Below are 57,376 nucleotides of genomic sequence, written 5' to 3'. Positions count from 1 at the left end.
TCCGCCAGCGCCTCGAGACCGGGGCGCAGCACCTCGTTGCCGATATAGGCCGCGTTCTCAACCACCTTCTCCTCTTTCATCGCGTCGATAGTGGCGACAATCGCCGCCATCGCCAGCGGATGGCCGGAGTAGGTCAGCCCCCCGGCAAAGAAGTGATCGTCAAAATAGCGGGCAATCGGCTCGCTAATCAGCACCCCGCCCGCCGGCACGTAGCCGGCGTTAACCCCCTTGGCAAAGGTCACCAGATCCGGCACCACGCCATCCTGTTCGAAGGCGAACCAGCTGCCGGTACGACCAAAGCCGGCCATCACCTCATCGAGGATCAGCACGATGCCAAACTCGTCGGCCAGCGCGCGCACGCCCTGCATATAGCCTGCCGGCGGCACGAGGATCCCGGCGGTGCCGGGGATGGACTCCAGCAGGATCGCCGCGATAGCCGTCGGCCCCTCGCATTCAATGATCCGCCGCAGATGGGCCAGCGCGCGCTGGCACTCCTCCTCCTCGGTCGCAGCGTTGAACTCGCTGCGGTAAAGGTAAGGATTGAAGAAGTGCACATGGCCACGGGAAAACTCATTCGGCACCCGGCGCCAGTCGCCGGTGGCGGCGATCGCGCTGCCGGTGTTGCCATGGTAGGAGCGATAGGCCGACAGCACCTTGTCGCGTCCGGTAAAAAGCCGCGCCATGCGAATCGCGTTCTCATTGGCATCCGCCCCGGCGTTGGTGAAAAACACCTTGCTGAAGCCCGCCGGCGCCAGGTCGACGATGCGCTTCGCCGCTTCGCCGCGGGCAAGGTTGGCGGTAGCGGGCGCGATGGTGACCAGGGTCTCCAGCTGCGCCTTCATGGCCGCCAGCACCCGGGGATGCTGATAACCAATGTTGACGTTCACCAGCTGGCTGCTGAAGTCGAGCCAGGTGTTCCCCTCATAATCCCATAGCTCGCAGCCTTGCGCCCCGGCGATGACCAGCGGGTTGAGATTGCCCTGCATCGACCATGAATGAAACACATAGGCGCGATCCAATTGCCGAACTTCGTCATTGCTTACCGCGACCTCGTTGTGAATTGCCAGCTTCATACCCTGCCCTCTCTCATGTCGTAGTGGTTGACTTCATCATTGGCCGCGGCCGCGCAAATCGGATAGAGCCAGTGTGCGCAAAACGATGTGACACGGTGTCACATCCCCGCCCGTCGTCTGGCCCTGTGCCTTGCCGTCCGGCGTTTTTATAGTGAAGGGACAACCGCACAGGAGAATGAGATGGCAACGAGCAACGTAGTGTTTATCACCGGGGCGACCTCGGGTTTTGGCGAAGCGGCAGCGCAGGTGTTTGCCGATGCGGGCTGGTCGCTGGTGTTGAGCGGGCGCCGCTATCCGCGACTGAAGGCCTTGCAGGACAGACTCGCCGCCCAGGTGCCGGTGCATATTATTGAGCTTGACGTTCGCGACAGCGAGGCGGTGGCTGCGGCGGTGGCGTCGCTGCCCGCCGATTTCGCCGATATCACCACCCTGATCAACAACGCCGGGCTGGCGCTGTCGCCGCTGCCGGCGCAGGAGGTGGCGCTGGAGGACTGGAAAACGATGATCGACACCAACGTCACCGGTCTGGTGACGATGACCCACGCCCTGCTGCCGACGCTGATCCGCCATGGCGCCGGGGCAAGCATTATCAATATCGGCTCGATCGCCGGGCAGTGGCCCTATCCCGGCAGCCATGTCTATGGCGCCAGCAAGGCCTTTGTAAAACAGTTCAGCTATAACCTGCGCTGCGATCTGCTTGGCACCGGCGTGCGGGTCACCGATCTGGCGCCGGGGATTGCCGAGACCGAATTTACTCTGGTGCGCACTAAGGGCGACCAGGCGGCATCGGATAAGCTCTATCGCGGCACCACGCCGCTGAGCGCGCGCGATATCGCCGAGCAGATGTTTTATATCGCCACGCTGCCGGCGCATATGAACATTAACCGGGTGGAGGTGATGCCGGTGCGCCAGGCGTGGCAGCCGTTCGCCATCGACCGGGATTAAGCGAAACCCGACGCTCCCCCTGCCGGCGCTGCCGGCAGGGGGCACAGGCCGGTCTAGCGGCTGCTTTGCAGAAACTGTCTGACGCGTTCGGAGTCAGGTTGCGTGAAAAACTTCTCCGGCGGCGCCTTCTCAATCAGCAGCCCCTTCTCCAGAAACACCACCTCATTGGACACCTGGCGGGCAAAATCCATCTCGTGGGTCACCACCACCATGGTGTAGCCCTCGGCGGCAAGGGCTTTCATCACCCCTAACACCTCGTTCACCAGCTCCGGATCCAGCGCCGAGGTCGGTTCGTCAAAGAGGATAACTTCCGGCGACATCGCCAGCGAACGGGCGATCGCCACCCGCTGCTTCTGCCCGCCGGAGAGGGTGATCGGGTAGACATCGGCTTTGTGCGCCATGCCGACTTTCTCCAGCTGCTGCATGGCCATGGCCTGCGCCTCGTCTCGTTTCATGCCCTTAACGCGCAGCAGCGCCTCGCTGACGTTCTGCTGCACGGTCAGGTGCGGCCACAGGTTAAAACTCTGAAACACCATCCCCACCCGCTCGCGAATTTTCGCCAGCTGGCGGTGCGACATCGCCCGGCCGCGCTGCTCATCAATCCCCAGCCGCTGACCGCCGATATGAATTTCACCGCGGTCCGGCTGTTCCAGCCAGTTCATACAGCGCAGCAGGGTGGATTTTCCCGACCCGGACGAGCCGAGAATACTCACCACGGTCCCCTTCTCCACCGTCAGGTTAATATCCCGCAGGACTTCCACATTATCGAACTGCTTGGAGACGTTTTTGACGCTTACGGCAATAGACTCAGGCATGGCTCATTCCTCTTTTGGCTCCCCAGGCGGTCAGGCGCTTAATCAGCAGCTCCAGCAGAATGCTGATCGCCCAGTAAAGCCCAATGGCGACGATAAAGGCGTTAAACGGAATAAAATAGGTCGCCTGGACGCTGTTGGCGGCGGCGGTGATCTCCTGAACGGTAATAATGCTCAGGAAAGCGGTGTCCTTCAGGCAGATAATCAGCTGATTGCCGATCAGCGGTAAGGCGGAAGAGACGATATTGGGTAAAATAATCCGCCGAAAAATGGCATAGCGAGAAAAGCCCTGAGCAATGGCGGCTTCAATATACCCGCCGGAAAATACCCGCCGCTGGCTGCGCAATATTTCAAAGAAATAGGCGCCATGATAAATAATCAGGGCCAGTAAACCGGCGGTCCACGGCTCCATGCTAATACCGAGCTGCGGCAGTCCGTAATACAGCAGATAGGCGAGGATCAAAAAAGGGATCGCGCGCATCAGGCTGACGAAACCAATGATAACCCGGTTAAGGACTTTCTTTTGATATTCGCTAAAATAACACAGCGCAATACCGATAATAAGGGCCGCGAGGGCGGCGGTAATAAACAGTTCGAGGGTCGCGAATAACCCGGCAATAAAGCTATCGCGTACCGACCAGATAACGCCCCACTGATTCATAATACCTCCCGTTGCTAGCGCGCCAGGCGCCTGGCTTTCCGTTCCGCAATCCCCTGCAGCTTCAATAAACAGCCGATGATCGCCACATACAGCAGGCCGGCGGCGAGGATCGGCGACAGCGGCTCGTAGGTGACCGAGGAGATACGGTTGGTCACCCGGGTGAGATCCACCACGCCGATCACGGCGATCGCCGGGCTACCTTTGATCAAAAACGACATCTCATTGACCAGCGCCGGCAGGCTCTCGATCCACATCTGCGGCAGCATGATGTAGCGGAAGTAGGTCCAGCGGCGCATTCCCACCGATTCCGCCGCCTCCCGCTGTTCGCGCGGAAAGGTGCGGAAGGCGTTGCGCCAGATCTCAGCGTTAAACGCCGAGGTGTTAAGCGTCAGCGCCACGATGGCGGCCACGTTCTTGTCGAGGTTAATGCCCATCGTGGGCAGGGAAAGGAACAGAAACAGCACCAGCGTCACCAGCGGCGTCGCGCGGGCCAGGCTGATATAGACCACCAGCAGCTGGTCGATAACCGGCAGGCGCAGCATCCGCACCAGGGCGATCAGCAGCCCCGCCACCACCCCGAAGGCGATAGCGATGGCCGAAATCCAGAGGGTCGTCCATGCGCCTTCGATTAATAACTGCCAGGAAATTGCATCCATGAGGCCCTCCTTCTCAGCAACAGGCGGCGGTCGCCCGCCGCGGAACATTACAGACCGGCAAGCTTATGAAACTGTTCCGGGCTGGTGATCGCCTCGGTGGGCAGGTTGTCATAGGTTTCGCCAAACCACTTTTTCTGCAGCTCGGCGAGCTTGCCGGTCTCCTTCATGTGGTTCATAAACTTGGTCATATAGGCCAGCAGCTGCGGCGAGTTTTTCGGGATCGGCCACGCCATATAGCCCGGTCCGGAGACGGCCAGCCCTTTGGCGAAGACCTTCGGTTTGGCTTTCGCCAGGTCGTTTACCGAGATCACCACGTTAATCACGTAATCCAGCCGCTTATTCGCCAGGTCGGCGTAGGCTTCCGGATAGGAGGGGTACTCCACCACCGGCCCCAGCTTGCCGCCGGTCTTCTCCAGCATCGCCTTCAGCTCCGGCAAACGCGCCAGCAGCGCGCTGCCCGCCTGCACGCCCACTTTTTTGCCGCTGAGATCGGCAATGGTGTTTAGCGAGGTATCGCCAGCGCGTTTGACGAAATAGTGCTGCGCTGAGGCCCACGGCGGGGTGAAATCAAAGACCTTCAGCCGCTCATCGGTAATAACCGCCCCGGTCAAGGCCATATCGTATTGTCCGGTGGAGACGGCCGCTAATAATCCGGTCCACGGTAATATGCTCTGGTCGACATGAAATTTGGCGTATTTACGTAACTCCTCAAGCATATCTTTGTTAAAGCCATCGGCCTGACCATTATTCATAAAGTTAAATGGCGCATAATCATCTTCCGTCGCCACTTTCAGGGTGCCGGATTTTTCTATTTCCGGCAGATCGGCCGCGACGGCGTGATAAGAAAAAGCAACCGTTAATACAGCGCTCAGACACATTGATGCCAATGATTTTTTCATTATTTCACCCCTGATGGATTGGCCAGACGGGTTCATTCCAGAACGCGAAAAGGTTTATGCAAAATAGAGGCCGGGAGGTTCCGGTCCGCGGCGGCTGAATGCGTTTTTAATGTGGGAGCGTTTTGCAATTCCGTATAGAGCCAGATGGGCCGCATCGCTGTGTCAGATGGCGGAAGGGTGGTATGGAATTTGCTGAGCTTATGGGGTGGTCGCGATGCGTTATTGCCAGAGGAGCCCCGTATGATCCGTCACCTGTTACACGTTGATTTTGAGCCTGGCCGCGGTTTGCAGGAGCAGGTGCGAGAGACGCTGGTGAATGCCATTCTCAGCGGGATCTTCGCCGCCGACACCCCGCTGCCCTCCTGCCGCCAGCTGGCCAGCCAGCTGCGCGTCTCGCGCAATACCACCGCCCTGGTGTTCGAAAGCCTGGTCAACGAGGGCTATCTGATAAGCCGCCCGCGAAGCGGTTACTACCTGCATCCCGACTATCACGACGCTTCGCCTCCCGCGGTCGAGAGTGCACCGCAGCGCGAAGCGGCTGCACCACGCTGGGGCGACCGGCTGCAGATGACCCCCAGCCAGCAGGAGTCGATCCTCAAACCGGCGGGCTGGATGCACTACCGCTACCCGTTTATCTACGGCCAGCCCGATACCCGGCAGTTCCCGCTGGCCACCTGGCGCTCGGCGGCCAACTGGCTGCACGGCGGGGTGCGCGATCCAGCGTGGGTGGTCGACCATATTGACCAGGATGTGCCGATGCTCATCGAGCAGATCCGCACCCGGGTGCTGCCCAAGCGCGGCATTGTCGCCGCCCCGGACGAAATTCTCATCACCCTGGGCTCGCAAAACGCCCTCTACCTGCTGACACGGCTGCTGCTCTCTTCCACCACCCGCATTGGCGTCGAAAACCCCTGCTTTCGCGAAGCCATCAACACCTTTCTGCTCGCCGACGCCGAGGTGGCGCCGCACCCAGTGGATGAAGAGGGGATCGTGCTTAATGAGCGTCCCTGCGATTACTACTATGTCACCCCCGGCCACCAGGTGCCCACCGGAGTGGCGATGAGCAGCGCGCGCCGCCGCCAGCTGCTGGAGCATGCCGCCCGCCATGACGCGGTGATCATTGAAGATGATTATGACTCGGAGAGTAACTTTACCCAAAACCCGCTGCCGGCGCTGAAGGCCAGCGATCGCAGCGGCCGGGTGGTGTATGTCAGCAGCCTGTCAAAGGCGCTGTCGCCGGGGCTGCGGCTGGGGTTTATGGTCGCCGACCCGGACCTGATCGACGAGGCGCGCGCCCTGCGCCGGCTGGTCTATCGCCATCCGCCGACCAACATTCAGTACCAGATGGCCCACTTCCTCGCCCAGGGCCATTATGAAACCCATCTGCGGCGCTACCACTACGACTCCGCCCAGCGCTGGGAGCGCCTGCACGCCGCCCTGCAGCGCTACCTGCCGTCGTGCCGCGCGCTGGCGGGGAGCGAACACGCTAACGCCTTCTGGCTGCAGACCCCGGCGCAGATCAACACCCAGCAGCTTACCTGGCGAGCCGCCCACGCCGGCGTGCTGATTGAGCCCGGGGCGCGCCATTTTCTCAACGCCGCGCCGCCGGATAACTACTTTCGCATGGGATTCCACGCCATTAACCCCGACGCCATCGCCCGGGGGGTGGAAGTCCTGCGCGGCCAGCTGGAGCAGATGGGTTAGCGGGATTGCTCATACTCGACGGCATCGCGCACGTTGAGCAGCGCCGGGCGCAGGCTGTCGAAAGGCACCGAACCGAGCGCGATGCGCAGCGCCTGGGGGATCGTGGCGGAGACGCAGAACGGCTCGGCGGTCGACACCGAAATACGGCGTTCCATCAGCGCATTCGCCAGCCGGTCGGCCCGGCTCTCTTCGCCCAGCGGCAGCCAGACGAAGTACGAATCGGGATGACTCACGACGGGAAGGCCGCAGAGCACCTCGCGGGCCACCTGCTGCCGCTGTCGCGCATCTTGTCGTTTCTGCGTTTCAAAGCGGGCCACCGTGCCATCTTCAATCCAGGCGCAGATCAGCGAGCTTATCAGCGTCGGCGTATTCCACGTCGTGGCCCGGATGGCGCGCTCAATCTCCGGCCGATAGCGCGGCGGAGAAATCACCACCCCCACGCGCAGTCCGGTGGCGATATTTTTCGAAAATCCGGTGACATACACCGTTCTTTCCGGCGCATAGCTGACCACCGGCGGCGGCGGACGGCTCACCAGCCGGGCGTAGGCGGCATCTTCGATAATCAGCAGATCGTGCTGGCGCGCGAGGTCGGCCAGCGCCTGCCGCTGCCCGGCGTTGAGCACCCAGCCCAGCGGATTGTGCAGCGTCGGCATGGTATACACCGCCCGCACCCGCCGCTGCTGGCACAGCGTGTGAAGCGCCTGCAGGTCCGGCCCTTCGGCCCGACAGGGGATCGCCGCCAGCTCCAGATGATAGAGCGCCGCCAGCACCTTGAAGCCCGAATAGGTCAGCGCATCCACCGCCACCACATCCCCCGGACGTAACAGCCCCATAACGGTCACCGCCAGCCCGTGCTGCGCGCCGTTGACGATCAGGACATTTTCCGCGTCCGGCGCAAAGTGCCGGCAGGTCAAATGGCGGGCGATGATTTCCCGCTCGGCGAGCCGCCCGGCGTGAGGCTGATAGCGCAGATGCGAGTCAATATCGCCCGCCATCGCCAGCTGCCTGAGCGCCTCGCGCAGCGCATCGCCCTGCGCCGGCAGCGAAGGGTAGTTGAAGTTAAGATCCACGACGTCGGCGGCCACCACCTGCTGGTCGACCCCATGCCCCGGCGGCAGCGAGAGGTCCCGCACGAAGGTGCCGCGCCCGGTTTCGCCACTGACCAGCCCCATCTCCTCCAGTTCACGGTAGACGCGCGTGGCGGTGGCCAGCGAGAGGCGTTCCTCGGCGGCCAGGGTACGGTGCGTCGGCAGACGGGTGCCGGCGGGCAGCTGCCCGCTGCGGATCGCCTGCGCGTATCGGTCGACAACGGCTTTGTATCGGGCTTTCATCGTGAAATGTATCTATGACAATAATTTGATTGTATCAGATTGGCCACATTACCATCGCCGCTGACGATGCTCAAGCGGGCGCAGCCCAATCAGATAACGCGAGGTTAACGTGGTAGATTCAACACTGGATAAATCGGCGCCCGGCCCCTGGTCCGGATGGCTTCATGGTTTACTGGGGGTGATCATTTTCAGCGGTTCGCTGCCCGCGACGCGGCTGGCGGTGCAGGATATGGATCCGTTGTTATTGACCTTTCTGCGCGCCTCCATCGCCGGGCTGCTTGCCGTCGCCCTGCTGGTCGGCTTTCGTCAGAAACGCCCGCGCCTGGCGCAGCTTGTGCCCCTGATCATCGTCTCATCCGGGGTGGTGATCGGCTTTCCCCTGCTCACGGCGCTGGCCCTGCAGCGCATCACCTCAGCGCATTCGATTGTGTTTATTGGCCTGCTGCCGCTGATGACCGCCCTCTTCGGCGTACTGCGCGGCGGTGAACGTCCGCGGCGGGCTTTCTGGATCTTTTCGCTGCTGGGCAGCCTGCTGGTGATGGGATTCGCCCTGACGCAAAGTGCGGCGGCGTCGCTCAGCGGCGATCTGCTGATGCTGGCGGCGGTGATCGCCTGCGGCCTCGGCTATGCGGAAGGGGCAAAGCTGACCCGGGAGCTCGGCGGCTGGCAGGTGATTTGCTGGGCGCTGCTCATTGCCCTGCCGTTGATGCTCCCCGCCTCGCTGATGGTTCAGCCCGCCTCCTGGCGCGCCATATCGACCTCCTCCTGGGCCGCGCTGGGCTATGTGTCGCTCTTCAGCATGCTGATTGGTTTTATCTTCTGGTACAAAGGGCTGGCCGCGGGCGGGATCGCCGCCGTCGGCCAGCTCCAGCTATTGCAGCCGTTCTTTGGGCTTGGCCTGTCGGCGGCGCTGTTGCACGAAACCGTCAGCCCCTTGATGCTGGCGGTCACCCTCGGGGTGGTGCTGTGCGTGGTGGGCTCGCGCAAATTTGGCCGCCAGCGGGTTGGCGCAGGGAGCGGGAGCCGCGCCTGACCTGACGCGTCGCCCCGCCGGGGAGGATGAGCGCCTACACCGGCCGGGCGTACTGGAGCATCACCTGCAGCAGCACGTTGGCCCCGGCGGCGACGTGCTCCGGCGAGGCATACTCCATTTCGTTATGGCTGATCCCGTCCTTGCAGGGAATAAAAATCATCCCGGTCGGCGCCAGGTAGCTCATATACACGGCGTCATGCCCGGCGCCGGAGACAATCGGCCGCGCCGGATAGCCCAGCCGCTGCGCGGCATCGGCAATGGCCTGCTGGCATTCGCTATCGAACGGCGCCGCCGGATAGTGGCTCACCTGCTTCAGGGCCACCTGCAGACCGCTCTCCCGCTCAACCTCCGCGATAAACGCCCGCAGCTGGCGATCCATTTCATCCACCAGCGCATCGCTGAGATTGCGCATATCAATGGAGAAGGTGACCTCCCCGGGCACCACGTTGCGGCTGTTGGGCCACACCTGCACGCTGCCGACGGTGCCGCGTCCCTCTTCGCTGCGCCCGGCAATGGCGACCACCTCCTGCATAATGCGGGTCGCCACCTGCAGGGCATCCTGACGCAGGCGCATCGGCGTGGGTCCGGCGTGCGACGCCTGGCCGGTCACCACGCAGTCGTACCAGCGGATCCCCAGCACGCCCTGCACGATACCGATGGTTTTCGCTTCATCTTCGAGAATCGGTCCCTGCTCAATGTGCGCCTCAAAATAGGCGCCGATGGGATGCTCTCCCGGGGTCTGCTCGCCGATATAGCCGATCTGCGCCAGCGCCTCGCCGACGCTGATGCCCTCTTTATCCGTGACGGCCCAGGTCTCCTCCAGCGGGAAGACCCCGGCAAAGACCCCGGAGCCCATCATCACCGGCACGAAGCGCGACCCCTCTTCGTTGGTCCAGAACACCACCTCAATCGGCGCCTCGGTGGCAATCTGCCGATCGTTGAGCGTGCGCACCACCTCCAGCGCCGCCAGCACGCCGTAGTTGCCGTCAAATTTGCCGCCGGAGGGCTGGGTGTCGATATGGCTGCCGGAGACGATGGGCGGCAGGCTGGGGTTGCGCCCTTCCCGGCGCATAAACACATTGCCGATTTTATCGATGGTGACGCTCATCCCGGCCTCCCGCGCCCAGCCAATCACCCGGTCCCGCCCCTGGCGGTCGAGGTCGGTGAGGGTCAGACGGCGGCAGCCGCCCTTCGGCGTGGCGCCGATCTGAGCAAGATCCATTAACGACGCCCACAGGCGGTCGCCATTGATGCGCCAGCGGGTGGTGTCGGTGGCGGGGGTAAAAAGTACATCACTGCTCATGGTGGTCTCCTGACATCAAGGTCGCCGCCAGCGCAACCGGCGGTGGAAAATAAGGCATCAGCGCCTGGCCTTCATCTGTAGAGTGTGTTGCCGTCGGTCAGACGGCCAGGGCCTGCGCGTGGGCGTCAATCGCCAGCTCGCGCCAGCGGTGGCAACTCACCGTGTGGCGCTCCGCTGCGGCCTCCGTCGGCGGCAGGCTCTGCTCGCAGACCGGGCGACGGTGCGGACAGCGCTCGGCAAAGGCGCAGCCGGGGGGCAAGCGCGCCAGATCCGGCGGCGCGCCGGGAATGCAGTGCAGGGCATCGCCTTTCTTGAGCCCCTCTTTCGGCCGGCTGCCCAGCAGCACCCGGGTATAAGGATGGCGCGGGTGGCGCAGGATCTCGCTCATGGCGGCCTCCTCAACGATCCGCCCGGCGTACATCACCGCCACCCGGTCGGCAATCTCCACCGCGGCGCCGATATCGTGGGTCACAAACACGATCGACAGCCCGCGCTGCTTTTGCTGCTCGCGCAGCAGGATCAGGATCTGGATTTGCACCGTGGCGTCGAGGGCGGTGGTCGGCTCATCCGCCAGCAGCAGCTGCGGGTTACAGGAGAGCGCAAGGGCGATCATCGCCCGCTGGCGCATCCCGCCGGACATCTCGTGCGGGTAAGCCTCCAGCCGCCGTTCGGGGCTGGGAATGCGCACCTGACGCAGGGCCTCCAGCGCCCTGTCCCGGGCCGCCTGGCGCGACAGCCCTTCGTGGCGGCGCAGCCCTTCTATAATCTGCTGCCCGACGGTGTAGACCGGATCGAAGGCCAGAAGCGGCTCCTGAAAAATCATCGCGCAGCGCCCGCCGCGATAGCGCCGCAGCTGGCTGGCGTTCATCGTCAGCACCGCGTCGTCCCCCACCCGCAGGGTGCCGGAGAGCTCACTGCTCCCCGGCGGGTGCAGGCGCATCAGCGCCCGCAGGGTCACGCTCTTGCCGGAACCCGACTCGCCAATCAACGCCATCACCTCCCCCTTTTGTACGTCAAAGGAGACCCCGTTGACCGCGTTGATGGTCTGTCCGTCGCGGCGAAAGACGACCCGCAGGTCGCGCACATGGACAAAGGCGTTATGCGACATGGCTGACCTCCTTAAGAGGGATGCTCTGATGCCAGGGCGAGGCCGGCTGCGCCATCAGGCAGGCGCTCTGGTGCCCCTCCCCGACCGCCTCCAGCCGCGGTTTCACCTCGGCGCAGACCGCCTTCGCGTGCGGGCAGCGGGTGTGAAAGCGGCAGCCGCTCGGCGGCGCGATGGGGCTGGGGGGATCGCCGCTCAGCGGCGAGGTCAGGGTGCGGTTTTGCGGATCCATGGAGGGCATGGAGCTTAACAGCGCCCGGGTATAGGGATGGGCGGAGGCGGTAAACAGCTGCTCCGCCGGGCCGATCTCCACCACTTCGCCAAGGTACATGACGAGGATCCGATCCGACAGCCAGCGCACCACGTGCAGATCGTGGCTGATAAACACATAGGTCAGCTCAAGGGTCCGCTTCAGCTCCTGCAGCAGCTGCAGCACCTGAGCTTCCACCGATTTATCCAGCGCCGACACCGCCTCATCAAGAATGACCAGCCGCGGCTTCATCGCCAGCGCGCGGGCGATATTCACCCGCTGCCGCTGGCCGCCGGAGAGCGCATGGGGATAGCGGTCGGCGAAGCGCGCCGGCTCAAGGCCAACGTGCGCCAGCAGATAGCGGGCGTATTCGCTGGCCTCTCTGGCGCTGACGCCGTGGACCCGCTGGCCGAAGGCGATGCTCTCCTCCATGGTCAGGCGCGGATTGAGCGAGGCATAGCTGTCCTGGAAAACCATCTGCACCTGGCGACGGTAGGCTTTCAGCGGCAGACGCGACGAGCCGACCCCCAGCCCGTCGAAGATCAGTTCGCCGCTGTCCTGGGTGAGCAGCTGCATCAGCAGCCGGGCGGTGGTCGATTTGCCACAGCCCGACTCGCCGACCACCCCCAGGGTTTCGCCTTTCATCACCGTGAAGCTGATATCGTCCACCGCCTGGACCACCTCCCGGCCTTTGCCGCCGCGGAAGTACTTCAGCAGGTGATTGACCTTCAGCAGCGGCTGCGCCGGCCCGCCGAGGTCGATATTGGTAAAGGGTTGCATCGCTTACTCCTTAATCGCCATTGCCGCACGCAGGCGGTCCGCGAGGATATTGAACGAAATGGAGGTGATAAAAATCATCAGGCCCGGCAGGGCGGCCACCCACGGCTGGGTATAGATTGCCGTGCGCAGCGTATTGAGCATCAGCCCCCACTCGGGCTCCGGCGGCCGCACGCCGAGGCCGAGAAACGACAGGCCGGAGGCGAGGATCATGCACACCGAAATCAGCCCGGTGGAGAAGACGAAGATCGGCCCGAGCACGTTACCCAGCACCTGGACGCGGATAATGGTCAACGCGCTGGCGCCGGTGGCCCGGGCGGCATCGATATAGTCCATATGCCGTACCTGGGCGGTCACGCTCTCGGCAATCCGCGCCACCTGCGGGACAAACACCAGGGTCAGCGACAGCAGCGCATTGCCGATGCCCGCCCCCAGCGCCCCCGACAGCGCAATCGCCAGCAGGACCGAGGGAAAGGCATAGAACACATCCACGGTGCGCATGATCAGGGTATTGATTTTGCCGCCCATGTAGCCAGCGATGATCCCGATGGCGCCGCCGATAAAAAAGGCGAACACCACCGGGACAATCCCCATAAACAGCGACAGCCGGGTGCCGAGGATCAGTCGCGACAGCATGTCGCGCCCCAGCTCATCAGAGCCCAGCGGAAAGCCGTCGCTGCCGATGGGCTTCAGGCGCAGGAACATCGACGTTTGATAGGGGTCTTTGACGATAAGCCACGGCCCGAACAGCGCCAGGGCCAGCAGAACGAGAATGATCGCGCCGACGAATACCCCGCCCGGATCGCGCAGCAAGCGGCGCAGCACGCCGCGCCAGTAACCTTGCCGGGAAGCGTTGGCCGGCGCGGCCGGGACCGCTTTCGTCGTTGCCGTATCCACCATGGTCAGCTCCTCTTAATGCGCGGGTCGAGGGTGGTCTGCAGAATATCCACCAACAGGTTGAGCAATACGAAAAACAGCGCCAGCACCCAGATGGTGCCCTGCAGGAGGGGCAGGTCGCGCTGAAAAATGGCGGTGTTGAGCAGCAGCCCGGTTCCCGGCCAGGAGAAGACGGTCTCCACAAGGATCGAGCCGCCCATCAGATAGCCCACCTGCAGCCCCATCACAGCCAGCGCGGTTGGCGCGGCATTTTTCATGACGTGGACAAAGATGCGCGACTCGTTGAGCCCGCGAGCGCGCAGGCCAACGATGAACTCCTGGCTGAGGATATCGGCGACCTGCGAGCGCACGGTGCGGGCGATAATCCCGGTCGGGATCACCGACAGCGTGATGGCCGGCAGCAGCATGAACTGCAGGTGCGCCCAGTCCCATTGCCAGCCCACCTCGCCTATCGGCCCGCCGCCGGTGGCCGGCAGCAGCGCGAACTTGACGCTGCAGAGGATCACCAGCAGCATCCCCAGCCAGTAGTGCGGCACGCTGACGCCAAACACCGACAACACCGAGGCCAGACGGTCAATGACGCTGTTGCGAAAATAGCCGGCGACAAAGCCGAACAGACTGCCGAGGACGAAACCGATCGCCGTCGCCAGCAGCGCCAGGCGCAGGGAGTAGCTTACCGCGGTCATCACCTCGTCAATAACCGGGCGGCCGGTGGCGACCGACATACCGAGGTCGCCGTGCAACGCCCGCCACAGCCAGTGGATAAACTGCAGGGGTAGCGGCTTATCAAAGCCGTAAGCCTGCATCAACGTCTGGCGCAGCGCCTCCGAAGCGTCCGGCGGCATTACCGACACCAGCGGGTCGCCAGGCGCTATCTGCACCAGCATGAAACAGATCACCGCCACCCCAAGCATGGTGGGGATAGCCAGCAGAATGCGGTATAGCAGCGTATTGATCATCGGTCGCCCCTTTCGCGATTACTCTTTTTTGCTCACCAGACTGAGGTCGATAAACCAGCTCTGCGGTTGCACCACCCCGGTCACCGCGGGCGAAATCGCGCGCGGCCCGACGTCGTGGGCGACAAACAGGAACGGCACCTGATCCACCAGCGCGGCGTGCAGCTCGCCGGCGGCTTTATTCATCGCTTCCGGGGTAAAGGCGTGCTTGACGGCGGCGGCCAGTTTTTCCGTCTCCGGGGTGGAGAAGTAGCCCCAGTTGGTCGCCACCGGCGGAAACGCTTTGGCGGTGGAGAAGCGGATCAGGCCAAAATAGGGATCGTTGACCGCGGCGCTGACGTTGATCGCGTCGATCCCTTTTGCCGAGGGATCCCGGGCGCCCAGACGCCAGTTGGTGAACAGGGTGTTCCATTCCACCACTTTGATATCCACATTGAAGAAGCAGCTCTTCAGGCTCTGCTGGATATACTCGTTCATCGGCAAGGGCTGCATCTGCCCGGAGCCGGAAGCCGAGGTCGCCACCGTGACGTGCAGCGGCTTGCCGGCGCTGTATCCGGCCTCGGTCATCAGCTGACGGGCGGCGTCCGGGTCATATTTGATCTGGAAGGTGGGTTTGCCATGCCACGGGCTGTCGGCCTCGTAGACCCCGGTGGCCTCGGTCATATAGCCGCCGAGGTAGCTCTTCAGCTCGGCGCGGTTCAGACACAGGTTGGCCGCTTTACGCACCCGAATGTCCTGCCACGGGGATCCTTTTTCAAAGGAGAACTGCCAGGGCCACAGGTGCGGCTGGGTGTTGGCGTAGAGGTGAAAACCCTGAGACTTGATCTGATCGATGGCGTCCGGCGCCGGGGCTTCAATCCAGTCCACCTGCTTCGACAGCAGCGCCGCGGTGCGGGCGTTAGCCTCCGGCAAGGGGATCAGCACCACCTTATCCACCCGGGGAATGCGATCTTTATTCCAGTAGTCGGGGTTTTTCGCGAGGATCAGCTGCTGACGCGGCACCAGCTTCTCCAGTTTGAACGGGCCGCTGCCCACCGCATGGGCGGCGAAGGCGGTCCACGCCTGTTTGCTGCGCGCGGCGCTATCGCCCGCGCTGGCCGGCACCGCGTCATACTGCTTCTGCCACGCCGTGGGCGAGACAATAAACAGGTTGGTGATGTTGTACGGCAGCAGCGCGTCCGGTTCCGAGGTGGTCAGCGCCACGGTGTGATCGTCAATTTTCTCCGCGCCGGCGAGGGTCGGCATCCGCGACAGGGTGTTGCCGATCTGACCCGGGGCGTACTGTGGCGCTGCTTTATTGAGCACCTTATCCACGTTCCAGACGATGGCGTCGGCGTTCACCTCGCTCCCATCATGAAATTTCACCCCCGGACGCAGGGTGAAAATCCAGCGGCGGGTGTTCTGCGGATCGATGTGCCACTCGGTCGCCAGCCCCGGCACCAGACCGCTGGGCTTTTCCCCTTGCGACAGATCCCACTCCACCAGCGCGTCGTACAGCGGGATGCCGGTAAAGCGGTTGCCCTCATAGCCCTGATCCGGCTGGCCGAGGGTCAACGGAATATCCGCGGCGGTCATGGCGATCCGCAGCGTGGAGGCGTTGGCAGGTAAGGCGGCGCCCGCCAGGGCCAGTGCGCCGCTCACCGCCACGGCGAGACGACCGGCACGCGAAAATAACGTCGTTTTGTGCATCACATGATCCCTGTTAAATAAAGTGTCACTGATTAACAGGCAAAATGCGTACCAGCTCTGGTGCGGGCGGAAATAGGCCGAAACCGACCGATAAAATAAGAAGGACTTATATTATCACCATGATAATTATGGGAAAATAATTCAACCTTATTCTGCCGCACCGCCAGCGGGAAATATGTTGCAGAATTGCACCAGTCGCTATATCGCAAAATTTAAATAATCACGTCGCGTCACTTTTTTATGCTTCCCCCTCCCCCGCCGCGGCGTATTCTCCGCCGGGAACAATCCCTTCTATACTTCAGAGAACACATCGACCGGGAGAGACTATGCCTTTAGCCGATTTTCACCGCTCCGATCCTTTTACCCTCGGTATCGAACTGGAGCTGCAGGTGGTGAACCCGCCGGGTTACGACCTCAGCCAGGATGCCTCGACGCTGATTGCCGACGTCCAGCATGAACTGACCGTGGGAGAAGCCAAGCACGATATCACCGAGAGCATGCTGGAGATCGCCACCGGGGTGTGTCGCGACATCAGCCATGCGCAAGCCCAGCTCAGCGCTATCCAGCAGGCGGTCCAGCGCGCGGCGCTGCATCATCATCTGCAGATCTGCGGCGGCGGTTCGCACCCCTTTCATGCCTGGCAGCGCCAGCAGATCAGCGACAATCCGCGCTATGTCAAAACCGTCGAGCATTTTGGCTATCTGGCGCAGCAGGCGACGGTCTTTGGCCAGCATGTCCACGTCGGCTGCCAGAGCGGCGACGACGCCATCTATCTGCTGCACGGCCTGTCGCGCTTTGTGCCGCATTTCATCGCCCTTAACGCCGCCTCGCCGTGGTTCGACAGCACCGACAGCCGCTTCGCCTGTTCGCGCCTCAACCGCTTCTCCTCTTATCCCGACAACGGCCCGATGCCGTGGGTGGCCGACTGGCAGGGGTTTCGTCGCCTGTTCCGCCAGCTGAGCTACACCAGCATGATCGACAGCATGAAGGATCTGCACTGGGATATTCGCCCCAGCCCGCAGTTTGGTACCGTCGAGGTGCGGGTGATGGATACCCCCCTGACCCTCGCCCAGGCGATCCACATCGCCGGCTTTATTCAGACCCTGGCCTGCTGGCTGTTGACGGAGCGTCCTTTTAAGCACCAGCCTGACGATTATCTGCTGTACCCTTTTAACCGCTATCAGGCCTGCCGCTACGGGCTGGACGGGACTCTCACCGATGTGCGCGGCGGGGAGCAGCGCAGCATCCGCCAGGAGATCCTGCAGCTCGCCGACCGGCTGGCCCCTTTCGCCCATCAGCTGAAGGCGACGGCGGCGCTGGAGGCGGTGGTTCGCCAGGCGAAATCGTCGCACAGCGAAGCGCAGCAGATGCGCGAGTTTATCGCCAACGGCGGTTCGCTTTCCGGGCTGGTGCAAAAACACTGTGAGATTTGGGCGGCATAAGGCAGCGAGGCGGGTATACTCGGCGCAGACCATAGAAAGGACCGCCCATGTTATTACGCTGCCTGCTCCCCCTGGCGCTGCTGCCCCTGGCCACCCTCGCCAGCGCCGCCTGTACCCTCACCGACCCGACGCTGACCCTGCAGAGCTATCGGGTGGATGCGCAGAAAGAGCGCATTGCGATGTACTGGCAGGATCGGCACGGCAAAGCCTGGGGTTCCCTGCGTTCGCTGCTGGCGGGTATCGATGGCGATGGCCGGGTGCAGATGGCGATGAACGGCGGCATTTACGATAAGGCCTACGCGCCGCTGGGGCTGTATATCGAAGACGGCAAGCGCCTGACGCCGGTAAACCGCTCCGCCGGCGGCGGGAACTTCTTTATCCGCCCCGGCGGCGTATTCCTGGTGGAGAACGGCCGGGCGAAAATCGTGCCGCTGCCGGCGTTTAAACGCTCTCCCGCCATCCGCTATGCGGTGCAGTCCGGCCCAATGCTGATTGAAAATGGCGCTATCAACTGGCGGCTGAAGCCCTCCGCCAGCTCGCGCAAACTGCGCAACGGCGTTGGCATCGATAAGCAGGGCCGGGTGGTGTTTATGCTCAGCGAGCGCGAGACCAACTTCTATGATTTTGCCTGCTATGCGCAATCAAAGCTTGGGGTGCGGCAGATGCTTTATCTCGACGGCACCCTGTCGAAGATGTACCGCAAAGGCGGCAGCGTGCCGTGGCAGTATCATCCGTTCGTGACCATGATAACGGTGGAGAGGAAATAGCAGGCGCGTTTGGGGGCGGCCATTCCAGCCAGGAGAGTGAATAAATTAACGACAGGCCGGACAAGGGATTGCCGCCGTGCCCGATGTCCTTGCCCGGTGGCGCTGCGCTTACCGGGCCTACAGAGTCTGCTCGCTATGGTATGGCCCCTGAAAGCTACGGGCGTGCAGCGGGGCCGATTCCCCCTGACCCCGGCTCTCCCCCAGAGGAGAGAGGACCGCCCGGTAGTCGTTGCAGCCCCGGTATACACAGCGGGGCCACGGAGAAAGGCACATACAATTTTTAACGTATATATTCTGATCGCTATGGTATGGCCTCTGAAAACTACGGGCGTGCAGCGGAGCCGATTCCCGCTGAAATCGGCGAACCGGAGGTCGGCAGACAAGGGCTGGCCGCCACGGAGGGCGGCCAGAGGCGATTCGAGACACGACAAAATTGCCGGGAGCAATTTTGAACAGCGCTTGCGCTGGCCCCGCAGGGGCGAGTCCCAGGGATGGGACGAGTAGTATCGAGTTGAGCCGACCGCAGGCGGACGACCGGGAGGTGAGCGTAGTGCGCAGCACCGATTTCTCTGCGGGACCGGGGGGATTGTAAAGGGGGAGACGGTTTTCTCCCCCTTTACCCGTTCACCAGCGAAGGACTACCCTTTTCTGCCAAACGCAACGTGAACGGAAAATTCCCCCTAACCCCGGCTCTCCCCAAAGGGAGAGGGGACCGCCCGGTAGTCGTTGTAGCCTGGGGTATCCCCGTTACCGACCGGTAGCGCCGCGCTTACCCCCGCCGATGCGCCCACTCGCGCATACGCTGAAACAGCACATACAGCGAAGGAATAAACAGGATGCCAACCATCGTCGCCACCAGCATCCCGCTGAACACCGTGGTGCCGATGATCCGCCTGCTCTGCGCCCCGGCGCCGGTGGCGAGCATCATCGGCATGATGCCGATAATAAACGACACAGCGGTCATCATCACCGCGCGGAAGCGGCGGGTGGCGCCCTCACGCGCGGCGTCGACTATCGACAGCCCCTCCTCGCGCCGGCTGCGGGCGAACTCAACGATCAGAATCGCATTCTTCGCCGCCAGGGCGATCAGCAGCACCAGCCCTATCTGGACATACACATCGTTGGCATAGCCCGCCGTCCACAGCCAGACCAGCGCTCCGCCGATGGCGAACAGCACCGAGAGCATGACGCTCGCGGGCAGCGTCCAGCTTTCATACTGCGCCACCAGGAACAGCCACGCCATCGCCACCGCCGCCAGCACGATCCACACCGCCTGATTGCCGGTCTGCTGCTCCTGCCAGGAGATCCCGCTCCAGGCGTAGTCATACCCCGGCGGCAGATGGGCCTGCAAAATCTGCTCCATGGCCGCCATCGCCGTGCGGCTGCTGACCCCCTCGGCCGCTGAACCGCTCACCGACACGGACGGGAACTGGTTGTACTGCTGAATAAACGGCGCCCCCACCGTCGGCGTAATGGTGACCAGATTGCTCAGCCGCACCCGCTCGCCGTCGCGGCTGCGGACGTACAGCTCGCTAATCTGCTCAGCCCGCTCGCGCCACTGCATCTCATTTTGCATCACCACATGATAGACACGGTTGTTAAGACTGAAATCGCCGGCGCGCGTGCCGCCGAACGCCGTCTGCAGGCTGCTGAAGATCTGCGCCACCGGCACATCCAGCAGCGCCGCCCGATCGCGGTCGACCGTCAGGGTCAGCTGCGGCACGTTGCTGCTCCAGGTGGTAAATACCCGGCTCAGCTGCGGATGCTGGTTCGCCAGCTGAAGGATCTCCCGCGTCACCTGCTCCAGCTCCGCCGACGACTGACCGGCCTGCGCCAGAATGCGCAGATCAAACCCCGAGGTATTGCCCAGGCCCGGCAGGGTCGGCGGCGCGAAGGTCATGATCGTCGCCTCCGGCAGCGACAGCAGCTGGCGCTGAATATCCGCCATCACCGTATCCAGCGGCGGCCGCTGATGCCAGTCCTTGAGCATCACCGAGATAAACCCGCCGTTAGCGGCGCTGGTGCCGTTGAGAATGTTAAAGCCGGACACCTGAATCACATCCTCCACCGCCGGGTTAGCCGCCAGCAGCTTGCGCGCCTGGGCCATCACCGCTTCGGTGCGCTCCAGCGACGCCGCCTCCGGCAGCTGCACACTGGCAAACAGGTAGCCCTGATCTTCCTGCGGCAGGAAGCCTTTCGGCATCGAGGTGAAGCTGAACGCCACCAACGCGCCCGCCGCCACCGTCGCCGCCAGCGCCAGCCACGGGCGGCGGTTCATCCACCCCACCAGCCGGCCATAGCCGTCGCGGGTGCCGTCGAGAAGACGGTTAAACGCCCGCCACACTGCCGCCGGCCGGGCGGGTCGCGGGCGCAGCAGCAGCGCGCAGAGGGCCGGGGTCAGGGTTAACGCCACCAGGCTCGACAGGGCCACCGCGGTGGAGAGCGTCACGGCAAACTGCCGATACAGCTCGCCGACGATCCCCGGGAGCAGCGCCACCGGCACAAACACCGCCAACAGCACCAGGGTCGTGGCGATCACCGGCCCGGCGATCTGCCGCAGCGCCTGGGCGGTGGCCTGCAGGCGATCCAGTCCTTCCGCCATTTTGGTTTCGACATTCTCCACCACCACAATGGCGTCATCCACCACCATCGTCAGGGCGAGAATAATCGCGAACAGGCTGAGGGTGTTGGCGCTGTAGCCCAGCAGATAGAGCACCGCAAAGGTGCCGATCAGTGACACCGGGATCGCCAGGGCCACGATCAGCGTCGCCCGCCAGCTCTGCAGGAACAGCGACACCACCACCACCACCGCCAGCAGGGTCAGCGCCAGCGAGACGCCGATCTCTTTGATCGTCGCCGCCACAAAGCGGGTGGTATCGAACTTCACCTCCCAGGTGAGATCCGCCGGAAAGCGAGTGTGCAGGCGGTTAAGCTCCGCGCGCACCGCGCTGGCGACCTGCAGGGCGTTGGCGGTAGGCGTCGGATAGATCCCCAGATAGGCCGACGCTTTACCGTTCAGCTGCGCGCCGGAGCTGTAGCTGCGGGCGCCCAGCTCGATGGTCGCCACGTCGGCGAGGCGCACCAGCTGCCCCTGCGCGCCGCGGCGGAGGATAATCTCGCCAAAGCTGGCCGCCTCGTTCAGACGCCCCAGTCCGTTGATGGTCAGCGTCTGCTGCTGGCCGTTGAACACCGGCGGGGTACCCACCTGCCCCGCCGCCCCCTGCACATTCTGCTCGCGCAGCGCCTGGGCAACGTCATCCGTGGTGATGTTGAGGGCGTTCATGCGGTCAGGGCGCAGCCAGATGCGCATGCTGTAATCCCGGGCGCCAAACATCTGCACCTCGCCGACGCCGGGCAGGCGGGCCAGCGCCTCGCGCACCTGGGTGCTGGCGTAATTGCTGACAAACAGCGGCGACAGCGTGCCCAGCGGCGAGTAAAGGCTTACCCCCATCAGCAGGTTGCTGGCGCGCTTGCGCACCTGGACGCCATTCTGCTGCACTTCCGCCGGGAGCTGCGCCAGCGCCTGCGCCACCCGGTTTTGCACGTCGATCGCCGCCAGATCGGCATCGGTACCTGCCGCGAAGGTGATACTCAGGCGGTACGTCCCCTCGTCCGAGCTGGTGGACTCCATATACAGCATATGATCGACGCCGTTGAGCTGGGTCTCCAGCGGGGCGGCGATGGCCTCCGCCACGTCTGACGCGCTGGCGCCCGGCCAGCTGGCGGTGACGTTCACCACCGGGGGCGTGATCGCCGGGTACTGCTCCACCGGGATCAGCTTCAGCGATACCGCGCCGACAAAGGTCAGCAGCAGCGCGATCACCATCGCAAATCGCGGACGACGGATAAAAAAGGTCAGCATCCCCTCTCCTTAGCTAGTTCAGCACCTGCACCGCGGCGCCTTCGCGCAGCCGCTGCGCGCCGTCAGTGATCACCTGCTCGCCCGCCTGCAGCCCTTTCTCGACCGCAAACTGCTGCCCCTGTTGCCCCGCAAGGGTCAGACGACGCTGCCCGGCGGTGTGGTCCGGCTTCAGCACCCAGCTGAAAAAGCCCTGCGGATCCTGCTGCACGGCGGCAGCCGGGATCATCACCCGCGACGACAGCGCTTGCGGACGGAACAGGATCGTCACGCTGCCGCCCGGCAGCAGACGGTGCTGCGGATTGGCAAACTCCGCCCGCACCGCCACGCTGCCGGTGCGGGCGTCGATCCGGTTATCGATGGAAGTCAACACGCCGTCGCGCCGTTTGCCATCCACGTCAATTTGCGCCAGCCATGCCTGCTTCAGGGCGTGGATGTCGGCATGCTGGCCGGTTTTGCTGAAAAACGCGGCTTCGTCGAGGGCAAACGACACCCGTACCGGATCGAGCTGCACGATGTCCGCCAGCACCCCGCTGGACGGGTTGACCAGCGTCCCGACGTGAAAGGCGCTGTGGCCCACCCGCCCGGTCACCGGCGCCGCAATCCGGGTATAACCGAGCACAATCTGCTGAGCCTCGACGCGGGCTTTCGCCTGCTGCACGGCGGCGGCGGCGACGTCGCGCTGCATCCGGGCCGTGTCGAGGTCGTTGCGGCTGATGGAGTGGTTGTTGATGAGCCGCTCATAGCGAGTGAGCAGCTGCTGCGACTGGCGTAGCGAGGCTTCGGCGCTTTTCAGCTCGGCCTGCGCCAGGGCCAGCGCCGCGCGGGGCTGCGCGTCGTCGAGGGTAAACAGCAGGTCGCCCTCGGTCACATACTGCCCGTCCTGGAAGTGGCGCTGAACAATCACCCCTTCGGTGCGCGCGCGAATGTCGACGGCGCGGATCGCCTCGACCCGCCCGGGGATGGCGCGTTCTTCAGCGTGAGGAGCCCGTTCTACCGTGGCGACGCGGACCGGCACCGCCGGCGCGGCGGTCGCCGTCAGGGCGCTGCCGCCCAGGACGCAGGCCAGCAGCGCAAAGCGAAAGGTGTTAATCATAGAGGATCCTTGCGAAAGTAACGCGCGCCTGCAGCCAGGCGCGCGAGATCGATCAGGCCGTTTTGCGGAACCGGCGCGTCAGACGCTTCTCGACTTCCACCACCAGGAACATGGCGATGCCGATGACCAGGGTGACAAACCAGTAGCGCAGCGGCAGCGCTTCCGTGCCAAACATGCTCTGCATCAGCGGGACATAGATAATCACCAGCTGCATCAGCAGCAGGACACCGGTCACCAGCCAGATGCCTTTATTGCGCAGCAGGCCCATGCTCAGGGAGAAGCTGTCGCTGCTGCGGCAGTTGATCATGTAGACCCACTGAGCCGTCACCAGCATCTGCAGCAGCACGGTGCGGATAAACTCCGGACTGTGGCCGCGCGGCGCCAGCCAGGCCTCAAGGATAAAGGCGGCAATCGCGATCATCGACCCGACGAAAGCCACCCGCCACACGGCGAAACCATCCATCACGTGCTGGCCGGTTTTACGCGGCGGGCGGTTCATCACGTTGCGCTCCGCGGCCTCAAAGGCCAGGCCGAAGGAGAGCGTCGCCGACGTCGCCATGTTCATCCACAGGATCAGCACCGGGGTCAGCGGAATCATGTTCCCCGCCAGCAGGGCGATGATGATCAGCAGTCCCTGCGCCAAGTTGGTCGGCATGATGAAGAGGATGGTCTTCTTCAGGTTGTCATAGACCCGACGGCCCTCTTTTACCGAGCTGGCGATGGTGGCGAAGTTATCATCGGTCAACACCATGTCAGCCGCCTCTTTGGTGACTTCGGTGCCTTTGATGCCCATGGCGATACCCACGTCGGCCTGGCGCAGCGCCGGCGCGTCGTTGACGCCGTCGCCGGTCATGCCGACCACTTCGCCGTTATCCTGCAGGGCTTTCACCAGGCGCAGCTTATGCTCCGGGCTGGTGCGGGCAAAGATGTCGTACTCCACCGCCGCCTTCGCCAGCGCCGCATCGTCCATGTGCTCCAGCTGGTAGCCGGTCATGGCCTGGCTGCTGTTGGTGATCCCCAGCATCTGGCCGATGCTCATCGCCGTCTGCGGGTGGTCGCCGGTGATCATCTTCACACGGATGCCGGCGGTCTGGCAGGCGTGGATAGCGTCAATCGCTTCCGGACGCGGGGGATCCATCATCCCGGCGATGCCGAGGAAAATCAGTCCCTCCTGCAGGTCCTCATGGTTCAGCGTGGTGGCATCAACGCTGGCCGGCTTACAGGCCGCCGCCACCATGCGCAGCCCCTGACGGGCGAAGCGCGCCATCTCCTCTTCCCAGTACTGCGCCTCGAAGGGCACCGCGCCCTGGCGGGTCATCTGCTCGCGGCACATGGCGAAGATAACGTCCGGCGCACCGGTGATCAGCACCCGGGCGTCGCCATCGATGTGCTGCAGCGTCGACATATATTTGTACTGTGAGTCAAAGGGGATCTTGGCCACCAGACGGGCCTCCACCGCCGGGAGCTGCGCTTTCGCCGCCAGCACCTTCAGCGCCCCTTCGGTTGGCCCGCCGGTGATCCCCCACAGGCCGCGCTCATCCTGGGTAAGCTGGCTGTCGTTGCACAGGTCGATGGTGCGCAGCCAGGTCTCCAGCACGGTACCCGGCTGAACCTGCACGGGCTCATCGCTCCCCTCAAGGAAGATCCGCCCCTGCGGCTCATAGCTGTCGCCTTCCACCCGGTAGCAGCAGTCGGCGGTGATGATCGCCTTGACGGTCATTTCGTTCATCGTCAGGGTGCCGGTTTTATCCGAGCAGACCACGGTCATGGCGCCGAGGGTTTCCACGGTCGGCAGCTTACGGATAATCGCCCGCTTGCGCGCCATCGTCTGGACGCCGAGCGACAGAATAATCGAGATGATCGCCGGCAACCCCTCCGGTACCGCAGCCACCGCCAGGCTAATCAGCGACAGCAGCAGTTCGCCCATCGGGATGTCCCGCAACGCGAGGCTGAAAATAAACAGCGCCACCATCATGGCGAGGATAATGACGAAAATCGCTTTGCCGAGCTTATCCATCTGCACCAGCAGCGGGGTGCGGTGCTTCTCAATGCCCGCCATCATCTGGTTGATATGGCCGAGTTCGGTCTGCGCGCCGGTGGCGGTCACCACGCCGACGCCGCCGCCGGCGCTGACGGTGGTCCCGGAGAAGACCATATTCACCCGGTCGCCCAGCGGCAGGTCGCCCTCCAGCGCGTCGGTGATTTTATCCACCACCGTCGACTCGCCGGTGAGGATCGCCTCTTCCACCCGCAGGTTGTGCGTTTCAATCAGCCGCATATCCGCCGGCACGCGGTCGCCGGCGCGCAGGATAACGATATCCCCCGGAACCAGGTCGCGCGTCGGGATAGTCTCATGTTTGCCGTTACGCTGGACGCGGGCATCGCTGGAGAGCATGTTGCGGATCCCCTGCAGGGATTTTTCGGCGTTGCTCTCCTGGATATGGCCGATCAGGGCGTTAATCACCGTCACGCCAAGGATCACCAGGGTATCGACCCAGTGACCCATGATGGCGGTGAGCGCCGCAGCGGCCAGCAGCACATAAATCAGTACGTCGTTAAAGTGGGCGAGAAAGCGCAGCCAGGCCGGTTTTCCCTTCTTTTCCGGCAGCGCGTTCGGCCCGCAGGTATTCAGGCGCTCGGCGGCGTCTGCGGAACTTAACCCAGCGGCCTGGCTTTTGGTCTGCGCCAGCACTGCGTCAACGGTCTGCTGCCAGACCTGCCGTGGCGCGGTGTCGCCCGAGGGCGTCGTAAACTTTGGGTTATTCATCTTGGTCAAATTACATTTTCCTTATAAATTCCGTGAGTCGGAAAGCCTGAAATCATTCCTGGCCAATGCAATAAAAGGTGGCGAAAAAGCCGATAAAAATGTGAACCATTACAAGCCTAAATTTTTCGCAAAATAAAAAATATGTGGTAAGTTAATTCCACGAACCAACTATTACAGAATATTAATAAACCAAAACTAAACGAGGTCAAATATGTTTGGAATCTACCGCGGACGCCGTCTGGCGCTGTACATCCTACTGGCCATCATCGCTGCCACGCTGGTGGGGTATAGCACTTATAGTTTTGTAAAAGCGCTGGCATAATAATGACGTTAATTTACAAGCAACGGGATTTAATTTAATTACAAATTATTTCAGATTAATTAACATGCGAAGACAACGCAGGCAATAATATTAAAAAGAGGCGCATTAAGGCGAGTAAAATACAAAGCATATTGCGTTAGGTGTTATTTTGCCGGACAATATGTTTTTTAACTGATGATTAACATGACATGAAACATCCGCTGGAAACGCTCCTCTCCGCCGCCGGGATCTTACTGCTGGCCCTGCTCTCCTGTCTGCTGTTGCCCGCGCCGTCGCTGGGCCTGACGCTGGCGCAAAAGCTGGTTGAGACATTCCATATGATGGATCTCAACCAGCTTTATACCGTGCTGTTTTGTCTGTGGTTCCTGGCGCTGGGCGCCATTGAGTATCTGGTGCTGCGCTGGGTGTGGCGTCGCTGGTTTTCCCTCGAACGCTAAATCAGGAAGGGCGCGCCTCAGTGGGCGCGGCTGTGGTTCTCTTTACGGTAGGCGCCCGGCGGCAGATTGAAGGTCCGGGTGAAGACGCGGGTAAAGGTCTGTTGTGAATCGAAGCCATACTTCAGGCAGATATCGTAGACCCGCTGATCGGTGTCGCGCAGATCGCGGGCGGCCAGCAGCAGCTTCCTTTCGCGTATATAGCGCCCCAGGCTCTCCCCTTTATACTGTAAAAACAGCCGTTGCAGATGCCATTTCGAATACCCGGCATGGCGAGCGATATCATCAATACGCAGCGGTTGATGCAGGTTGTCATCAATCCACTCGACGATAGTGTCAATCACCTGAGCGGAAATCGTCATATGCTCTCTCCTCTGATACTGCACTGGCGCTTAGCGCCACCAGGCGTTAAATGATTGCGTCTTATCGGCGACCCACACCGGCTCGCCCTGCACAGGCGTCAGCAGACGCCAGGCCCTTCCTTCGCTGGCAGCCGCCAGCCGTTGATACGGTTCATCCCAGCTATGTTTCGCCAAAACGAATCGTCCTGCATGCCCAGGCAGCACCGCGCGAGCGCGCAGGTCGTCAGCAGCCTGAGCCGTTTCATCCGGCATCATGTGGATATATTTCCAGTCCTGGTCATACTGTCCGTTCTCCATGATCGCCAGATCGATCGGACCGAACTCATCGCCTATCGCTTTAAAGTGCGGCCCATACCCGCTGTCGCCGCTGTAGTAAATCTTTTGCTGCGGGGTAACGAACAGAAAACTGGCCCACAGCGTCTGGTTGCGCTTCAGCCCACGGCCGGAAAAGTGCCGCGCCGGCAGGACGTGGACGATGAGCTCATCGCTAACCGGAATCGCCTGCTGCCAGTCCGCTTCGGTAATCAGCGCCCCGTCCATTCCCCAGTAGCGCAGGTGCGACCCAACCCCCAGCGGCGTAATGACCCGCTTAATTTTCGGCAGCAGAGCGCGGATGGTGGCGTAATCCAGATGGTCGTAATGATCGTGGGAGACGATCAGCAGATCGATCTCCGGCATCCCTTCCGCCCGCCACGGATAATCGCCGGGGAAGGCTTTATTGATAAAGGAGAACGGCGCCGCGTAATCGCTGAACACCGGGTCGATCAGGATGCGTTTTCCCGCCAGCTGCAGATACCAGGAAGAGTGGCCGAGCCAGACCATCACGTCCTGCCCGAGGGGCAGCGTCGCCAGATCGGTTTTCACCAGCGGCAGCGGCTGCGCGGGACGGGCGTTTTCCCGTTTGGTCATCAAAAAATCCCACCACGCCGCCAACATATTTTTCTGCCCGGTGAATCCCGGCGTGGGCAGTTGGTTATGGAACTGGCCGTCCCGGTAGTGGGGAGACGCTTCCACCTGGCTAAGCTGTGCCCCCTGCGGCGCCTTACCAAAACCGGCATTGAGGACAAACGGCAATGTCGTTGCTGCTGCGAGTAACATGATGGCGACCACGCTGAAAGTGACACGGTTCATATCCTGACCAGACAAAAGCCCCCATCCCGGAGGCTTTATGATATAACTTGATTATGAGTGAGTACGCACTCATTATTAGGAATGTGATGAAAGTCGTCAAGACGATTTTCAATTTTTGCGTTCCGCCGTTGCAGCGACCTGGTCAGACGTGCAAAGATCGGCGGTTTGTTTAAACCTGCGTGAGGAAAAATGTAGTGGCTCGTCCAAAGAGTGAAGATAAAAAGCAAGCGTTACTGGAAGCTGCCGCCGCGGCTTTCGCCCAGTCCGGCATCGCCGCCTCAACGTCGGCCATCGCCCGCAGCGCCGGGGTTGCCGAGGGGACGCTGTTTCGCTATTTCGCCACCAAGGATGAGTTGCTCAACGAACTGTACCTCGCCATTAAGCTGCGCCTGGTGCGGATGATGATCGCCGGGCTGGATCCGGACGAAAAGCGCCCGAAAGAGAACGCGCGCAATATCTGGAACAGCTATATCGACTGGGGCGTGCGCAACCCGATGGAGCACAAGGCGATCCGCCGGATGGCGCTCAGCGAGCGCATCACGGACGAAACCCGCCGCCAGGTGAAAGAGAGCTTTCCGGAGCTCAACGAAATGTGCCAACTGTCGGTGAAAGAGATATTCCTCAGCGAAGCGTATCGCGCCTTTGGCGATGCCCTGTTTCTGTCGCTGGCGGAAACCACTATCGAATTCGCCAGCCACGATCCGCAGCGCGCCCGGGAGATTATCGCCCTTGGCTTTGAAGCCATGTGGAACGCCCTGCATGAGGCGGATGCCAAATGACGCCGGAAACGCTGCACCCCTGCGCCCACCGTATCGCCCTGACCTACCCGTTTACCGAGCACTGCTGGCCCTTTGGGCCGGAGTACGACGTGTTTAAGGTCGACGGCCGCATCTTTATGATCACCATGACCATTCGCGGCCGGGCGCTGGTCAACCTCAAGGCCGAGCCGCAGAAGTCGCTGCTCAATCAGGAAATTTATCGCAGTATCGAACCGGGCTACCATATGAACAAGAAACACTGGATCACGGTGGTGCCGGGGGACGACATCAGCGAGGATCTGCTGGCCGAGCTGATTGACGACTCATGGCATCAGGTGGTGAACAAGCTGAGCAAAAAAGCCCAGCAGCGCCTGCGTCCGCGCTGATTTTCAGCCAAACGCGATAAGTGTTATCGCATTTTTCACCCTTATCATTTGGCGATCTTCGCTGTACTCTTCCTCTCCTGAACGCACCGGTAAGGTGCTGTAAACTGTGAGGAAGAGTTATGGATATCGTATCGGTCGCTTTGAAGCGCTATTCCACCAAGGCCTTTGACGCCACGAAAAAGCTGACTGCCGGGGAAGCGGAACAGCTGAAAACGCTGCTGCAGTACAGCCCGTCTAGCACCAACTCCCAGCCGTGGCACTTTATCGTCGCCAGCACCGATGAAGGGAAAGCCCGCGTGGCGAAAGCCGCCAGCGGTACCTACGTGTTCAACGAACGTAAAATTCTCGACGCCTCGCACGTGGTGGTGTTCTGCGCGAAAACCGCGATGGACGACGCCTGGCTGCAGCGCGTCGTGGATCAGGAAGAGGCCGATGGCCGTTTCGCCACCCCGGACGCAAAAGCCGCTAACCACAAGGGTCGCACTTTCTTTGCCGATATGCACCGCAAAGAGCTGAAGGATGACGATCAGTGGATGGCGAAGCAGGTGTATCTCAACGTCGGCAATTTCCTGCTGGGCGTAGCGGCGATGGGTCTCGACGCCGTGCCGATTGAAGGGGTTGATTTTGCGATCCTCGATGAGGAATTTGACCTGAAAGCCCAGGGCTACACCAGCCTGGTGGTGGTCCCGGTCGGCCATCATAGCGTTGAAGACTTTAACGCCTCCCTGCCGAAGTCGCGTCTGCCGCAGTCGACGACGATTACCGAGATCTAATCTCCCCACAAGGCGCCTTTAACCGGGCGCCTGTGGTGTCGCTTGTCAGTGCCGGGTGGCGGCTACGCCTGACCCGGCCTACATAACCCTCTCTATATCAGCTGGTTAGCCCTCATCGTAGGCCCGCGCAAGCGCAGCGCCGCCGGGCGCGTTAATTTAATAAAGTAAAACTTGCGGGTGCTTTATACCGCAGGCTAACGCGTATCGCGTTAAGGTATCCAGACTGGCGCGGGTGATATTGGCTTCCATTCTGGAGACCGTTGGCGCACTCACCCCCATCCTCTGCGCCACCTGGGCTCGGGTCAGCCCCGCCTGCTCGCGCCATTGCGCCAGCATAGTACGTAATCGATGTTGACGTTCTTGCGCATCGAACGCAGCCTGAACCTCAGGCTGGCTGAGCAGTTCCGTTTTTAACGTATCCCAGTCAATGATCTTTTTACTCATTGCGCATCTCCTCTAATCGCTTCAGCGCCAGGCGAATTTCCGATGACGGGGTTTTTTGCGTTTTCTTGACAAAAACCCGTAGCAGAAAGAGCGTCTTGCCTTGCTGAAAAACGTAAATCCCTCGCCCCTGTACCGAACCTAACGCCCGAATTTCAAATAGCCCCTGCCCCAGCGGTTTACTATCAGGTTCTCTCAGCGCGGTGGGATTTTGGCGTAACTTGTCTAATTGCCTGATCATCTTCGCCTGGACAATGGCCGGAAGCGCCTGCAATTCCTTTTTAACGTCCACGTGCACAACCATTCTGAACATCAGACTCCCTTCCTCTAAATGTTAGCATATAAGGCAAATTGCCTTAAAGGCTAATTTTGCCGATGCCCGGCAAGCGTATGCGCATTTGCTGCCAATCGCAGAAAAACGCGCTGAAACTGGAATCATGGACGAAAAAAAGCCGCGACTTAGCGCGGCCTGAGTGGTTAGCGTTCTCAAAGCGAGGTTAGTTGTTCTCCACCTGCCTTTCACCCGCGTGCCAGATGCGCTCGGCATAGCGGCCAATCACCGCCAGCGAGACGGCAAGGATCAGGAAAAACAGCACCTTGTGCATCCCGTTCCAGAAAAACTCAAAGAAGCGGGTATAGAGATTGATCGCCAGGAAGGTTAACCCGAAGCCGCGCAGCATTGCGTCATCGGTTTTCAGACTGATAAAAATGCAGACGCCGGCCGCCGCGGCAAACAGCAGCCCCCACGGCAGGAGTCGCGCCTGGCTCACGTTGTACCAGCTGTCAGCGTCGTAATTACCGAAAATCGACAGGATCCACAGCGCAATAAACAGATACGTGAGGCCCATCGCCTTGCTGACGGTAAACAGCTGCCGCTGGCGAAGCAGGGACTGCGCGCCGTAGCAGAGCGCCAGCAGCGCGCCGCCAAACAGGACGAAGCGGATCGGGTAGTTCATGCCCAGCCAGTAGGCGCCCCACCCCGAGACGTAGCCGGTTTCCGCGCCAAACCAGTTGCCCAGCGCCAGCAGAAAAAAGAGCCACACCAGCCCGGAGCGGGCAGCATAGCCGATAGCACCGTAAATCACGCATCCGACCAGAAACAGCGGCGCGATATGGCCGCTGCCGTTATCCAGTCGTTCACCAAGCTGCCATAGCGCCACCGCGGTAAAGACAACGCCCAGAAACAAAATCGCCTCGGTGCTGTAGTGCCACTGCGTCTCCCGCCGCTGGCGGCGAAAACCCCAGGCGTAGCAGGCGACAGCCAGCAGCGCAGGCAGCAGGATCCGCGTCAGCGCCGAGCGGCTGAACAGGCTCAGCAGCCACGCCACCAGTTCATTGTCGGCGAACAGACTGCCCAGAGCAATCAGCACGCAGGTCAGCGCGGTCCAGAAGGCATAGCGGCTCAGACGCCGCCAGTCGAAGGGGGAGACGCGCAGCGTTTGCGCCAGCCGCTGGCTGTCTGCCGGGGTTAACTCCCCCCTGGCCTGCCAGGCGTTCAGCGCGCGCTGAATAATGCGCTGCTCTTTTCGGGTTACGTTCATAGGCATTCCTTGAGACTGATGACAAACCTGTTTTCGCTAATGTGCTCGCCTTTCTGCGGGTGGCAGTTGCGCCTGACCCGGCCTACCTAACCATTTATATATCAGTTTGTTACCCCGCAACCTGGGCCCGTGTAAGCGCAGCGCCGCCGGGCATGATATCAGGCTCGATACCCGTCATATTGCCGGGTGGCGGCTGCGCCTGACCCGGCCTACGGTCCCAAATCACCGCCGGGCCTGGGGCTGCTGAAACTGCCGGTGTTGCGGCCTCAACATAGCTGAGACGTTCCCGGCAGGCCGGGCAATACCCGAAGATGGCACATTGCCAGCCATCTGATTCCTTGTGATTAATGTTGGTCCAGCCACGCCAGCGCCTGCTCGCCCGCCTCGTCCATCGGCAGGTAGACCAGCAGGCGCGAACCGTTGCGCGGCGCCGAATACCAGTACATCTGCTGCAGGCTGAATCGCCCGAGCTGCGGGTGGTTAAAATGTTTAATCTGGTTTTCCACGCCGCGCACCTCGTAGCGCTGATGCCACAGCGCTTCAAACTCCGACGAGGCGGCGAAAAAGCGCGCCAGTTTGTTTTCCCATGCCGGATCGCCGCGGTGCTCGGCCATCGCGGCGCGGAAATAGGAGACGAAGGTCGGCAGCACATCGCGATTTTCGATCCGGCTGCGCCAGGTCTCATGGGTCAGATACAGATAAATGCAGTTGCGATCTTCTTCCGGGAGGGTGGCGAAATCGATGCCCATCAGGCGGCAGAAGCTGTCGTTCCAGGCCACAATATCAAAGTTCGGTTTTTGAATACTGGCCGGCTGCGGCATCAGGCTGTCGAGCATTCGCCGGGTGCCGGGGCTGATGCCTTCACATACCGTCACCTGGGTCGCTTCCGGCGGGGTCAGCCCGGCGAGTACGAACAGGTGCCGGGTCTCCAGCGGGCTGCACTGCAGGGCATTCGCTACCCCCACCAGCACCGCTTCCGACGGATTCACCTCCCGCCCCTGCTCCAGCCAGGTGTACCAGGTGACGCCGACGTCGGCGAGCATCGCCACCTCCTCCCGACGCAGACCCGGCGTGCGCCGGCGGCCCACCCGGGGCAACCCCAGGCGCTGCGGGTCGAGGCTCTCACGCCGGGCGCGCAGAAACGCCCCCAGCTGTTTGCGCCGATCGTCCGGCACGGCGAACGTCGACTCTCGTTGCGGCATCGTGGTCATCACCCCTCCAGCATGGTAGTTCCAGTACCAGTATAGACAGGAACTGGTACCCGTTTAATTTATCGGTAATGCTACGTCGGTCTGCTGAATGACGCAATGGAGAACCCCATGAAAACGTCTGCTGTTTCACCCGGCCGCGCCGGTCTGTGGCTGCTGCTGGGCGGCCAGATGCTGCCGCTTATTGATACCTCGATCACCAATGTGGCGCTGGACGCCATCACCCACACCCTGGCGGCCAGCGCCACGCAGCTGGAGCTTATCGTCGCGCTCTACGGCGTCGCCTTTGCCGTCTGCCTGGCGATGGGCAGTAAGCTTGGCGATAACTATGGCCGCCGTCGCCTGTTTATGTGGGGCGTCGCTCTCTTTGGCATCGCTTCCCTGTTGTGCGGCATGGCGAACAGCATCAGCGCCCTGCTGGCCGCCCGCACCCTGCAGGGCGCCGGGGCGGCGCTGATTGTGCCGCAGATCCTCGCCACCCTGCACGTCACCCTCAAAGGCCCGGCCCACGCCCGGGCCATCAGCCTGTATGGCGGGATCGGCGGGATCGCGTTTATCGTCGGTCAGATGGGCGGCGGCTGGCTGGTATCGGCGGATATCGCCGGGCTGGGCTGGCGCAACGCCTTTTTTATCAATGTGCCGATCTGCCTGCTGGTGCTGGCCCTGAGCCGCCGCTATGTGCCGGAAACCCGTCGTGAGACGCCGTCGCGGATTGACTGGCAGGGCACCCTGTACCTCGCCCTCATCCTCTGCTGCCTGCTGTTCCCGATGGCCCTCGGTCCCGAGCTGCACTGGCCGCTGTGGCTGCAGCTGATGCTGGTGGCGGTCCTGCCGCTGCTGTTCGCCATGCGTCAGAGCGCCCTGCGCCAGCAGCAGCGCGGCGACCATCCCCTGCTGCCGCCGCGTCTGCTGCAGTTGACCAGCATCCGCTTCGGGATGGCCATCGCCCTGCTGTTCTTCAGCGCCTGGTCCGGCTTTATGTTCTGCATGGCGCTGACCATGCAGGAGGGGCTGGGGATGGCGCCGTGGCAGTCCGGCAATAGCTTTATCGCCCTCGGCGTGGCCTATTTTATTTCGGCGCTGTATGCCCCGCGGCTTATCGCCCGCTACAGCATGGGGCGGATCCTGTTGACCGGTCTGACGGTGCAGATCGCCGGGCTACTGCTGCTGTGCGCCACCTTCTCCCGCTTCGGCATCGCCACCACCGCCCTGACGCTGGTCCCCGCCACGGCGCTGATCGGCTACGGTCAGGCGCTGATCGTCAACAGCTTTTACCGGATTGGCATGCGCGATATCAGCGCCAGCGACGCCGGGGCCGGGAGCGCCATCCTCAGCACCCTGCAGCAGGCGACCCTCGGTCTCGGGCCGGCTATACTCGGATCGCTGTTCCTGGCGCTGGCCCGCCGCGGCGGCGGAAACTATCCGCAGGCGCTGATTGATTTTCTGCTGGTCGAGGTGGCCATGATGCTGTTGCTGGGGGCCATCGCGCTGTGGCTGCGCCATCATCTCAACCGACAGCCGGCGACGGCGGCGTCGTAATACCGGCGGCGGTAATTTGCATAATCGTTATCCAGCGGTCATCATACCCGCTGGATATTCAGGAGACGTTATGCAGGAATTAATATCGCAAATTGCCGCCTTAGGAATCGAAATAACCCCCACCCGCTCGCTGATGATTATCTTCGGCATTATCTTGTTCACCGCCGTCGTCGTGCATCTGATATTGCACAAAGTGGTCCTGCGCGCTTTTGAAAAACGGGCGTTGGCCAGTAGCCATCTGTGGTTGCAAATCATCACGCAGAATAAACTCTTTCACCGACTGGCCTTTACCCTGCAGGGGATCATCGTTAACGTGCAGGCGGTGCTGTGGCTGCAAAAAGGCAGCGAGGCCGCAGAAATATTAACCACCGTGGCTCAGCTATGGGTGATGATATATGCCATGCTGTCCTTCTTCTCGCTGCTGGATGTGATCTTAAAGCTGGCGCAGAAATTTCCCGCCGCCTCTCAGCTACCGCTGAAGGGGATATTCCAGGGAATTAAGCTGGTGACGGCGATTATTATCGGTATCCTGATTATTTCCCTGCTGATAGGCCAGTCGCCAGCGATCCTGATTAGCGGGCTCGGCGCGATGGCCGCGGTACTGATGCTGGTATTTAAAGATCCGATCCTTGGTCTGGTGGCCGGTATCCAGCTCTCGGCCAACGATATGCTCAAGCTTGGCGACTGGCTGGAGATGCCGAAGTACGGCGCCGACGGCGCGGTGATCGATATCGGTCTCACCACGGTCAAGGTACGCAACTGGGACAACACCATCACCACCATTCCGACCTGGTCGCTGGTCTCCGACTCATTTAAAAACTGGAGCGGGATGTCGGCCTCCGGCGGCCGCCGCATTAAGCGCAGCCTCAACATCGACACCACCAGCATTCATTTCCTCGATGAACAGGAGCAGCAGCGCTTGATCCGGGCGAAGTTGCTTAAACCCTATATGGATTCGCGCCACGAGGAGATTAGCGCCTGGAACCAGCAGTATGCCGGGGAGCAATCGGTCCTCAACGAGCGCCGAATGACCAATGTCGGCACCTTCCGCGCCTATCTGCAGGAGTATTTACGTCATCATCCGCGCATCCGCCAGGATATGACCCTGATGGTGCGCCAGCTGGCGCCGGATGCCAACGGCTTGCCGATCGAGATCTACTGCTTCACCAACACTGTGGTGTGGGCGGAATATGAGGGGATCCAGGCGGATATTTTCGACCATGTCTTCGCCGTGGTGGAGGAGTTTGGCTTACGCATTCATCAAACGCCCACCGGCAACGACATTCGCGCGCTGGCGGGGGCCTTCCCCCGCTAACCTCAGGCGCTGGCGCGGGCGATCACGCGCCAGTCCATCATCACCCGCTCGACGGCGGCGTCGGGATCGTCGATGCGTTTCATTAACAGATCCACCGCCGTGCGGCCGATCGCCCGGGAGGGCTGTTCAACGGTGGTCAGCTGCGGGGAGACCACTTCCGCCAGCTCGGTGCCGTCGAAGCCGATCACCGCGATATCCTCCGGCACCCGCAGCCCGGCCTGGTCAATCGCCCGCAGCGCCCCGGCGGCAAGGGAGTCCGATACGGCAAATACCGCGTCGGGCTTCTCGTCTTGCGACAGCAGCTGCTCCATCGCCCGTTTACCGGCCGCCGCGCTAAGATCCTGCGCGTAGGTCACCTGCTGATACGCCAGACCGTGCACGTGCAGCACGCTTTTATAGCCGCGCTCGCGCAGACGAGCGTAGCGATAGCTGAGGTCGTGATTAATGAGCGCAATGCGCCGGCGGCCGCCGTCGGCCAGCCGGGACACCGCCCCCTGGGCCGCCTCGACGTCGTTAATCCCGACGCAGGAGATGCTGCCGGTGTCGGCATACTCCGCACACTGTACCCAGGGCGCATCGCCAATCATGGTGGTCAGTTCCGGCAGGCTGGAGAGCGCGTTCATGGTGATAATGCCATCGACCATTTTGCCGGAAAGCAGCTGCAGGCCGGAGGTCGAGCGGGCCAGATCCGACCCGGAGTTACACAGCAGAATGCGGTAGCCGTTCTTTTCCGCCTCTTCTTCTATCCCTTTCACCACCTCGGCGCAAAAGGGGTTAGCGATATTGGAGACCATCACCAGGATCATATTGCTGCGGGCGGTTCGCAGCTGTCGCGCCAGCAGGTTCGGCTGATAGTTGCTCTCTTTGATCGCCTGCAGCACGCGCTCACGGTTTTTGGCTTTTACCGTATCGCTGTTGTTCAGCACCCGCGACACCGTGGCCACCGAAACGCCGGCCAGACGAGCAATTTTCTGAATAGACATAAACCCTGCACTTCCTGCGATAGAGGTGGATCCTGCAGGCTATCATAAATGACCTCTGGTTGGCCTGCCAGCCTGGCGCGCAAGCGCGGCTCAGTAAGACGGTGTCTCGGGAAACTATTAATAATCAGGGCTTCTCTCCCGCCGCGTTAACGCGCATCCTTTTGCCGTTTCATATGCTTATTAGCGCAGGAGGCGCAACAGACCGCCTGCGCCCCATTTGTGCTTTTATGATTAAGGATGATATCCCCATGAGGCTCTCCACCGCGATTCTCGCCCTCAGCTGTGCCCTGGTAACGATCACCGGCTGCACCTCGTCAAAATCGTCACCGGAACGCCACGCCTATGCGTTCGTCGCCCACCGCTCCGATTTTGTCGGCGGCAACTTCACCGTCAACCGTCAGGAAAATTACCGTTTAAACCTGCCGACCTTCACGGCGATGTACGCCCGCGGCCAGCAGGATAAAGCCGCTGGCATGAGCGAAAGCGACGCCCGCCGCACCGCCGAGGCCATCAAACAGCAGGCGGCGCAGGGCACCCGCACCGAGCACGCTTTTACCGGCAACGCCAGCGACAAATGGGATAATGCGATGGAAAATAAAGATGCCGTCCTGTTCGGCAATGAGCTCTCCGGGGCCTATCTCGACGGCTATCTTGGGGTGAAATAACCCGGCGGCGCGCGTCCTGCGCCCCGCCAGAATTCAGCGTTCGACGCTCACCCAGCGCTGCTGCTGATGGCTTTTGACGATCGCCTCGATGATGTACATCACATCGGCGCCGTCGTCGAAAGCGGCGAAGCGCCGGGCCCCGGCCTCCGGCATCTTCCCGGCGCGCACAGCCTGATAAAAATGGCCCATCATATTCTTAAAGGCGTCCGGCCAGCCCTCAATATGGCCGCCGGGGTAATGGGCGCTGTCAGCGATCTCCGGCCGCAGCAGGCTGGGGTCGTCGCTGAGCCGCCGATCCGGCTGCTCGCGGTGGCCAATCCACAGCCGCTGGGGCACTTCCTGATCCCAGGCCAGAGAACAGCGGCTGCCGTTAATCTCCACCGCCAGACGGTTTTTCCGCCCGGCGCTCACCTGAGAGACCATAAAGCTGCCTTTGCTGCCATCGTCAAAACGCAACAGCACCGAGCCAAAGTCCTCGGTATCAACAGGCCGGGTTTCATATCCCTGCGCCTCGTGAACGGCGCTGAAGGTCGCTTTGCCATTCACTGGCGCTTTACGCGTCGGCCAGACGATAGACAGATCCGCCATCACCTCGACAATCCGCCGACCGGTCATAAACTGCACGGTATCGCACCAGTGGGAGCCGATGTCGGCCACCGTCCGCGACGCGCCGCCCTGCGCCGAATCAACCCGCCAGTTGTAGTCGGTCTCCAGCAGCATCCAGTCCTGTAAATAGCCGCCGTGCGCCGCGAAGATTCTGCCGACATCGCCATGGCGGATCATCGCCGCCGCCTGCTGGACCATGGCGAACTGGCGATAGACAAAGCTGACGCCATGCACCACGCCGGCCCGGGCGGCAAGCGTCACCAGCTCCCGCGCCTCCTCCGCCGTCATACACAGCGGTTTTTCGGAGAAGACGTGCAGCCCGGCGGCGAGGATCTGCCGGTTAATCTGGGCATGCAGATGGTTCGGCGTACAGTTATGCACCACCTGCAGCCCCGGATGGGCCAGCAGCGCCTCCACGCTGTCGTAGGCATGGGCAATATTCAGCGCTCGCGCCTTGCGCTGCGCCGCCTCAAGGCTGCTGTCGCACAGCGCCACCACCTCGATATCCCCCAGCCGCCGCAGCGCCTCCAGATGCGCCGGACCAATAAACCCTGCCCCAATAATCGCGACCTGAATCATATTATTCCCTCCCGCCGGCGGCAAAGTCATCGAAGGCCCGCCCGGCAACGGGAATGATATGGCGACGAATAAACTCGCTGCCCTCGCGCGCGCCGGTCTCGGCGTCCTTCAGGCAGCACTCCCACTCCAGCACCGCCCAGCCGTCAAAATCATATTCGGTCAGCTTACTGAACACCCCTTTGAAGTCGATCTGCCCGTCGCCGGGAGAGCGGAAACGGCCAGCCCGCTGCTGCCAGGGCTGATAGCCGCCGTAGACGCCATTGCGCCCGTTGCGGCGAAATTCGGCGTCCTTGACGTGAAACGCTTTAATACGCGAATGATAGATATCGATATAGGTCAGGTAGTCCATCTGCTGCAGATGCAGGTGGCTCGGGTCATAGAGCATATTGCAGCGCGGATGGTTATCCACCCGCGCGAGAAAACGCTCAAAGGTCACGCCATCATGCAGGTCTTCGCCGGGGTGGATCTCGTAGCAGACATCGACGCCCTGCTCGTCGAAGAGGTCCAGCAGCGGCCGCCAGCGCCGGGCCAGCTCGGCAAAGGCCTCATCCAGAAGCGGCTGATTATGCGGCGGCCATGGATAAAAAAAGGGCCATGCCAGCGCCCCGGAAAAGGTCGCATGGGCCTTTAGCCCCAGGCGACCGGAGGCCACCGCCGCCTGCTTGACCTTCTCCACCGCCCAGCGCTGGCGCGCCTGCGGATCGCCATGCAGCGCCGCCGGAGCAAAGGCGTCAAACGCTGCGTCATACGCCGGATGCACCGCCACCAGCTGTCCTTCAAGGTGGGTGGACAGCTCGCTGATCGCCAGCCCATGCTCCGCCAGGACACCGCTGACCTCGTCGCAGTAGGTCTGGCTCGCCGCCGCCCGCTCGACATCGAAAATCGCCGGGTGGTTGCAGGGGATCTGCAATGCCTTGTACCCGAGGCCGGCGGCCCACTGCGCCACCCCCTCCAGCGTGTTGAACGGCGCCTGCGGGCCGATAAACTGCGCCAGAAAAATGCCCGGTCCCTTAATCGTTTTCATACCCCCTCCTGAAAAATTAGTGCGGCTCTTTCTCGTTGTACTGGAAAGAGAAAAGGAAAATCAGCGCGATAACCGCGGCGGCCACCGCCGGGATCCACCAGAAGGTCACCCAGGCCTGCGGCACGCTCTGCCCGGCCACCAGATGGTTATACAGCGCGCCGGAGATCTGCGAGCCCAGCAGCATGCCGATCCCGTAGGTGAACATCACAATCATGCTCTGCGCCTGGCCTTTGACCTTCTCGCCCGCCACGCGGTCGGTATAGATAAAGCCGACGACAAAGAAAAAGTCATAGCACACGCCGTGCAGCAAAATGCCAAGATAGAGCAGGAAGCGCCCCTCTTCGCTGACGCCGAGGGCGAAAAAGGCATAGCGGACAAACCACGCCACCATGCCGATAAGCAGCATGTATTTCACCCCGAGGCGACGGAACAGCAGCGGGATCACCAGCATAAAGACGATCTCTGACATCTGGCCGAAGGACATCGCGGTGCTGACATCCTTAACGCCGGCATCCGCCAGATACGACGCGGTATAGGCGTAATAGGTGCCTAACGGCACGGAAATTAAGGTGGCGCAGAGAGAGAAAATCAGGAAATGGCGCGTTTTCAGCAGCGCGAAGGCGTCCGCGCACAGCAGATCGCGAAACTGAACCGGCATGCCTTTGGCCGGCGCCGGGGTGTGGGGCAGCGTCAGGCTGTAGATCGCCAGCGCCACCGAACAGAGTGCCGCCAGGGTGAAGATGCCGGTGGTGTCAGAGATGCCGGTCACCCCGATGCAGATCCCGGCGATAATCCAGCCGATGGTGCCGAATACGCGGACCACCGGAAAGGTTTTATCGACGTTAGCCAGGCTGTGGAAGGCGATATTGTTGGTCAGCGCCAGGGTCGGCATGTAGCACAGCGTATAGCCGAACAGCAGGCCAATCAGCAGCGCGCCGTTCTGCGCCACCAGCGCCTGGGGGACAAACCACAGGATCGCCGCCCCGGCCAGGTGCATCACCGCCATCACCTTCTGCGAGGCGAAAAAGCGATCCACCAGCATCCCCAGCACAAAGGGAGACAGGATGGAGGCGATCGGCCCGGCGGAGAACGCATCGCCGATCAGCAATGACATCTCATAGCGGGTCATGACCAGCCCCAGGGTCACCGACCAGCTGCCCCAGATAAAGAACTGCATAAACATCATTAACGACAGCCGCGGCACCAAAAAACGGTGGCTCACGCGGACACTTTCCCGACCTTCTGTTGTTGTGACCATGTTGCTCGCCCTCAGAAAAGTAATCGATTACAAAATCGCACAAAACAAAAGTAATCGATTACAAAAAGAAGATCGCCAGGCAAATGCGCCACCTGCGAAGAGGATCACAATAAAAAGGCAGGCAGCCCCGCCGGACGGCGGGGCATCTCGCTTACGCCGGGCGGCGCAGCAGTTTGAAGGCGATAAACAGGAACAGGATCCACACCGGCAGCAGGATCGCCGACAGGCGCATCCCGTCGATCGTGCACATCAGCGCCAGAATCAGCCCAAGGAAAGCAATGCAGAAGTAGTTGCTGGCGGGCGCCAGCAGCGCTTTAAACTTCGACTCACGCCCTTTGCGGCGCTGGGCGGCGCGGAACTTCAGATGCGCCATGCAGATCATGATCCAGTTCAGCAGCAGCGTCGCCACCACCAGGGCCATCAGCAGTCCCAGCGCTTCATGCGGCAGCAGATAGTTCAGCACCACCACCAGCGAGGTGATAATCCCCGAGAGCAGCAGAGAGTTCACCGGTACGCCGCGCTTGCTGACGCGAGCGAGGAACGTCGGCGCATTGCCCTGCACCGACAGGCCGAACAGCATCCGGCTGTTGGAGTACACGCCGCTGTTATAGACCGACAGCGAAGCCACCAGAATGACGAAGTTCAGCGCGGACGCCACCAGGTTGCTGTCGAGATTATGGAAAATCATCACAAACGGGCTGCTGTCGGATTTGATCTCCACCCACGGGTAGAGCGCCAGCAGCACCACCAGCGAACCGATATAAAACAGCAGGATACGATAAACCACCTGGTTGACCGCTTTCGGAATGCTCTTTTCCGGATTTTGCGCTTCCGCGGCGGTGATGCCGATAAGCTCCAGCCCGCCGAAGGAGAACATGATCACCGCCAGCGACAGGATAAGACCGTGCCAGCCGGTGGCGAAGAAACCGCCGTGCTTCCACAGGTTGTCGAAACCCGCCTTGCTGCCGCCGTGGCCGCCAAACAGCATCCACAGGCCAAAGGCAATCATGCCGATAATCGCCAGCACTTTTATCAGCGCGAACCAGAACTCCGCTTCGCCATACAGGCGCACGTTGACGAGATTGACGGCGTTAATAATGAGGAAGAAGGCCGCCGCCCAGATCCAGGTCGGAACGTCGGGCAGCCAGTACTGCATGTAGATCCCGGCGGCGGTCAGCTCCGCCATTCCCACCAGCACGAACATCACCCAGTAGTTCCAGCCGGACAGGAAGCCGGCGAACGGGCCCCAGTATTTGTAGGCAAAGTGGGCAAAGGAGCCGGATACCGGCTCTTCCACCACCATCTCGCCCAGCTGGCGCATGATCAGAAAAGCGACAATCCCGGCCACCGCGTAGCCCAGCAAGACCGCCGGGCCGGCCATTTGAATCGCCGGACCAATGCCGAGAAACAGGCCGGTGCCAATCGCGCCGCCAAGGGCGATAAGTTGAATGTGTCGGTTCTGTAAACCGCGATGAAGCGTCGGGCCGCTCTCTTCTACGGCATCCGACGACGTTGACGCGTCTTTCACGTCGTTCCCCTGTGTGTTTTTGCGAAGGGGCACCTTTTATCACTTAGGGGGGATTGTCGCAAGTTGCGTGGGGCTATGGCGGCGGCTAGATTCCCCCCCACGCTTGCACGATCCCAGGCCGGGCAAGGCGTCGTCGTCCGGCACATACGCGGCTGACTACCCGCTCTCTTTGCCCGCTGGCGCTGCGCTTACCGGCCCTACGCAGACGCCTGTAGCCCGGTCAGGAAAACTTAATATCGCACCATCACCGACTTCAGCTCCGTGTAGTCATCGATAAACGCGCTGCCGAATTCGCGACCGATGCCCGAGCCCTTCATGCCGCCGAACGGCACCGCCGGGTCGAGGAAGGTATGCATATTGACCCACACGATGCCGGCGTCTATCGCCTCCGAGTAGCGCAGCGCCAGGCGAATATTATCCGACCAGACGCTGGCCGCCAGGCCATACGGCGAGGCATTCATCCGCGCCAGCGCCTCGTCTTCACTGTGATAGCCGATAAAGCTGCACACCGGGCCGAAGGTCTCCTCGCGCATCAGGGTGCTCTCTTCACTGCGCACTTTGACCGCCGTCGGCTGCAGGAAATAGCCCTCCCCCGGCAGGGCTTCGCCGCCGCAGACGATGGTATCGCCCTCGTCGCGTGCGGTCTGAATGAGCCGCAATACTTTTTCATGCTGCTGACGATTGGCCAGCGGCCCCATCAGCGTGCGCTCATCCAGCGGCGATCCCGGCGCGAAGGCGCTGAGTCTTTCTTTCAGCAGCGCCAGCACCGCATCCAGTTTGCCCTGCGGCAGATAAAAGCGCTCCGCGGCGGCGCAAATCTGCCCCTGGTTCAGGTAGCCGGCTTCAAGAATGCCGTTGACCATCACCTCCGGCGTCAGGTCGTCAAGAAACAGCGCGGCGTTTTTGCCCCCCAGCTCAAGGGTGACCCGTTTACCGAAAGCGCCAGCCGACTGCTGGACTTTCTCGCCGGTAGCCACCGAGCCGGTGAAGCTCACCTTGGCGCAGGCCGGATGAGTAATCAGCCGCTGAGCAATCTCGCCGCCGGCGCCGTTGACCACGTTAATCACCCCGTCCGGAATACCCACCGCTTTCGCCAGCTCCGCCACGCGCAGCAGCGTCAGCGGCGTATACTCGCTCGGCTTGAGGACGATGGTGCAGCCGCAGACCAGGGCCGCCGCCAGCTTCCAGACGGCAATCATAATGGAGAAGTTCCACGGCACGATGCCCACCACCACCCCCAGCGGCTGGCGGCGGGTGAAGGCGGTATATTTCTCCCCGGCCATCGACGGCAGCGACACATCCAGCGTTTCGCCGGTCACCTTCCCCGCCCAGCCGGCGAAGTAGCGCAGGAACGCGACCGATTGATCCAGCTCTAACATCCGTGCCAGCGTGATGGTCTTACCGGAGCAGAGACTTTCCAGCTGCGCCAGCGCTTCGCGATGCTCAGCCAGGGCATCCGCCAGCTTCAGCAGCAAGGTTCCGCGCGCCAGCGTCGGCATTTCGCGCCACTGACTAAACGCCTGGCGGGCGCTCTCTACCGCGCGGTCCGCCTGGTCGCTATCCGCCGCGGTGACCTCGGCGATCGCCCGCCCGGTGGCCGGGTTGATCACCGCAAACGGCGCGCCGCGGCCCGCCTCTCGCTCACCGGCGATAAACTGCCCGTGCGGCTGGCGTAAAAAGGCGGTCACTTCCGCCAGTAAGGTTATCTCGCTCATCGTCAGTACCCGTTTTTTCAGCAACGTTGGCCCATCACAGCACGGCTTCCCGCCGCCGCCCATCGTTCTAAAGAACGTCATTCTTCCGGACGATATTCAACGCCCGCGCGGCGTGCTGTGATGAGGAACTTGAGCGAGGCAAGACCACAGGGTAACGCGATGAACATCAAAATCGATGCGCTGAACTACTACGGCGCGACGAAGAAATACCACCTCCATTTTCCGGCGCTGCGGGAAGATATTGAAGCCGACGTGGTGATTATCGGCGGCGGCTTCTCCGGCATTAACACCGCCCTTGAGCTGGCGGAACAGGGCATCACTAACGTGGTGGTGCTGGAAGCGCGCCATCTCGGCTACGGCGGCACCGGGCGCAACGGCGGCCAGGTGATGGCCGGTATCGGTCACGATATCGAAGCGGTAAAAAAGCACGTCGGCAAAGAGGGGCTGGAGACGCTGTTTAAAATCGCCAACCTCGGCGCAGGCATCATTCGCGAGCGCATCCGCAAATACAACATCGACGCCGATTTCGTCCCCGGCTACGGCTACCTCGCCTATAACCAGCGGCAGCTCAAAACGCTGCGCCAGTGGGAGAAAGAGTTTAAGGCCGCCACCCCGGATGAAGATATCGAACTGTATACCGGGAAAGAGGTGCAGCAGGTGGTCGGCTCCGAGGTCTACTGCGGCGCGCTGAAACATATGGGCGGCGGGCAGATCCATTCGCTCAATATGCTCCTCGGCTCGGCGCAGGCCGCCCATTCGCTGGGGGTGAAGATCTTTGAATCCTCGCCGGTGGTGGAGGTGAATTACGGCAAACAGGTGCGGGTACGGACCGCGATGGGCAGCGTCAAAGCCGCCAAACTGCTGTGGGCCTGCGACAGCTTCCTCAACAATATGGAGCCGGAGATCTACAACAAAACGCTGGTCACCTACTCCTACCAGGTATCGACCGAGCCGCTCTCCGATGAACTGATCGAGCGCATCAGCCCGCTGCGCGGCGCCTTCAGCGATATTCGCCCGGTGATTAATTATTACCGCGTCACCCGGGAAAACCGCCTGCTGTTCGGCAGCGCCACCCGCTTTGTGGAGTATACGCCGAACGATTTCGCCGCCTGGAACCGCACCCTGCTGGCGGAGGTCTTCCCCTATTTGAAGGATGTGAAGATCGATTTCGCCTGGGGCGGGCCGATGGCCTGTAGCGCCAACCTGTTCCCGCAGATCGGCACCCTACGCGATCACAACAACGTCTTTTACGTCCAGGGGTACTCCGGCTTCGGCGTCACCCCGTCGCACATCGTGTGCAAAATCCTCGCCGAAGGGATCAACGGCGGTTCCGACCGCTATCGTCTGCTGAGCAGCATCCCCCACGCGACCATCCACGGCCGTGACAGCCTGCGCTTGCTATTAGTCACCGCCGGAAAACTGATGCATCAAACCGCCGGTTTCTGGAAAGGCCGGAGTTAACCAGGAGAACGCTATGCACGCTTTTAAACTTAAACACCCGGTGCCCGACCTGCAGCCAATCGGCAGCGTCAGCCTGCTCGGCGCGACGCCGACCGCCGGCGACCCGCAGGTGGCCGGGGCGATGATCTACGGCGAGCCGCAGGATGCCTTTACCTGCGGACTGTTTTCGTCCACTGAGGGGAGCTTTACCATGACCTATCCGTTTACCGAACACGCCACCGTGCTGGAAGGCGAAGTGGAGCTGACCGTCGCCGGCGGCGAGCCGCAGCGCTTTGCGCCGGGCGACAGCTGGTTTGTTAAACAGGGTACCGAAGTGGAGTGGAAAATCCTGACGCCGCGCTTTGTGAAGCACTACCTGGCGAACGTCGAGACGCGCTAACGCGCTGCGCTTGCCCGGGCCGGGGGGACGAATGCCGTCGCCAGGCCGGGTCAGGCGCCAGCCGCCACCCGGCAGAAACAGGCGCAATGTGGCAAGACGGATGGCCCCGGTTTTCGGGGTCATGTTGTTTATCCACCCTCACATTCATCGACGGCGTCACAGAATCATGCGCCGCCCTCCACCTTCCGGACGATATTCGTTGAGCAGGATGCCCGCCTAAATTATGACTATCCGGGAGTGGCGCTGGCTATTCCCTGCCCTCCCCCACTATTGTGCAGAGGTTGACTATGTTTAGTAACAGACTTGCCAGCCATCTTGAGCGCGGGGTCGTCGGCTTCCCGACCACTCTCGCCAGCTCCGTCGGGCTGATTATGGCCAGCCCGGTGATCCTGACGGTCACCAGCGGCTTCGGCATGGGCGGTGATACCTTCGCGCTGGCGGTGCTGCTGGCCTTTATTATGATGCAGGCGCAGGTCACCACCTTTGCCGAGGCGGCGACGCTCATTCCCACCACCGGTTCGGTATACGACTACATCTCCTGCGGCATGGGACGCTTCTTCGCCATCACCGGCGCGCTGTGCGCCTATCTGATCGTGCATATTTTCGCCGGGACGGCGGAGACGATCCTGGCCGGCATTATGGCGCTGGTGAACTTCGAATCGATCAACGCCCAGATGGCCGCTCACCAGAACACCTGGATGGTGGGCGTCGGCATGGTGGTGGTTTTCGGCCTGTTGAACGCCATCGGCGTGGAAATCTTCGGCAAGGTCGAAGTGGTGCTGACCTTCGGCATGTGGACCACGCTGACCATTTTCGGCCTGTGCGGCATTTTTATGGCGCCGGTCACCCATCTTTCCGGCTGGTTCGGCACGCCGCTGAACGTCAGCGATATCCATGGCCTGTTCGGCTATATCGGCATGGCGATGTTTATGTTCGTCGGTTGCGAACTGGTGACGCCGATGGCGCCGGAGATCAAACAGGCTCACCGTACCATTCCGCGGGCGATGGCGCTGGGCCTGCTGGGGGTCGCCAGCTGCATGTTTATCTACGGGGCGGCGATCAACCGCCAGGTGGAGAACACCGTGCTCGACGCGGCCAACAACGTCCATCTGCTGGATACGCCGATGGCGATCCCGGCCTTTGCCGAGCGGGTGATGGGCCACGCCGGCCAGTACTGGCTGGGGGTCGGGCTGCTGCTGGCGGGCTGCGCCACCATCAATACGCTGATGGCCGCGGTACCGCGCATTATTTACGGTATGGCGCTGGACGGCGCGCTGCCCCGCTTCCTGACCTGGCTGCATCCGCGCTTTAAAACGCCGGTGATCGCCATCGCCATCGGGGTGGCGATCCCCTGCCTGCACGCCTGGTATCTGAACGGCGATCTGGACCGCATCGTGCCGCTGATCCTCGCCGCGGTCTGCGCCTGGGGCGTCGCCTATCTGCTGGTTACTCTGTCGGTGGTGATGCTGCGCATTCGCCGCCCGGACCTGCCGCGCGCCTACCGCTCGCCGTGGTTCCCGCTGCCGCAGATTATCTCCAGCGTCGGGATTATCATCGCTATCGTCAATATCACCCCGCCGGGGATGGACAGCCGCCAGGTGCTGGTGCCGTTCGGCATTATGCTCGGCCTGACCGCCGCCTACGCCCTGTTCTGGACGGTGTGCGTACAGCGCGTCAATCCGTTCAAGCCGCTGGTGGTGGAAGAGGTGGTCGACCGCGCCATCAGCAATTACGACAAACAGACCCGCGGGGAGATGACGCCAGATGTCCTCCGTCCCCTGGTTTGAGACGCCGTTAATGAACGCGGTGCAGCGCGATCTGGCCGGCTGGCCCTGCGAAAAGCTTAGCGAGCGCAGCGCGCTGCTGCGATTGAACGACGCCACCGCCGTCACCTTCAGCGTGCGTCAGAAGCGGCTGTTTATGGCCAGCATTCACAGTTGCGAATTTGTCGTCGCAGGGCCGGTCACCCGGCCCGTGCGCGGTCACATTCGCGCCCATCAATCCGGCTGGTGGAAACGCCAGCCGATCCGCTTTATCGGCGGTAAAGGCAGCGAGGAACTCGCCGGCTATCTCAACGGGTTTCCTAATCTCCAGCAGACCCTAAGCGAACTGGACTACCGCCGCTTTTCGTTGACCTTTGACGATAACGGCTGGCGCTGCAGTATTGAACCCTGGGCCGCCAGCGAAGTGGTCTGTAAAATGCCGCCGCTGCGCCGTTATCTGCGGCTGGAAGCGCAGCAGCGGATGCTGCTGCTCAGCGTGCTGGCGATGATCGATCAGGCAGTCAGTCAGTGGATGCGCGGTGAAATCGTAGATGAGAAAGCATTTTCTTCCCCGCCATCACAGCGGGGAAGCTGAGCCGGTTTACTGCAGGCCAAACCGTTGCGCCAGCCGATCGATGGCCTGCCTCTGGAACTGCGCAAACTCCGCCCGCGGCTGCTGCTGCTGAATAAATTCCAGCAGAGGATCCTGGACCGCGGTGCGAATGCCGCTCAGGGCCTCCATCACCGCCAGGCCGCAGAACGGCACGTAGGATTCGGCGTAGCCGCCCTCGTGCACCATCACCAGTTTCCCGCCGCACAGACGATCCGCCGCCTGCTGCACCAGCCCGGTCATCGCCCGGAAGCTGTCGCTGTGCAGCTGCATCCGCGCCAGCGGGTCCATGGCGTTGGCATCATAGCCGCAGGCGATGATAATCAGCTCCGGCTCAAAGCGTGCCAGCGCCGGAATAACGATGGTTTCCAGCGCATAGCGCCAGCTGTCGTCCCCCGCCCCGGCCAGCAGCGGAATATTGATGTTGTAACCTTCGCCCGCGCCCGCGCCGCGATCGTCCTCACCGGCATAACCGGGTGGGAAGCAACCGTCCTGATGCAAGGAGATGGTCAGCACGTCGTCGCGCTGCAGGTAGATATGCTGGGTGCCGTTGCCGTGATGAACGTCCCAGTCAATGATCGCCACCTTGCCGAGCCCCAGCAGCGCTTTCGCCCGCTCGACGGCAATCGGAATATTGGCGAGGAAACAGAAGCCCATCGACTGGTCCGGCAGGCAGTGGTGTCCGGGCGGCCGCGACAGCGAATAGGCATTATCCAGCTCGCCCTTCAGCACCGCTTCCACCGCCGCGCAGGCCAGTCCGGCGGAGAGACAGGCGATTTCATAACTGCCCGGCCCCAACGGCGCCTCTTTGCCCAGCATGCCGCCGCCGTTATCGCTTATCGCCTTGAAGCGCTCAAGATAGCTGTCGGGATGGATCCGCCGCAGGTCCGCAAGGCTTGCCGGCGCCGCGCTGCGCAGCGCCAGCTGCGGCGTCAGCCCGGAGACGTCCATCAGGTTTTTCATCCGCCGTTTGGTCTCCGGCGATTCGGCATGACCGCCGCCGGCGGGCGGTTGCACCCACCCGCCCACCGGCAGCGTCACCGCGTGCAGACCGGTACTGTGCCAGAAACAACGTTCATCAAAGAAGAAACCGGTTTTTCTTTTCACTCTATCCTCCCGTTGGCTAAGCCTTTGCCGGCGGCCGACGCCGCCGCAATCAAAATCAGTGACAGCAGCGCGCAGCCCCCTGCCGCCAGCAGCAGCGGATCGGCGCTGGCAAAATGCTGCAGTAAAGCCCCGGCTAATGCCGGACCGGCCGCCATGCCGCCGCCGATCACCAGATTAATGCTGTTCATCAGCCGGCCGTTGTTATCGAGCCCAGCGACGCGGGCGAGAATAAAAGGCAGCACGAAGGTCCAGGTGAACTTAAACAGCAGCGCCGCGATGGCGTAGCGCGCCAGCAGCGGCTGGCCGATCAGCAGCCCGACGCTGAGGATCAGCAGGCCGTAGCCCAGCCACACCGGCAAACGATCGGCCCGCCGGGTGCCGCGCAGGGCCGCGCCCCCCGCGCCGATAATGCCGCACACCGTCGCCGCCGCCAGCACCAGGCCGACCTGCGTCGGGCTCAGGCCCGCCGCCGCGCCGAGGGTGCCGATAAAAGTCCACACCGCGCTAAGGCTGATATAGAAGGTCAGCACCGCGAGGACCGCCAGCGCCTGACGCCACAGCGCCGTCGGCGGCTGCTGGCGCGAGACGGACAACGGTTGAAAGCGCGGCGGGAAAGCCGACACCAGCGGCAGGCAGCAGAGCATAATGGCGGCGAGGATCAGATAGACCACTTTGAGGCCAAAGCTGGCAAACAGCCCGGGCAGCACCAGCAGGCCAAGCATCCCCAGCAGCAGTTGCCCAAGCACCCAGAAGGCATAGACTCGCGACGGGTTCGAGGTTCCCGCCGCGCAGCTGATGCACAGAATCATCAGCGTGCCGCCCGCCAGCGAGGCGAGAAAGCGCACCGCCAGCAGCGTCTCATACTGGGTCACCGCCGCCGAGGCGAGATTGGCTGTCAGAAACACGACCCCGGCCGTCAGGGCGACCCGCCGCCAGTCGAGGCGACTCATCCACCACCACGCCGGCAGCGTCGCCAGGCTCATCGCCCCCAGTTCCGCTGAGAACAACCAGCCGATCTGGCCGGGTTTTAGCTGCCATTCGCTGGCCAGCTGCGCCGCCACCGCCGGCGCGGTCATCAGAATACCCGGCGCAATTGCGGCGAAAATCACAATCGCCGCCAGCAAACGCAGGGACACGACCAGCCCGGCGGGCCGGGAAAGTGCATGTTCAGTGAGAGGGGTACTTGACATCGTAGGGCGTGCTCCGGTCAAAAAAGCCTCCCCCCGGAGGGGTCTCCAGGGAGTGATACCCACAGGCATCAGGAAAACGCCGTGCTGCCACGGCGCGCGCGGGATGCGATAGTCAGATCACAGATGCAGCGTACGCTGAGCGGCCGGCATCCAGGTTCGGGAAACGAGTTCAGTACGATTGACCACTTCGGTCTTGGCGAAAATATTGCGCAGGTGCGTTTTCACCGTCGAGAGCGAGATATCCAGCCGGCGGGCAATCAGCTTATTGCTGGCCCCTTCGCGCACCATGCCGACGATTTCCCGCTCTTTGGCCGTCAGGATGGCGGGCAGGTCATCTTCGTCCTGCAGGCAGTCGCGGATCGCCAGCTCCACCAGCGGCAGCACCGCCTGGGCCCGATGACGCTCTTCGCTGGAGAAAGGCACGTCGCGCATCAGCGAGATACCGGCGACGATCCGCCGCTCGCGGCGAATAAAGATCTCGGTCATGTCGCGCACATTATTCGGCAACATAAATTCATGATAATAATGCCGGTTGCGGTCGCAGAGCCGCGGCGTCATCGCCGCCATGGTGGTGTTCTGGTGGCTAAAGCGCGACGGCAGCAACGGATCCAGCGGCTGGAAGTTTTCCAGATATTGTTGGTGCGTATTATCAGAAATATTATGCAATATATAGTTTTCGGGTTTTAACCGATTATTTACTCGATAAAATACCGCCGAAGACAGTGGAATTAACTGGGAAATAGTCTGTAAACAACGGGCTATTATCGCATCATTACGGCTGGCTTTTAACAAAGCAGACATGATAGGGCCTCCCCGTCGAGGTGCTGGAACATGACACATGAATGACTACCGATTATTGAAGCATACATTTCACATTTAAGTAACACAATCATTAACATATTAACAGTGTGATAGCCGTTACAAAATTTTCAGCAATCCATTGTTATATAAAGCATTTAAAAAACACACCCGCCATGCTTTACGATAGCGGCGTTAAAACATAAACAAAAAAGATTAACACCCGGCGGACAGGCCCCTGGTGATAAAAAAACCCTATCCCGGACGCGTCTCTCTCATCCTTAAGAACGATGGATTTCTGTTTTTTTTCACTTATACCTCTAACAGGATGCAATTAATTTTCGCCGCGGCTTAATCATGTGATTACGCCTGACCCGCTGTTGCCAAAATAATATCAACAGCGCCGGTCATTAACCGAGGATAAGCCGATGCTGAATATCGCCGCCCTGCGCCAGCAGCAAATTCCGCTGGCCGCTGAGCCGCGCTCGCCGGTGCCGTTTCATATTCTGATGAAGCCGATTGGCCCCGCCTGCAATCTCGCCTGCCGCTACTGCTATTACCCACAGGATGAAACGCCGGTCAACAAGATGGACGAGGCGCGGCTGGAGCAGTTTATCCGCCGCTATATCGCCGCCCAGCCCGCCGGCGCGCGGGAAATCAACTTTGTCTGGCAGGGCGGCGAGCCGCTGCTGGCCGGCCTGAGCTTCTACAAAAAAGCGCTCGCCCTGCAGGCGCGTTATGCCCCCGACGGCGTCACCATCAGCAACAGCCTGCAGACCAACGGCACGCTGATCAACGACGCCTGGTGCCGGCTGTTTCGCGAGCATCGCTTTATTATCGGCTTGAGCCTCGAAGGCAGCGAAGCGCTACAGGACCAGCATCGTCCGGATAAACGCGGCCGGGCCACCTGGCCGGCGGCGCTGCGCGGCATCGACCTTCTCCACCAGCATCAGGTGGAGTTTAACCTGCTGGTGGTGGTGCATAACGAGATGGCGGCGCACGCGGCGGCGATTTATGACCGGGTGGTCAGCCTCGGCGCGCGCTATCTGCAGTTTCAGCCGCTGATGAGCGAAGGCTCAGCGCTGCGCGAGGGCTATCAGCTGAGCGCCGATAACTGGGGGCGTTTTATGGTCGGCATCTGGCGGCAGTGGCAGAAGCGCTGCGACAAGGGGCGGGTGTTCGTCATCAATATCGAGCAGGCGTGGGCGCAGTACTTCACCCACACCAGCGGCAGCTGCGTGCACAGCGCCCGCTGCGGCAGCAATCTGGTGATGGAGCCCGACGGAGAGCTCTACGCCTGCGATCATCTGATCAACGCCGAGCATCGGCTGGGCCGCCTCGATGAGCAGACGCTCGCCACCGCGGTCGACGCCTCGGTGCAACTGCCTTTCGGTCAGCAGAAAAGCCTGCGCCGCGAATGCCAGACCTGCGCGGTCAAAATGGTCTGCCAGGGCGGCTGTCCTGCGCATCTCAACGCCGCGGGCAATAACCGCCTCTGCGGCGGCTACTACCGCTTCTTTAGCGAAATTCTTGCGCCCGTGCGCCCCTTTTCCCGCGACCTTGAAGGGCTGCAAGCCTGGCGGGCCGCGTTTGTCGGGGCCGCGCATCCGGCGTAGCCCGTTGCTCTGAAGCTATCCCTTTGAAACAGGAGAATCCGTTGTGAATAAAACAGCCATGGCCGCGGCGGTCAGTGTCATCCTCGCCGGCGGCGCGCACGCCGCGCAGCAGGAGCGTCCGAACGTCATCGTCATTATCGCCGATGATATGGGCTACTCGGATATTAGCCCCTTCGGCGGCGAGATCCCCACCCCCAACCTGCAGGCGATGGCCGAGCAGGGGATGCGCATGAGCCAGTATTACACCTCGCCGATGTCGGCCCCGGCGCGCTCCATGCTGCTCACCGGCAACAGCAACCAGCAGGCCGGGATGGGCGGCATGTGGTGGTATGACAGCACTATTGGCAAGGAGGGCTACGAGCTGCGGCTGACCGACCGCGTCACCACCATGGCCGAGCGCTTTAAAGACGCGGGGTATAACACTCTGATGGCCGGCAAGTGGCACCTCGGTTTTGTTCCCGGCGCCACGCCGAAGGACCGCGGCTTTAACCACGCTTTCGCCTTTATGGGCGGCGGCACCAGCCATTTTAACGACGCTATTCCGCTGGGTACCGTTGAAGCGTTTCACACCTACTACACCCGCGACGGCGAGCGCGTCTCCCTGCCGGACGATTTCTACTCCAGCGAGGCCTACGCCCGGCAGATGAACAGCTGGATTAAAGACACGCCGCAGGAACAACCGGTCTTCGCCTGGCTGGCTTTTACCGCCCCGCACGACCCGCTGCAGGCGCCTGACGAATGGATCAAGCGCTTCAAAGGCCAGTATGAGCAGGGCTACGCCGAGGTCTATCGCCAGCGTATCGCCCGCCTGAAAGCGCTGGGGATTATCCATGACAACACCCCGCTCCCGCACCTTGAGCTGGATAAAGAGTGGGACGCGCTGACCCCGGAGCAGCAGAAATATACCGCGAAAGTGATGCAGGTCTACGCGGCGATGATCGCCAATATGGACGCGCAGATCGGCACCCTGATGGAAACGCTGAAGCAAACCGGTCGCGACAAAAACACCCTGCTGGTGTTCTTAACCGACAACGGCGCCAACCCGGCACAGGGCTTCTACTACGAATCCACCCCGGAATTCTGGAAGCAGTTTGACAACAGCTATGACAACGTTGGCCGCAAAGGCTCGTTTGTCTCCTACGGCCCGCACTGGGCCAACGTCAGCAACGCCCCTTACGCCAACTATCACAAAACCACCAGCGCTCAGGGCGGCATTAACACCGACTTTATGATCGCCGGCCCCGGGATTACCCGCCACGGTAAAATCGACGCCTCGACGATGGCGGTGTATGACGTGGCGCCGACCCTGTATGAATTCGCCGGTATCGACCCGAACAAATCGCTGGCGAAGAAGCCGGTGCTGCCGATGATTGGCGTCAGCTTTAAGCGCTATCTCACCGGCGAAGTGCAGCAGCCGCCGCGCGGAAACTACGGCGTCGAGCTGCACCATCAGGCGGCGTGGGTCGATGGCGAATGGAAGCTGCGGCGGCTGGTGCCGCGGGGCTTCACCGCCGGCGACGCGCCGTGGCAGCTGTTTAATCTGCACGACGATCCGCTGGAAACTCATGACGTCGCGGCCCAACACCCCGATCGGGTCAAAGCGATGAGCGAAGCCTACGAGGCATTCGCCAGACGCACCATGGTCACCCGGGCGCAGGGCAAAATGATCGATTACGTCGGCATCGACAGCAAGACCGGACGCTATCTGGCGGTCGACCCCGCCACCATGAAGCCGGTTCCGGCGCCGCAGGCGATCCCGGTGAGCGAGCTCCATTAACCGACCCGGCTATCGTTCTTCCGGGCGATAGCCGGGAGCTGGCGCGCTTTTTAAGGTAACCGGAAACCCCATTACAGGAGAGAGCGAATGGCGAGAGTCGTGGTGATCACCGGCGGCGGAACCGGAATTGGCGCCGCCTGCGCGCGGCTGATGCGCGCCGCGGGCGACCGGGTGTTTATTACCGGACGGCGCGAGGCGCCATTGCGGGCGGTCGCCGATGAGACCGGCGCCACGGCGCTGATGGGCGATGCCGCCGACGGCGAGGCGTGGCGCCAGCGGCTACTGCCGGCCATTCTCGACCAGGCCGGCGGTATTGATGTCCTCATCTGCAGCGCCGGCGGGATGGGCAACAGCCCCGCCGCCGATACCAGCGACCGCCAGTGGCGCGAGGCGCTGGACGGCAATCTCACCAGCGCCTTCGCCAGCGTTCGCGCCTGCCTGCCCTCGCTGATTGCCCGCCGCGGCAACGTGCTGTTTGTCGCCTCCATCGCCTCGCTGGCCGCCGGTCCGCAGGCCTGCGGCTACGTCACCGCCAAACACGCCTTAATCGGCCTGATGCGCTCCGTCGCCCGCGATTACGGCCCGCAGGGGGTGCGCGCCAACGCCGTCTGCCCCGGCTGGGTCACCACGCCGATGGCGGATGAAGAGATGCTCCCGCTGATGCAGGCGGAAGGGTTGTCGCTGACTGAGGCGTATCAGCGGGTCTGTCGCGACGTTCCGCTGCGCCGACCCGCCAGCCCCGTGGAGATAGCCGAGGTCTGTCAGTTTCTCTGTTCGCCGCAGGCCGCCATCATCAGCGGCGCTACGCTGGTCGCCGACGGCGGCGCCAGTATCGTCGATGTTCCCACTCTGGCGTTTGCCTAACGCCCTACTCTGTTCAGGAGCCCCTATGACTTCAGAAGCCGTATTTATCCAGGTCGGCGCGCTGGCCGATGGTTTTGCGCCACACGGTAATTTACTCGCCACCGCCAGCCTGCCCGCAGACGAGCGCTTTACCTTTTATGTCGCCGGGAGCGAGCCGCAGCAGTTGATCATCGAAGATGAGCAGACGCTAAGCTGGAACGGCACGCGCACTCCCTGGCGGGCGACCGCCCTGCGCCCGGATATTCTGTTTATCGACTTCCTTGACCCGGAGCGGGATAACGCCAGCATCAGCGCGGTATGTAACCTGACGCAGCGCAACGCTACCCTGGTCTATGGCCAGCTGCCGGACGAAGCCGCCGCGCGGCTGGACGCCTTCAGCCGGGTGGAGCGAGGCCTGCCGCTGACCGCGGTAGAAGCGCGCTTTGTCTTCGCCCGCCTGGATGCGCAGCCGGGGCCGCTGCCGGGCTTTACTCCTGCGCTGGTCGGCATGCGCAATCAGTACACCTACAGCCCGACCGAGCGCTATGAGCACATCTATCTCAACGATAATTTTTACGCCTGGCAGTGTCTGGACGGCGTGGAAAAGGGGCTGGCGGATGTCGACCGCTGCCACTATGTGCTGGTGGCGGAGGATCTCTATCTGTTTGTCTGGCGCGAGAAAATCATTCCGACGCTGGGGGTGATCCTGATCGATCTTCAGCAAATGCGCACCGACGGCAAGATCATGGGCTATCAGGGCAGCGACTTCGGCGCCCTCAGCAATTTCCCGGTCGGCGCCAGCGCGAAGATCCTCAACATCACCCGCCATCAGGAATAAAGGGGCGCCGTCGGGCACGCTTTCAGGCACCACGCCCGTCCTATTGCCGGGTGGCGGCTGGCGCCTTACCCGGCCTACGGGGTCCTCTCACAGGCTCATACCTCGTAGGCCCGGCAAGCGCAGCGCCACCGGGCGATGACAGCAGGCACAGAGCCGCTTTTATGCCGGGTGGCGGCTGCGCCTTACCCGGCCTGGAGGGTCCTCTCACAGGCTGACACAGCGTAGGCCCGGTAAGCGCAGCGCCAGCGGGCGATGACAGCAGGCACGGAGCCACTTTTATGCCGGGTGGCGGCTGCGCCTGACCCGGCCTGGAGGGTTCGTGCGACCTGTCGTTAATATATTCACCATGGTTGCTGAAACTGCCGGTGCTGACGGCCTCAAAATCGCTGAGACGTTCCCGGAAG

At 62.0% G+C, this 57,376-nt stretch carries 50 protein-coding genes (1 of these 50 cut by a window edge); 20 read left to right on the top strand and 30 right to left on the bottom strand.

Annotated elements, in window-relative coordinates; translation table 11 throughout:
* Positions 1-1,073: the 5' portion of an aspartate aminotransferase family protein gene (locus ABLX76_RS23175; protein ID WP_348875350.1), read on the bottom strand. It extends 265 nt beyond the left edge of the window; the window shows 1,073 of its 1,338 coding nt (coding positions 1-1,073); the start codon lies at positions 1,071-1,073; its stop codon lies beyond the left edge, outside the window.
* A 180-nt stretch (positions 1,074-1,253) separates the two neighbouring features.
* Here ABLX76_RS23175 and ABLX76_RS23170 point away from each other — a divergent pair, with 180 nt between their 5' ends.
* The gene (locus tag ABLX76_RS23170; RefSeq protein WP_023288749.1) at positions 1,254-2,018 is read left to right on the top strand and encodes an SDR family NAD(P)-dependent oxidoreductase; all 765 of its coding nucleotides are present in this window, start codon (positions 1,254-1,256) and stop codon (positions 2,016-2,018) included.
* Between the two features lie 53 nt (positions 2,019-2,071).
* Here ABLX76_RS23170 and ABLX76_RS23165 read toward each other — a convergent pair whose 3' ends face one another.
* The 4 genes from ABLX76_RS23165 to ABLX76_RS23150 are packed head-to-tail and all read right to left on the bottom strand — an operon-like array spanning position 2,072 to position 5,046.
* Complete coding sequence (locus ABLX76_RS23165) at positions 2,072-2,833, bottom strand: amino acid ABC transporter ATP-binding protein (protein ID WP_032455037.1); 762 nt, start codon at positions 2,831-2,833, stop codon at positions 2,072-2,074.
* Positions 2,826-3,491, bottom strand: a complete 666-nt coding sequence (locus ABLX76_RS23160; protein ID WP_048296980.1) for an ABC transporter permease subunit — start codon at positions 3,489-3,491, stop codon at positions 2,826-2,828. Before ABLX76_RS23160 ends, ABLX76_RS23165 begins: the two co-directional genes overlap by 8 nt.
* A gap of 14 nt (positions 3,492-3,505) precedes the next feature.
* The gene (locus ABLX76_RS23155; protein ID WP_002893187.1) at positions 3,506-4,147 is read right to left on the bottom strand and encodes an amino acid ABC transporter permease; all 642 of its coding nucleotides are present in this window, start codon (positions 4,145-4,147) and stop codon (positions 3,506-3,508) included.
* A 47-nt stretch (positions 4,148-4,194) separates the two neighbouring features.
* Complete coding sequence (locus tag ABLX76_RS23150; protein WP_022631237.1) at positions 4,195-5,046, bottom strand: transporter substrate-binding domain-containing protein; 852 nt, start codon at positions 5,044-5,046, stop codon at positions 4,195-4,197.
* 240 nt (positions 5,047-5,286) lie between these two features.
* Between ABLX76_RS23150 and ABLX76_RS23145 the strand changes: the two genes are divergently transcribed.
* On the top strand, positions 5,287-6,750 hold the full coding sequence (locus ABLX76_RS23145) for a PLP-dependent aminotransferase family protein (RefSeq protein ID WP_023288747.1): 1,464 nt from the start codon (positions 5,287-5,289) through the stop codon (positions 6,748-6,750).
* On the opposite strand, the gene ABLX76_RS23140 is transcribed toward ABLX76_RS23145, so the two are convergent.
* Positions 6,747-8,081 carry a PLP-dependent aminotransferase family protein gene (locus ABLX76_RS23140; protein WP_044521504.1) on the bottom strand — a complete coding sequence of 445 codons (1,335 nt, stop codon included), beginning with the start codon at positions 8,079-8,081 and terminating at the stop codon, positions 6,747-6,749. The genes ABLX76_RS23145 and ABLX76_RS23140 overlap by 4 nt on opposite strands.
* Positions 8,082-8,205: 124 nt before the next feature.
* Here ABLX76_RS23140 and ABLX76_RS23135 point away from each other — a divergent pair, with 124 nt between their 5' ends.
* Entirely contained in the window at positions 8,206-9,114 is a 909-nt protein-coding gene (locus ABLX76_RS23135) for a DMT family transporter (RefSeq protein ID WP_032455039.1), read from the top strand.
* 34 nt (positions 9,115-9,148) lie between these two features.
* On the opposite strand, the gene ABLX76_RS23130 is transcribed toward ABLX76_RS23135, so the two are convergent.
* From ABLX76_RS23130 to ABLX76_RS23105, 6 genes are all read right to left on the bottom strand, one after another.
* On the bottom strand, positions 9,149-10,417 hold the full coding sequence (locus ABLX76_RS23130) for a Zn-dependent hydrolase (protein ID WP_101978016.1): 1,269 nt from the start codon (positions 10,415-10,417) through the stop codon (positions 9,149-9,151).
* 97 nt (positions 10,418-10,514) lie between these two features.
* Entirely contained in the window at positions 10,515-11,525 is a 1,011-nt protein-coding gene (locus ABLX76_RS23125) for an ABC transporter ATP-binding protein (RefSeq protein ID WP_044521499.1), read from the bottom strand.
* Positions 11,515-12,552 carry an ABC transporter ATP-binding protein gene (locus ABLX76_RS23120; RefSeq protein WP_048334323.1) on the bottom strand — a complete coding sequence of 346 codons (1,038 nt, stop codon included), beginning with the start codon at positions 12,550-12,552 and terminating at the stop codon, positions 11,515-11,517. Before ABLX76_RS23120 ends, ABLX76_RS23125 begins: the two co-directional genes overlap by 11 nt.
* 3 nt (positions 12,553-12,555) lie before the next feature.
* A complete protein-coding gene (locus ABLX76_RS23115) occupies positions 12,556-13,449 on the bottom strand; it encodes an ABC transporter permease (protein WP_023288741.1) in 894 nt (297 codons plus the stop codon).
* Between the two features lie 2 nt (positions 13,450-13,451).
* A complete protein-coding gene (locus tag ABLX76_RS23110; RefSeq protein ID WP_023288740.1) occupies positions 13,452-14,405 on the bottom strand; it encodes an ABC transporter permease in 954 nt (317 codons plus the stop codon).
* Between the two features lie 18 nt (positions 14,406-14,423).
* Positions 14,424-16,091, bottom strand: a complete 1,668-nt coding sequence (locus tag ABLX76_RS23105; protein ID WP_023288739.1) for an ABC transporter substrate-binding protein — start codon at positions 16,089-16,091, stop codon at positions 14,424-14,426.
* Between the two features lie 326 nt (positions 16,092-16,417).
* Here ABLX76_RS23105 and ABLX76_RS23100 point away from each other — a divergent pair, with 326 nt between their 5' ends.
* Together ABLX76_RS23100 and ABLX76_RS23095 are read left to right on the top strand one after the other, a co-directional pair.
* Positions 16,418-17,533, top strand: coding sequence for a YbdK family carboxylate-amine ligase (locus tag ABLX76_RS23100; RefSeq protein WP_023288738.1), 1,116 nt, complete (start codon positions 16,418-16,420; stop codon positions 17,531-17,533).
* A 47-nt stretch (positions 17,534-17,580) separates the two neighbouring features.
* A complete protein-coding gene (locus ABLX76_RS23095) occupies positions 17,581-18,300 on the top strand; it encodes a phosphodiester glycosidase family protein (protein WP_023288737.1) in 720 nt (239 codons plus the stop codon).
* Positions 18,301-19,069: 769 nt separating this feature from the next.
* On the opposite strand, the gene ABLX76_RS23090 is transcribed toward ABLX76_RS23095, so the two are convergent.
* The 3 genes from ABLX76_RS23090 to ABLX76_RS23080 are packed head-to-tail and all read right to left on the bottom strand — an operon-like array spanning position 19,070 to position 26,031.
* Positions 19,070-22,162 carry an efflux RND transporter permease subunit gene (locus tag ABLX76_RS23090; RefSeq protein ID WP_348875349.1) on the bottom strand — a complete coding sequence of 1,031 codons (3,093 nt, stop codon included), beginning with the start codon at positions 22,160-22,162 and terminating at the stop codon, positions 19,070-19,072.
* A gap of 13 nt (positions 22,163-22,175) precedes the next feature.
* Complete coding sequence (locus tag ABLX76_RS23085; RefSeq protein ID WP_023288735.1) at positions 22,176-23,255, bottom strand: efflux RND transporter periplasmic adaptor subunit; 1,080 nt, start codon at positions 23,253-23,255, stop codon at positions 22,176-22,178.
* Between the two features lie 52 nt (positions 23,256-23,307).
* The gene (locus ABLX76_RS23080) at positions 23,308-26,031 is read right to left on the bottom strand and encodes a cation-transporting P-type ATPase (protein ID WP_023288734.1); all 2,724 of its coding nucleotides are present in this window, start codon (positions 26,029-26,031) and stop codon (positions 23,308-23,310) included.
* A gap of 501 nt (positions 26,032-26,532) precedes the next feature.
* Here ABLX76_RS23080 and ABLX76_RS23075 point away from each other — a divergent pair.
* A complete protein-coding gene (locus ABLX76_RS23075; protein WP_002893037.1) occupies positions 26,533-26,781 on the top strand; it encodes a DUF1158 domain-containing protein in 249 nt (82 codons plus the stop codon).
* A gap of 17 nt (positions 26,782-26,798) precedes the next feature.
* On the opposite strand, the gene ABLX76_RS23070 is transcribed toward ABLX76_RS23075, so the two are convergent.
* Positions 26,799-27,140 (bottom strand): RamA family antibiotic efflux transcriptional regulator, encoded by a 342-nt coding sequence (locus tag ABLX76_RS23070; protein WP_004202492.1) that lies wholly within the window; start codon positions 27,138-27,140, stop codon positions 26,799-26,801.
* A 30-nt stretch (positions 27,141-27,170) separates the two neighbouring features.
* On the bottom strand, positions 27,171-28,286 hold the full coding sequence (locus ABLX76_RS23065; RefSeq protein ID WP_348875347.1) for an MBL fold metallo-hydrolase: 1,116 nt from the start codon (positions 28,284-28,286) through the stop codon (positions 27,171-27,173).
* A 179-nt stretch (positions 28,287-28,465) separates the two neighbouring features.
* Here ABLX76_RS23065 and ABLX76_RS23060 point away from each other — a divergent pair, with 179 nt between their 5' ends.
* The 3 genes from ABLX76_RS23060 (at position 28,466) to nfsB (ending at position 30,188) form a co-directional block, all read left to right on the top strand.
* Complete coding sequence (locus tag ABLX76_RS23060) at positions 28,466-29,050, top strand: TetR/AcrR family transcriptional regulator (RefSeq protein ID WP_023288732.1); 585 nt, start codon at positions 28,466-28,468, stop codon at positions 29,048-29,050.
* Positions 29,047-29,415, top strand: a complete 369-nt coding sequence (locus ABLX76_RS23055) for an MmcQ/YjbR family DNA-binding protein (protein ID WP_004202487.1) — start codon at positions 29,047-29,049, stop codon at positions 29,413-29,415. Before ABLX76_RS23060 ends, ABLX76_RS23055 begins: the two co-directional genes overlap by 4 nt.
* Before the next feature lie 119 nt (positions 29,416-29,534).
* Positions 29,535-30,188, top strand: a complete 654-nt coding sequence (gene nfsB, locus ABLX76_RS23050) for an oxygen-insensitive NAD(P)H nitroreductase (protein ID WP_023288731.1) — start codon at positions 29,535-29,537, stop codon at positions 30,186-30,188.
* A 156-nt stretch (positions 30,189-30,344) separates the two neighbouring features.
* On the opposite strand, the gene ABLX76_RS23045 is transcribed toward nfsB, so the two are convergent.
* From ABLX76_RS23045 to ABLX76_RS23030, 4 genes are all read right to left on the bottom strand, one after another.
* Positions 30,345-30,632, bottom strand: coding sequence for a helix-turn-helix transcriptional regulator (locus ABLX76_RS23045; RefSeq protein ID WP_049013658.1), 288 nt, complete (start codon positions 30,630-30,632; stop codon positions 30,345-30,347).
* On the bottom strand, positions 30,625-30,942 hold the full coding sequence (locus tag ABLX76_RS23040; protein ID WP_049013659.1) for a type II toxin-antitoxin system RelE/ParE family toxin: 318 nt from the start codon (positions 30,940-30,942) through the stop codon (positions 30,625-30,627). The genes ABLX76_RS23045 and ABLX76_RS23040 overlap by 8 nt, the downstream gene beginning before the upstream one ends.
* Before the next feature lie 184 nt (positions 30,943-31,126).
* On the bottom strand, positions 31,127-32,170 hold the full coding sequence (locus tag ABLX76_RS23035; RefSeq protein WP_348875346.1) for a DUF2157 domain-containing protein: 1,044 nt from the start codon (positions 32,168-32,170) through the stop codon (positions 31,127-31,129).
* A 344-nt stretch (positions 32,171-32,514) separates the two neighbouring features.
* On the bottom strand, positions 32,515-33,381 hold the full coding sequence (locus tag ABLX76_RS23030) for a helix-turn-helix transcriptional regulator (protein WP_023288725.1): 867 nt from the start codon (positions 33,379-33,381) through the stop codon (positions 32,515-32,517).
* A 108-nt stretch (positions 33,382-33,489) separates the two neighbouring features.
* On the opposite strand from ABLX76_RS23030, the gene ABLX76_RS23025 reads away from it, so the two are divergent.
* Both ABLX76_RS23025 and ABLX76_RS23020 read left to right on the top strand, forming a co-directional pair.
* Positions 33,490-34,917 carry an MFS transporter gene (locus ABLX76_RS23025; protein WP_048296961.1) on the top strand — a complete coding sequence of 476 codons (1,428 nt, stop codon included), beginning with the start codon at positions 33,490-33,492 and terminating at the stop codon, positions 34,915-34,917.
* 70 nt (positions 34,918-34,987) lie between these two features.
* Entirely contained in the window at positions 34,988-36,232 is a 1,245-nt protein-coding gene (locus tag ABLX76_RS23020) for a mechanosensitive ion channel family protein (protein ID WP_023288723.1), read from the top strand.
* Positions 36,233-36,234: 2 nt separating this feature from the next.
* On the opposite strand, the gene ABLX76_RS23015 is transcribed toward ABLX76_RS23020, so the two are convergent.
* Positions 36,235-37,215, bottom strand: a complete 981-nt coding sequence (locus tag ABLX76_RS23015; RefSeq protein ID WP_017900840.1) for a LacI family DNA-binding transcriptional regulator — start codon at positions 37,213-37,215, stop codon at positions 36,235-36,237.
* Between the two features lie 248 nt (positions 37,216-37,463).
* Here ABLX76_RS23015 and ABLX76_RS23010 point away from each other — a divergent pair, with 248 nt between their 5' ends.
* Positions 37,464-37,880 (top strand): Exc2 family lipoprotein, encoded by a 417-nt coding sequence (locus ABLX76_RS23010; protein WP_023288721.1) that lies wholly within the window; start codon positions 37,464-37,466, stop codon positions 37,878-37,880.
* Positions 37,881-37,913: 33 nt separating this feature from the next.
* Here ABLX76_RS23010 and ABLX76_RS23005 read toward each other — a convergent pair whose 3' ends face one another.
* From ABLX76_RS23005 to ABLX76_RS22985, 5 genes are all read right to left on the bottom strand, one after another.
* Positions 37,914-39,065, bottom strand: coding sequence for a Gfo/Idh/MocA family oxidoreductase (locus ABLX76_RS23005; RefSeq protein ID WP_060589580.1), 1,152 nt, complete (start codon positions 39,063-39,065; stop codon positions 37,914-37,916).
* 1 nt (position 39,066) lies between these two features.
* A complete protein-coding gene (locus ABLX76_RS23000) occupies positions 39,067-40,089 on the bottom strand; it encodes a sugar phosphate isomerase/epimerase (protein WP_023288719.1) in 1,023 nt (340 codons plus the stop codon).
* A gap of 16 nt (positions 40,090-40,105) precedes the next feature.
* Positions 40,106-41,311: an MFS transporter gene (locus ABLX76_RS22995; RefSeq protein WP_072420798.1), complete on the bottom strand. Its 1,206-nt coding sequence runs from the start codon at positions 41,309-41,311 to the stop codon at positions 40,106-40,108.
* A 187-nt stretch (positions 41,312-41,498) separates the two neighbouring features.
* Positions 41,499-42,875 (bottom strand): phenylalanine transporter, encoded by a 1,377-nt coding sequence (gene pheP / locus ABLX76_RS22990; RefSeq protein WP_241515627.1) that lies wholly within the window; start codon positions 42,873-42,875, stop codon positions 41,499-41,501.
* A 230-nt stretch (positions 42,876-43,105) separates the two neighbouring features.
* Positions 43,106-44,590, bottom strand: coding sequence for an aldehyde dehydrogenase family protein (locus ABLX76_RS22985; RefSeq protein WP_348875359.1), 1,485 nt, complete (start codon positions 44,588-44,590; stop codon positions 43,106-43,108).
* Positions 44,591-44,749: 159 nt separating this feature from the next.
* Here ABLX76_RS22985 and ABLX76_RS22980 point away from each other — a divergent pair, with 159 nt between their 5' ends.
* The 4 genes from ABLX76_RS22980 (at position 44,750) to ABLX76_RS22965 (ending at position 48,788) form a co-directional block, all read left to right on the top strand.
* A complete protein-coding gene (locus tag ABLX76_RS22980) occupies positions 44,750-46,051 on the top strand; it encodes an FAD-binding oxidoreductase (protein WP_023288715.1) in 1,302 nt (433 codons plus the stop codon).
* 13 nt (positions 46,052-46,064) lie between these two features.
* Positions 46,065-46,430, top strand: a complete 366-nt coding sequence (locus tag ABLX76_RS22975) for a cupin domain-containing protein (RefSeq protein WP_002892824.1) — start codon at positions 46,065-46,067, stop codon at positions 46,428-46,430.
* A gap of 287 nt (positions 46,431-46,717) precedes the next feature.
* Positions 46,718-48,217 (top strand): APC family permease, encoded by a 1,500-nt coding sequence (locus ABLX76_RS22970; protein WP_348875344.1) that lies wholly within the window; start codon positions 46,718-46,720, stop codon positions 48,215-48,217.
* A complete protein-coding gene (locus tag ABLX76_RS22965; RefSeq protein ID WP_139620581.1) occupies positions 48,195-48,788 on the top strand; it encodes a DUF3156 family protein in 594 nt (197 codons plus the stop codon). Before ABLX76_RS22970 ends, ABLX76_RS22965 begins: the two co-directional genes overlap by 23 nt.
* Positions 48,789-48,794: 6 nt before the next feature.
* On the opposite strand, the gene ABLX76_RS22960 is transcribed toward ABLX76_RS22965, so the two are convergent.
* The 3 genes from ABLX76_RS22960 to ABLX76_RS22950 form a co-directional block, all read right to left on the bottom strand.
* On the bottom strand, positions 48,795-49,910 hold the full coding sequence (locus ABLX76_RS22960; RefSeq protein WP_023288712.1) for a class II histone deacetylase: 1,116 nt from the start codon (positions 49,908-49,910) through the stop codon (positions 48,795-48,797).
* On the bottom strand, positions 49,907-51,100 hold the full coding sequence (locus ABLX76_RS22955) for an MFS transporter (RefSeq protein ID WP_023288711.1): 1,194 nt from the start codon (positions 51,098-51,100) through the stop codon (positions 49,907-49,909). Before ABLX76_RS22955 ends, ABLX76_RS22960 begins: the two co-directional genes overlap by 4 nt.
* A 117-nt stretch (positions 51,101-51,217) precedes the next feature.
* A complete protein-coding gene (locus ABLX76_RS22950) occupies positions 51,218-51,901 on the bottom strand; it encodes a LuxR family transcriptional regulator (protein ID WP_032454931.1) in 684 nt (227 codons plus the stop codon).
* A gap of 425 nt (positions 51,902-52,326) precedes the next feature.
* Between ABLX76_RS22950 and ABLX76_RS22945 the strand changes: the two genes are divergently transcribed.
* The 4 genes from ABLX76_RS22945 to ABLX76_RS22930 all read left to right on the top strand — a co-directional run bounded on the left by ABLX76_RS22945 (position 52,327) and on the right by ABLX76_RS22930 (position 56,972).
* A complete protein-coding gene (locus tag ABLX76_RS22945; RefSeq protein WP_348875343.1) occupies positions 52,327-53,514 on the top strand; it encodes an anaerobic sulfatase maturase in 1,188 nt (395 codons plus the stop codon).
* 43 nt (positions 53,515-53,557) lie between these two features.
* Positions 53,558-55,291, top strand: a complete 1,734-nt coding sequence (locus ABLX76_RS22940) for an arylsulfatase (RefSeq protein WP_023288708.1) — start codon at positions 53,558-53,560, stop codon at positions 55,289-55,291.
* Between the two features lie 87 nt (positions 55,292-55,378).
* A complete protein-coding gene (locus ABLX76_RS22935; protein ID WP_065882594.1) occupies positions 55,379-56,155 on the top strand; it encodes an SDR family oxidoreductase in 777 nt (258 codons plus the stop codon).
* A 25-nt stretch (positions 56,156-56,180) separates the two neighbouring features.
* Positions 56,181-56,972 (top strand): MoaF C-terminal domain-containing protein, encoded by a 792-nt coding sequence (locus ABLX76_RS22930; protein ID WP_087849368.1) that lies wholly within the window; start codon positions 56,181-56,183, stop codon positions 56,970-56,972.
* Positions 56,973-57,376 lie beyond the last annotated feature (404 nt).

It is taken from the genome of Klebsiella sp. JB_Kp004, assembly GCF_040065795.1.
Taxonomy (GTDB): domain Bacteria; phylum Pseudomonadota; class Gammaproteobacteria; order Enterobacterales; family Enterobacteriaceae; genus Klebsiella; species Klebsiella quasipneumoniae.
Note: the sequence above shows the minus strand (reverse complement) of the source record. Positions and strands in the feature narration are given on the sequence as shown.

Excerpts from the sequence above, each read along its gene's own strand:
- ABLX76_RS23010 (WP_023288721.1), top strand. The coding sequence starts at position 37,464 with ATGAGGCTCTCCACCGCGATTCTCGCCCTCAGCTGTGCCCTGGTAACG.
- ABLX76_RS22975 (WP_002892824.1), top strand. The coding sequence starts at position 46,065 with ATGCACGCTTTTAAACTTAAACACCCGGTGCCCGACCTGCAGCCAATC.
- ABLX76_RS23160 (WP_048296980.1), bottom strand. The coding sequence starts at position 3,491 with ATGAATCAGTGGGGCGTTATCTGGTCGGTACGCGATAGCTTTATTGCC.
- ABLX76_RS23145 (WP_023288747.1), top strand. The coding sequence starts at position 5,287 with ATGATCCGTCACCTGTTACACGTTGATTTTGAGCCTGGCCGCGGTTTG.
- ABLX76_RS22930 (WP_087849368.1), top strand. The coding sequence starts at position 56,181 with ATGACTTCAGAAGCCGTATTTATCCAGGTCGGCGCGCTGGCCGATGGT.
- ABLX76_RS23015 (WP_017900840.1), bottom strand. The coding sequence starts at position 37,215 with ATGTCTATTCAGAAAATTGCTCGTCTGGCCGGCGTTTCGGTGGCCACG.
- nfsB (WP_023288731.1), top strand. The coding sequence starts at position 29,535 with ATGGATATCGTATCGGTCGCTTTGAAGCGCTATTCCACCAAGGCCTTT.
- ABLX76_RS23090 (WP_348875349.1), bottom strand. The coding sequence starts at position 22,162 with ATGCTGACCTTTTTTATCCGTCGTCCGCGATTTGCGATGGTGATCGCG.
- ABLX76_RS23070 (WP_004202492.1), bottom strand. The coding sequence starts at position 27,140 with ATGACGATTTCCGCTCAGGTGATTGACACTATCGTCGAGTGGATTGAT.
- ABLX76_RS22950 (WP_032454931.1), bottom strand. The coding sequence starts at position 51,901 with ATGTCTGCTTTGTTAAAAGCCAGCCGTAATGATGCGATAATAGCCCGT.
- ABLX76_RS23055 (WP_004202487.1), top strand. The coding sequence starts at position 29,047 with ATGACGCCGGAAACGCTGCACCCCTGCGCCCACCGTATCGCCCTGACC.
- ABLX76_RS23110 (WP_023288740.1), bottom strand. The coding sequence starts at position 14,405 with ATGATCAATACGCTGCTATACCGCATTCTGCTGGCTATCCCCACCATG.
- ABLX76_RS22985 (WP_348875359.1), bottom strand. The coding sequence starts at position 44,590 with ATGAGCGAGATAACCTTACTGGCGGAAGTGACCGCCTTTTTACGCCAG.
- ABLX76_RS23095 (WP_023288737.1), top strand. The coding sequence starts at position 17,581 with ATGTTATTACGCTGCCTGCTCCCCCTGGCGCTGCTGCCCCTGGCCACC.
- ABLX76_RS23115 (WP_023288741.1), bottom strand. The coding sequence starts at position 13,449 with ATGGTGGATACGGCAACGACGAAAGCGGTCCCGGCCGCGCCGGCCAAC.
- ABLX76_RS23075 (WP_002893037.1), top strand. The coding sequence starts at position 26,533 with ATGAAACATCCGCTGGAAACGCTCCTCTCCGCCGCCGGGATCTTACTG.
- ABLX76_RS23105 (WP_023288739.1), bottom strand. The coding sequence starts at position 16,091 with ATGCACAAAACGACGTTATTTTCGCGTGCCGGTCGTCTCGCCGTGGCG.
- ABLX76_RS23000 (WP_023288719.1), bottom strand. The coding sequence starts at position 40,089 with ATGAAAACGATTAAGGGACCGGGCATTTTTCTGGCGCAGTTTATCGGC.
- ABLX76_RS23045 (WP_049013658.1), bottom strand. The coding sequence starts at position 30,632 with ATGAGTAAAAAGATCATTGACTGGGATACGTTAAAAACGGAACTGCTC.
- ABLX76_RS22955 (WP_023288711.1), bottom strand. The coding sequence starts at position 51,100 with ATGTCAAGTACCCCTCTCACTGAACATGCACTTTCCCGGCCCGCCGGG.
- ABLX76_RS23005 (WP_060589580.1), bottom strand. The coding sequence starts at position 39,065 with ATGATTCAGGTCGCGATTATTGGGGCAGGGTTTATTGGTCCGGCGCAT.
- ABLX76_RS23030 (WP_023288725.1), bottom strand. The coding sequence starts at position 33,381 with ATGACCACGATGCCGCAACGAGAGTCGACGTTCGCCGTGCCGGACGAT.
- ABLX76_RS23025 (WP_048296961.1), top strand. The coding sequence starts at position 33,490 with ATGAAAACGTCTGCTGTTTCACCCGGCCGCGCCGGTCTGTGGCTGCTG.
- ABLX76_RS22980 (WP_023288715.1), top strand. The coding sequence starts at position 44,750 with ATGAACATCAAAATCGATGCGCTGAACTACTACGGCGCGACGAAGAAA.
- ABLX76_RS23085 (WP_023288735.1), bottom strand. The coding sequence starts at position 23,255 with ATGATTAACACCTTTCGCTTTGCGCTGCTGGCCTGCGTCCTGGGCGGC.
- ABLX76_RS22970 (WP_348875344.1), top strand. The coding sequence starts at position 46,718 with ATGTTTAGTAACAGACTTGCCAGCCATCTTGAGCGCGGGGTCGTCGGC.
- ABLX76_RS23040 (WP_049013659.1), bottom strand. The coding sequence starts at position 30,942 with ATGTTCAGAATGGTTGTGCACGTGGACGTTAAAAAGGAATTGCAGGCG.
- ABLX76_RS23170 (WP_023288749.1), top strand. The coding sequence starts at position 1,254 with ATGGCAACGAGCAACGTAGTGTTTATCACCGGGGCGACCTCGGGTTTT.
- ABLX76_RS23100 (WP_023288738.1), top strand. The coding sequence starts at position 16,418 with ATGCCTTTAGCCGATTTTCACCGCTCCGATCCTTTTACCCTCGGTATC.
- ABLX76_RS23125 (WP_044521499.1), bottom strand. The coding sequence starts at position 11,525 with ATGTCGCATAACGCCTTTGTCCATGTGCGCGACCTGCGGGTCGTCTTT.
- ABLX76_RS23035 (WP_348875346.1), bottom strand. The coding sequence starts at position 32,170 with ATGAACGTAACCCGAAAAGAGCAGCGCATTATTCAGCGCGCGCTGAAC.
- ABLX76_RS23130 (WP_101978016.1), bottom strand. The coding sequence starts at position 10,417 with ATGAGCAGTGATGTACTTTTTACCCCCGCCACCGACACCACCCGCTGG.
- ABLX76_RS23140 (WP_044521504.1), bottom strand. The coding sequence starts at position 8,081 with ATGAAAGCCCGATACAAAGCCGTTGTCGACCGATACGCGCAGGCGATC.
- ABLX76_RS23020 (WP_023288723.1), top strand. The coding sequence starts at position 34,988 with ATGCAGGAATTAATATCGCAAATTGCCGCCTTAGGAATCGAAATAACC.
- ABLX76_RS22945 (WP_348875343.1), top strand. The coding sequence starts at position 52,327 with ATGCTGAATATCGCCGCCCTGCGCCAGCAGCAAATTCCGCTGGCCGCT.
- ABLX76_RS23165 (WP_032455037.1), bottom strand. The coding sequence starts at position 2,833 with ATGCCTGAGTCTATTGCCGTAAGCGTCAAAAACGTCTCCAAGCAGTTC.
- ABLX76_RS22965 (WP_139620581.1), top strand. The coding sequence starts at position 48,195 with ATGTCCTCCGTCCCCTGGTTTGAGACGCCGTTAATGAACGCGGTGCAG.
- ABLX76_RS22935 (WP_065882594.1), top strand. The coding sequence starts at position 55,379 with ATGGCGAGAGTCGTGGTGATCACCGGCGGCGGAACCGGAATTGGCGCC.
- ABLX76_RS23155 (WP_002893187.1), bottom strand. The coding sequence starts at position 4,147 with ATGGATGCAATTTCCTGGCAGTTATTAATCGAAGGCGCATGGACGACC.
- ABLX76_RS23150 (WP_022631237.1), bottom strand. The coding sequence starts at position 5,046 with ATGAAAAAATCATTGGCATCAATGTGTCTGAGCGCTGTATTAACGGTT.
- ABLX76_RS23120 (WP_048334323.1), bottom strand. The coding sequence starts at position 12,552 with ATGCAACCCTTTACCAATATCGACCTCGGCGGGCCGGCGCAGCCGCTG.